Source organism: Vreelandella sp. H-I2 (genome assembly GCF_052959335.1).
Genome location: NZ_JBRAMC010000001.1, coordinates 1 through 57,671 on the forward strand (window position 1 = coordinate 1; position 57,671 = coordinate 57,671).

Consider the following 57,671-nt stretch of genomic DNA (forward strand, 5'->3'; position numbering starts at 1 on the left):
CGCAATAGAGATGGCGTACTTGGTCACGGATAAAGGAGAAGTCGAGGGTGGCATCAATCTTACGCAGCAGGTGATTCTGAGGCACCAACTCGTCAAGCGTGACCATCTCGAGTTCAAACTGTTGGGGAGAGGGATCTTTTAGCATGTGCCCATAAAAGCAAAGCGCTGGCAAAAGCGCCAGCGCTTTGTCAGCAACCTGAGCCCTGCAAATAGCAGGGCTTAAGATCAAATACCACACGCAATAAATTTATCTGTAAACAGGCAGCCGTGCACAGACCTCAGCCACTTTATCCAGCACCTGCGCTTCAATAGCGCTGGTGTCTTCGCCTTTGGCCAGTACGTCGAGAATATCGCAGATCCACCCAGCAAGCCGGGTACACTCTTCTTCACCGAAACCGCGCGTGGTGACCGCCGGTGTACCGATACGCAGGCCGGAGGTGACGAACGGGCTTTGCGGGTCGTTAGGTACGGCGTTCTTGTTCACGGTGATGTGGGCACGGCCTAGCGCCGCATCGGCATCTTTACCGGTAACGCCTTGCTTGATCAGCGAGAGTAGGAAGAGGTGATCTTCAGTACCGCCGGAAACGATGTCGTAACCGCGGTCCATGAACACCTTGGCCATTGATTTGGCGTTTTTCACCACTTGTTGCTGATAGTCTTTGAATTCAGGCGCCATGGCTTCTTTGAAGCACACCGCTTTGGCCGCGATCACGTGCATCAACGGGCCGCCCTGGCCGCCGGGAAAAACAGCCGACTGCAGTTTTTTCTCGATATCCGCGTCATTTTCCGCCGAGAGAATCACGCCACTCCGCGGGCCACGCAGGGTTTTGTGCGTGGTGGAGGTGACCACGTGGGCATGGGGCAAGGGGCTTGGATAAACACCTGCCGCAACTAAGCCTGAGACGTGGGCCATATCCACCAGTAAGTAAGCGCCCACTTCATCGGCAATTTCGCGAAACTTGGCCCAATCGACGATTTGTGAGTAGGCCGAGAAGCCAGCAATGATCATTTTCGGCTTGTGTTCACGGGCAAGCTGGGCCACTTGATCGTAATCGATCAGCTCTTGGTCATTGAGGCCGTACTGGATGGCGTTATAGTGCTTGCCCGAAAAGCTCGGCTTGGCGCCGTGGGTCAGGTGGCCACCGGCATCCAGGCTCATGCCTAGAATGGTGTCGCCTGGCTTGACCAATGCCTGGAAAACGGCGCTATTGGCTTGCGAGCCGGAGTGCGGCTGAACGTTTACGTAGGTAGCGCCGAACAGCTCTTTGGCGTAATCGATCGCCAGGTTTTCAGCGATATCGACGAATTCACAACCGCCGTAGTAACGCTTACCGGGGTAGCCTTCAGCGTATTTATTGGTCAGTTGGCTGCCCTGGGCTTCCAGTACGCGGGGGCTGGCGTAGTTTTCAGAAGCAATCAGTTCGATGTGGGCTTCCTGGCGCGCCACTTCTTTCTGCATAGCATCAAACAGCACATCATCGAATCCGGCAATTGTCATATCGCGGCTGAACATCGGCGGGCACCTCGTAACGAGAAAGGGTCATCATGGGAGAAGCGAGGGCGCTATCATAACGCAGCCTGAGGCGACTTTCATCGCATCCGCATCAGGTCGTGCATGAGTGTGCTTCATGTTGAACCAGCCATTAAATGCTGACCGAGTGGACAGCCATCTTAGAAGATTAGTTACCTTTAACTCGCAACCTATTTGCATTTTCTTTCCTGTTAAAAAATACTGTATATTCATACAATATTTTAAACATCAGGATACCGACAATGCCGGGCCAATCTTCTCACTTCACCCCCGCTTTGCCGTTAAGCGCCCAGCCGCTGCCGCATTTAACCTTTTTGGGCCGTGCGGGTTTTAGCGGATTTCCTTCGCCTGCACAGGATTACGAGCCGTGCACGCTGGATCTCAATACCCGGCTGGTTAAAAACCCCACCGAGACGTTTTATGTCACCGCCACCGGCGACAGCATGGAAGGCTGGGGTGTTTTTGAGGGTGATTTACTCATCGTTGACCGTGGTATTGAGCCGCGCCTAGGCCATATTTTAGTCGCGATGCTGGAAGGCGAAGCGCTGATTAAACGCTACGCGCTTTACCAGGGCACCCCGCATCTATGTTCAACCCACCCGCACTATCCGCCACTTCCTCTTGAAGGCAGCGACTGCCAATTATGGGGCGTGGTGCGCGCCGTGGTGCACGAATACTTACGTTGAGCTAAGGAAGTGTGATGATCGGATTAATCGACGCTAATAATTTTTATGTCAGCTGCGAGCGCGTTTTTCAGCCCCAACTGGAAGGTCGGCCCGTCGGCGTTATGTCGAATAATGATGGTTGCGTCATCGCGCGCTCAGCCGAATTGAAAGCGCTGGATATCCCCATGGGCACGCCAGCTTTCAAGCTTGAAGGACTGCGCCAGCGTGGCGAGATCCATCTGCTCTCCTCAAACTACGAGCTTTACGGCGATATGTCGGCACGGCTAGCCCAGTTGTTGCGTGACGCCTGTCCAGAGGTCGCGCCCTACTCCATTGATGAAATGTTCGTCTACTTAGAAGGGTTGACGGCAGAGCAATGTGAGGCACTGGGGCGTCAGTTGCGTCAGCGTATTCGCCGCCACCTCGGCCTACCGGTCTGCATTGGGTTGGCCACGACCCATACGCTCGCCAAGCTGGCCAACCACCTCGCCAAGCAAGCCCCCCACTACGAAGGTGTTTGCCTGCTGAATGGACAAGACCATACCACCGAGGCAATGCTCAAACGCACCCCGGTGGGCAGTGTGTGGGGCGTCGGTCGTCGGCTTGCCGAGCGCTTAGCCATTGGCGGCGTCAACACCGCCTGGGACTTGCGAGAAAGCGATGAAAAACTGCTGCGCAAACGCTTCTCGGTGGTGTTGGCACGCACAGCGCTTGAGCTGCGTGGCATCCCCTGCCTGGAAATGAACGCGCTGGAACAGCCGCGCCAGCGAATAATGACCTCGCGCTCGTTCGGCCAAATGACGGGCGCTTTTACAGAAGTGCATAATGCGCTGCGTCGTCACGCCCAGCGTAGCGCTGAAAAACTACGCGAACAGCGCAGCCTGGCACGCGCGGTCATGGTATTTCTTAAAACCAACCGCCATCGCCGTGACCAACCGCAATATTTTCCGCAGGCGCTCATCGCCCTGCCCTCACCTAGCGACGACACCCGAGTAATTCTTGACGCGGTACGCCAGGGGCTTGAGCAAATTCACCGCCCCCGCTATCGGTTTATGAAGGCGGGCGTGATGTTGCTCGATTTAGTGGACGCTGAGCAGTATCAGCTTTCGCTGCTGCATCCACCGACCCGTGATCGCCATCCGTTTTTGATGGCCACGGTCGACCAAATCAATCAGCGCATGGGACAAGGCACGATCAGTTTTGGTATGACGGATGCCCAAGCTGCTTGGCAGTTACGCTGCGCCCACCGCTCCGACCGCTTTACGACACGCTGGGATGAGCTGATGAAAGTGGGTACTCACCCCGGCGCGGTGGCCGCCGCAGAGGCGAAGGAAAAGGCAAAGCAGCGCGAGCAACAAACCCTAGCCAGTGCGAAGCGCAGAGCGCAGCCGCGGGCTTAGACTTTCCCCCAGCGCCGCCATCGCAACCAGAATCCCCAGCAGCCACGGCCAATGCGCTGCGAACGAGACTTGATAGACGCCCAGGGCATCGACAAAAATCACCACAATGCCGAGCGGGCTAACGTAGCGCACCATGGTCAGCCATAGCACGTAGGGCAGCGGCGCAAGCCCCAGCTCCTCGCGGAAAGTGTCGCTCTTCAGTATAAAGCCTGCCAGCACCACCATGCCTAAGCCGCCCAGCGGCATCATCCAGCGTGATGTCAGATAATCCAGCCAGTCGAAAAAGGTTTTACCTGCCAGCGTCCAATCAGCACCCAGATTAAACGACAACATCGCCAGGGTACTGATTATCCAAAGCACAATACCCGTACTCCACGAGGCCGCCGGACGCGAGAGGCCCTTGTTATCACACAGCCAGGAAACCGTGGCTTCGACCATGGAAATTGCCGAGGTCAACGCCGCCATAGAAAGCATTAAGAAAAACAGGCTGCCAAACAGCGTACCCAGCGGCATCGCCTGAAAGGCCAGCGGCAAGCTCATAAAGATCAAGCCGGGGCCTTCACCGGGGTCCATACCGTTGGCAAAAATGACCGGAAATATCGCCAGTCCCGCCATCAGCGCTACCACCGTATCCGCCACGGCAACACTCACCGTGGTGCGGCCAATCGAGGCGCCTTTGGGCAGGTAGCTGCCGTAGGTAAGAATCGCCCCGGAGGCGAGAGAGAGCGTAAAGAAGGCGTGGCCAAGCGCTGCCAGCAGACCTTCGCTGGAAAGGCTACCCGCGTTAAACGAAAACAGGAAGCTGACCGCCGCGCCAAAGCCGCCGGAGAACATGCCAAAGCCAATCAGCACCACGAGCATGATCACCAAGCCCGGCATCATCCAACTCACGCTTTTCTCGATGCCCTTCTGTACGCCTTTGCCGACAATCAGCATGGTCAGCAGCGTGACTAGCGTACTCCAGAAACCCAGCGTCATTGGGTTGGCGTTATTGGCACCAAACACAGCGGCCATGTCATCGACGCTGCTGCCGGAGAGACCGCCCGTAACCATTTTCCACAGATAAGAAAACGACCAGCCCGCCACGACGACGTAAAATGACAGCACCATAAAGCCGCAGAGCATGGCCATCCAGCCGACCAGCGACCATGCCGATGCGCGACCAGACTCATTGACCACACGGCGAATGGCATCCACAGGGCTGCCCTGCCCACGCCGACCAAAGGCAATTTCGGTCATCATCACCGGCACACCCACGGCAAAAATGCAGGCCAGGTAAACCAGCACGAAGGCACCACCGCCGAACTCTCCGGTGATATAGGGGAATTTCCAGATATTGCCCAGCCCAACCGCTGAACCCGTTGCCGCTAATATAAACCCCCAGCGGCCTAGCCACTGAGTGCGAGGTTGTCCAGACGTGGTCATTTGCCCAGTTCCTGTCAGAAAAAGGGGCTCATCCTAGAGGATTTCGCGGGCAATGCCCACTAAGCCTCAGCCCCTAGGCGTACACAGAGGCTTTAGCGGCGGCGTCCAAACGCTGGGCGGTTTGGTCTACCTGGCGTAGATAAGCAAGCAGCACAGCACCGAGCGTTACAAAACCGCCAGCCAGCCAAAGGCCTACGGTATAGTGGCCCGAGGTTTCAGCCAGTACGCCGGTTAACGCAGGTGCAAAAATCTGCGCGGCGCCATACGCCAAGGTCATCTGGCCCATCAGCCGCGCCGGGCTTGCCGGATAAAGCTTGCCCGCCATGGTAAGCACCAAACTCACGCAGCCAAGAAAGGTGCCGCCATACAGCACTGCGCTCAGCATCACGACGGGGAGATTGGCGCTGATGGCAGGCAGCACAATACCGACTACCTGGATGCTCATCGCGATAATCAAGGCCCCCAGGTAGCCAACCCGCCGGGCGATAAGATCCCAAAGCATCACGGCCGGTGCGGCCGCCAGCCCCACCACGGCAAACGTCCAGTTGCCCATTCCCGCCAGCAACGGTTCGCGCTCCACGATCGTGACGATAAAGGTGGCGTTAATGACATAGCCGTACCCGGCACAGAAATAGGCAGGCAACATTAAACGCATAAAGGTACGTGAAGGCGGCATGGCGGCAGGCGCCTTAGCCTGGTGGGCACCGGCAACCGGTTTTACCGGGCGCGGCAGCCAGCGCCAGGCGGGCACCAACAACACGGCCCCTAGCAGAGCGAAAAGCCACCACTGCGCCTGCCAACCAAGCGAGAATGAAAGCATGAGTTCTACCGCCACCGCCGCCAGAACAATCCCCACACCCAGCCCGGCAAAATGAATGCCCAGTTCCCCGCGCTGCTGGTGATTCATTAACCAGTGAAGAATCAACCCCGATGCCAAGAGCATGGCGGCACTGCTGGAAAGGCCCGCAAAAAAACGCAGCCCTGCCCACAGCCAGAAGTTATCCGCCAGGGCCATGCCCACGGTGGTGAGTACGGCCAGCACCAGGCCAATGCGGTAAAGCGTGTCCTTGATATAGATGCTGTGAATCAAGGCCGCCAGCACGGCACCCAGCATGTAGCCTGCGTAGTTAAGCGCGGCAAGCCAGCCACCGTCGGCATCGCCCATCCAGGTTTGCTGCTGCATGACCGGCAGCAATGGCGTATAGGCAAAGCGGGCGATCCCGATACACAGAAGCTGGCTGAACACCCCGGCCAGCAATACTTTAAGACGCTGCGAACGCAAGCTGGCCGCGGCCATAGTGCTGCTCCTTGAACACTGCTTTTATTATATTAGCAAACGCTATATTGATTAGCGCGCATACAATTTTATGCATAGTAAGGCGTTTTGGGCAGCGCGTCATGACCACCTAGGTCGAGGGTCTGGCTAAAAGCTCTGGCTAAATAGTCACCTCCAGGCTTAACAGCAGAAACGACAGCGTTTTGCCGTGCCCATCCAAGTTGAGGGCGCCATTAACTCCCCCCTGAAGCACGTCATCAATCACAAAGTTCATGCCCGCCAGGTTAGGTAATGGGTAGCGCCGCACTTGGCTGGCGCCACGGTGGGCAAATAACGCCAGCACCCGCGCTTCCGTTACCTGCTCAAGCAAAGCAGCGTAGTGGTCTGGGTCATAGGCAAATAGCGCCACGTTGAGGCGCTCGCCTTTATCCCCCGCACGGGCATGCGCCAGTTGATGAAGTGAAACCGAAGTGCGCGGAGACGCTGCGGTTGGGGTGTGTTCAGCTTGCCGCATAGCGTTCGCTCCTGTGGGTATCTTGGGCCGACGGCTCAAACATCGTGGCATGGGCATGAATGTCGCTTCGCTTGACTAAATACGACGCGGTAAACACCCGTTGTTGAAACTGGCGACGCACCCCACCACCGCCAGCGGGGCCGGCACAATAAAGGGCGAGTAGCTCTTGTGTTGCACGTTCCACCCAGCGCCGTTCGCTGTGTTCGGCGGCCAGCCTCAGTCGAAAATCGCCGTTGGTGGACGTCGGTACGCTTCGCTGTAACTCACCACTATCACTATCAAACACGCTGGCCAAGCCAATAATATCCAAGCGGGTACGCAGCTCTGCGGGGGCACGAAACACCAGTCTTTCACGCAGTACCTGGGCAGCCAACTGGGCCCTCGCCAGCGCATTGGGTCCGGCATAGGAGATTTCTGCTTCTCCCTGCCATCCCCCGTCGTAACATACCGTTGTTTTAAGCCGCTCCGGGGCAGGCTTGCCACGAATGCCCGTTACCTCCACACAATTGGGCGCCAGTTGACGCACCACCGCATCGGAAAGGTCTACCGTGACATCAGGGGTCAGGTAATTGGCCGGGTCGTGAACTTCGTAGAGCAACTGCTCTTTGACCGTTTGCTCGGTAACGCAGCCACCCGTATCGGCAGGCTTGGTAATGATAAGGCGCCCATCCTGTTCAACTTCAATGATCGGATAGCCCACCGTGGCAAGCCCTGCCACGTCCTTAAACCCCGGGTCGGCAAAATAGCCGCCACTTACCTGGGCGCCGCACTCAGCCAAATGTCCCGCCATCATGCCGCAGGCCAGGCGGTTCCAATCGTCCCAACGCCAATCAAAGTGGTGCATTAGCGGAGCCAGAAACAGCGCAGGGTCGGCAACACGCCCGGTAACGACAACCTCCGCCTGCATCGCCAATGCGTCAGCCAACGCCTTGGCGCCCAAATAGACATTGGCAGAAATCAAGGCGTCATCGCTGGGCAGTTTGAGACGTTCGGCTTCCCAGCGCTGTAAATCCACGTCATGCAGTTGCTGGCGAATATCATCGCCGTGTACCTGAGCAATACGCACATTCTTCCGGCCAAGCTGTACCGCCAGATCAGCGATGACCTGGCAAGCACCCTGCGGGTTTGCTGCCCCGAAGTTCCCTAAGATCTTAATGTTGTGGTCCAGGCAATCACGCAGCACCGGGGCCAGCAGTTCATCTAATAGTGGTTCAAAGCCACTTTCAGGATCTTCACGCATTGCTCGATGGGCAGCCGCAAGCGTTCGTTCACCCAGGGTTTCAAACACCAAGGCGGCGGGCTGCTGCCGTTTGATTAATTCGGCCACCACCGCCACGGCTGCATCAGTTCGGTCACCAGAAAACCCCGCCCCGCTACCAAGTAAAAAGCTCATAGATGTGTCTCCTTGGTCTGATGAGAGCTCTGTTGAGAGGTCTGATGAGAGGCCTGAAGGGAGGAGTGATCGACGGGTTCGTTATCCAGCAATGCGCGGCGACGTATAAAGAGCCCCACAATTAGCGCCAGGGCCGCCAGTGTCGTCAGCCAGCCGGGCGTTAGCGCAAGGCCTATTACCGCGATCAGTGCGACGGCATCAATCACTCGCTTACCCGTCATGGACACACGAGACATCAATGCGGCAAATGCGATGACGAACACCACGCCTTGGCTAGCGGCCAAGCCGATATCCAACGCGCTGCCAAATCCCGCCAACGCTGGGTAAATCAGCAACAAGAAGGGAATCACATAAATAGCGGCCGCCAGGCGCACCGATTCAACCGCCGCGGGCAACCAGTTAGTGTCGGCAATACCCGAGGCCACAAAAACCGCAATACAAACCGGCGGCGTAATGACCGATAGTGTGGCGAAATAGAAAACGAAAAGGTGAGCAATCAGTGGCTCAACGCCTATTGCTGTGAGCGCAGGAGCCAACACCGACGCCACCAACACATAGGCCGCCGTGGTGGGGATGCCCATGCCCAAAATAAGACATACGCCACCCACGATCAGCGCCACCAGAAAAAGCGATTCACCGCCTACCGTGACAATCAAGCTCGCAAGCGTTACGCCAATTCCCGTCATGCCGATCATGGCAACCAATATCTGTGCGCCGGCAAGCAGCACACCAATAATTACCATGCCTTTGCCTGCATCGACCAAGCCAGCCACCAGCTTGCCCACTATCTCGCGTAGCGGCATTTTTGAGATGAAGGCAAAGGGTACAAAGGTCAGTACGGTCATCAGAATGCCGTAGAACGCCGACATCTGGATCGAACGGCCACTTAGTACGCCGTAAAACAATCCACCTAGCGCGGCCAAGATCGGAATAATACGTTCAGGGCGCATCACGTCCGACCAGGTGGGTAGCTCTTTATCAGGGACCACCTGCAGCTGCCGACGCTTAGCCACCAAGTGAATGGTCACAAACACGCCCAAGTAGAACAGTATTGCCGGTAGCAATGCCGCTAATGCAATGCGTAGATAACTTTCGCCTAGAATCTCGGCCATGATAAAGGCCGCTGCGCCTAAAATCGGCGGTGCAATTTGCCCACCGGTCGAGGCCACCGCTTCCACCCCGGCCGCAAACGGACGGGGATAATTTAAGCGTTTCATCATGGGGATGGTAAAGTTACCCGTGGTTGCCACGTTGGCCACCGCGCTGCCGCTCACCATGCCAAACAGCCCAGAGGCAACGGTGGCAACCTTGGCAGCACCGCCCGGCGAACGGCCGCTGATACGCAGCGCCAAATCCATAAAGGTGTTGCCGCCCCCGGTATGCAACAACAAGCAGCCAAACAGGACAAACGCCGCGATGGTGGTGGCGGCAACCCCCACTAACATACCCCAGACGCCTAAATCTCCGAGGTAGAGCGTTTCGGTCATGTAGTAAAGGTCGAACCCACGGTGGCCAAGCGGGCCGGGGATCAATGCCCCTAGCCATGCATACGCCAGCCCCGCCAATACCAGCAGCGGAAAAATGGCCCCGATGGCGCGTCGCGAAAGCTCCAGAATAGCCACCAGCAGTACGCTGGTCAGCAGCATGTCCCGCGGCGTCGCCCAGGGAAGCTCGACCAGAATTTGTTCGTGGTTCAACGCCACGTAGCTACAGGCCCATACCACCCCGGCCCCTAATAGCATATCAATGGCAATCCCCAGAGGGCGCCAGCGCTTGCCTGCCCCTAACGGGTACACGGCAAGCCCCAGCAGGATGACCAGCGCGAGAAAGATACTCCGCTGAATCAAGCTCTCAAACGGACCCGTGGCGGAGGTATAAAGGATTAGCCCGCCCAGCAGCAGCGCCAACCCTTTGGTGACTGTCTCACGCATGATCATCTTCTCCGATTGACCTTACTGAACAGGCTGCAAGGCGTCGGGGATGTCATACCCCTGCTCTTCAAAATAGCGTGCGGCACCAGCGTGCAGCGGAACAGTGCCGACCTCTAAGGTCATCTTGGCGACGTCAGCATCACGCATGGCGGCAAAGGCGTTTATCTGTGGCTCTGGGTTCTCCATCACTGCCTTGACGATTTGATAGGCTGTTTCTTCATCCATATCGGGATGAGCATGCACAGCGACACCAAACGCCCAGGTGGTATAAGCGGGAATACCCTCTGCGGCGCCTTCCGGCACATCGACAATTGCCACATCGGGCATTTCGCTACGTAGCGTGTCAGCCTGCGCTTCATCGAGAGACAGCACGCTGATGGGGGTAAACGTCGCGATATCCATGGAGGAGCCATCCAGACGCTCACCGACCCCTGATTTCACCGAGCCCATCACCCGGCCATCTTTCATGGCATCGACCATGTCGGTGGTAGAGCCACGCACATAGTCCGGTTCGATGCCGAGGGTACGCATGACCGCTTCGGTGGTTTTCTCAGTGGCTGATCCGGTAATACCGGGGTTAAAGCGCACCCCATCCAGGTCGGCGAAAGTATCTACGTTGGCATCCTGGCGCATTACGGCGTTTTGCGGTGCCACGGTATAGACCCATAGCAGGCGGTTATCGACCGGGCGGCCTTCAAAATCCTCTTTACCGGCATAGGCGTGATACCCCGTATTGGTCGTCACTAGCCCCATATCGATTTGATCGCGCCCTAAACGACGAAGGTTATCTACCGTGGCGCCAGTTTCAGCAACCGAAGAACTAATCCCTTCGACTTGGTTGTTGATGAGCTGGTTAACCGCGACAAAGTAGCTGTAGTGGCTGGATGAGCTGGAAGTAGACCCGATCAGCAGACGCTCATCGGCTTGGGTGGTAGCAGCGGCCAGCACCGCGGCGCTTGCCACCATGGCGGTAAGTAGCGTTTTCATCGTATCTCCAAGGCCCGCTTAACGGGCCATTGTTATTTTAGTGTGGTTTAGCCTTGTGCCGCGCGGTGGGTAGCCGCAGCACTTCAAGAATGGCGTCGGCTTTCAGTTTTGTATATTGAATATTTTTTGGTTTTTGTTTTATTTTATAAATATCTTAAGCGTGTTCTATAATACCCGCATGGTGCCCTGGCAACGTGATTCAATCGGGTATGGTTACGCGCCCCTTGCGGGTACTAATAATATCGCTTGCTTGTGGCTGCATAAGAATGGAAGGCCGTTGCGCGCCAGCGGGTTCGCCATTTTCGCCCGGTACGAGCCGAACCACTTGGCTAGGTGGCAGCGATGTACCATGGCGAAGATGGTCATACATTAGTTCCAGTGCCTCTATATGGTACGGTTGAATCGGCACGAAATGCTCAGCATAGCCAGGCATCTTTGCACCAAAGTGCTCCACGTTGGTTAGCTCGTAGAGGTGCACGTTAGGCTGAGAATCCGTCAGGGAATTGAGTGCCAGATAAGGCCGCGAAGTAAAGCCGACAGGAACACGCGCATCAGACCGGCCGTGCACGATTAACGTACTGATACCCCCTAAATCAGCGCTGCCTTGAACATCTGCAATGCCCGCCTGTACACGTAAGGCATTTTCAGAGTCGCCTACCGTCAACTCACGTAGGCAAAGAGCACCATCCAGATTGTAATCCTGACGCCCACTACTGGGAGAGCTAGATAGCGAATCCTTCATGGGGCCGCTCGGGTTTTCATCATTTATAATGTCAATTGATCCTGCGGGAGCGCCGCCCGGCGCCGTGGCAAAAATAACCGCCAGCTCCTCTTCCGGCACTGTTTGGGGCATGCCCTGTTCATTAACAGAGGCAAAGCTATAGCCACAAAGACGCTCTTCCACCCCAAAGCGCCCATGGGAGCTTGCATATTTAACGGCGGTAGCGGTAGGTGCTATTGCATAGTGCGAGGCGTGAAGAATATCCGACTCGGGCTCCCAGCCGTACATATGCAAATTTTCCAGCGCCTCACGCCCTTGTTCCGGTAGCGTTTCGGCCTGTAATAACCCGCGTTCTTTCAAACTCTGGCAGCGCTGTTCCGCTTGGGTGATTGCTTGCCTCATGGGTGCATCAGGTGTCGCAATGGCAGCACAAGGCTGATAGAGAATCGCATAGGTAAAGTAGTCCATCAGAGAACGCCCCGTGCCCTCTCTCGTTCGCTCGCCCCTGGTAACTGAAACTCGCTCATCGGGCTGAAGCTGTACTTGCGGTTGGGCTGCCACAATGCCGTCGATCAACCCTTCCCGGTCGCTTTCGCCAGCATATAAAGCAGCGCCGCCACCGTTTGAGTTTCCGGCGACCATTACCGTGGTGTTCGCCGCGCCTAACTCGCTTGCTTCGTCAGGTCTTAGCTGATTTAACTGAAAAAGGGCGAACTGTATGGAGCGCAGGACATCCCGCCCCCAGGAGGCATCAGGGTTCTGGCGCGAATGCGCATGCTTGAATGCAATTCTATGGGGGTAATCACTCAAGAAACGGTGACGCTCGCCAGATGTCATGTCAGCGGCAAAAAGAGAATCCAGCCCTGCCTCGTTCACTGGCAAGCGAACGCCGTCGAAGCGCGTCACGGTATCGCTTTCAAGATCATGAAAGCCGTTACCCAGCCCTTTATCGGTGTAGGTCACCGCACAGTTCTTTTGCAGCCCCCAGTAACCAATGGTCGCGACATCGCGAAACAGGCTGGCAGAACCTGCCACTGGTACCGCCAGAATACAGGGTGCATGCCAATCAAAATGTTCAGGCACCTGGAGTAACAGAGAAACGTTTTCGTCTCCGCTGCCATCGTCGGCGTAGGCAATGATTTCAGAGCCGGCGATCAACTCTTGATGCACTAGGCTGCCCGTAGAGGCATCGACATTAGGCCCGTAGGTAACGCCAAACCCCGCGGTACCTTTAGTGAAAAGCGAGTTACGCCTCAACTCTTCAGCGGTGGGCGCCAACGGATCTAAAAATTGCGGCGCACTTTCATTGATCAACGCGTTGATACCCAGCCCCGCCGTTACCAGGTCGTTACTTTCACCATCGTAACTTTTTTCACTCACGATTCTTAACCAGGTCAGCTCACTTGCGTTAGCGGCCCCGACGACGCCAGGCGTCAACAGACAGAGACCTAGCAATCCAGCGGCACCTGATAGCATGTTTTTGCTCTTCATATTTTTCACCTCGATTTATTTTTGTTGAAAAAAAGATGATAGGACCGACCCACCTTTTTGTTTATTGAATAGTTTTTAATTTGTGTTTTACTTTCTAAATGAATCCAAGCATCCAGCAGCTTCGTGTATTTGTTGCCGTCGCCCACTCTCGCAGCCTTGCAGAAGCCAGCGAGCGTGTTCACCTTTCCCAGCCGGCCATTTCCATCGCCCTGCGCAAACTGGAAGATAACGTGGGCGGTGCGCTATTCGCCCGCACGGCGCGTCAGCTCGCTCTGACCCCGGAAGGCGATGCCTTTTTGCCTATTGCTATCCGGCTATTGAATGATTGGAATGAGGCGTTTGAAGACCTTAGCGATCAGTTTTCCAAGCAGCGTGGCAAGGTAACGGTCGCCGCTCTACCCACGCTGGCGGCGGGGCTTTTCCCCGAAGTACTCAAACGCTTTCATGAGACTTACCCACGCATTAACTTGAGCCTTCACGATGTACTGGCGGATCAGATCAACCAAATGGTCCGCGAAGGCCGCGCCGATCTTGGCCTATCCGTGCCACCCAGCGATTCAGATGACCTGACCTTTGAGCGCATTCTCGAAGATAGCTATGTGGCCGTTTGTCCCTGTGGTCATCCGCTGCTCACACAGTCATCAGTAGCCTGGCGCCAACTTGCAGCTTATCCATTTATTGGTATTAACCGCCTTTCCAGCTCACGCCAGGATATCGACCGCATCATGCAGAGCGTGGGTGAACGGCTGGATATTTTGTGCGACGCCCGCCAGATCGCCACGGTCGGGCGCATGGTGGCGGCGGGGCTTGGCATCAGCGTGCTGCCTTTTCTCAGTTTTCGCCAGATTGCTACCGACGGTATCGAGCACCGTCCGCTGGTTGACCCCACCATTCGCCGCGAGCTGGGCATTATATTAAGTCGCCGCCACCCACCCTCTGCGGCAACCAGCGCGCTACATAAGCTAATTCAGCATTCTATTTAAGTAGGATTTCACCCGGCTTTCTCTACACGCCGGGTAGGAATCTGGCAGACTAGAGGAGACGAACACCCACCTTACTAAGCGAGCGAAAACGATGAGTGATACTGCAAAACCCTGGACGCAACCGATGCCCGACGCGCAGTTCAAGCTGATGCGCGATATTCTTGCTGCGCCAAGCCCTGTGGGCTTGGAAGCCGCCATGACGTATGGCGTGCTCAAGCCCCATTTTGAAAGTTTTGCGCCAAATGATTGGCACCTGCATCAGTTCAAGGGTAACGCGGGCGTTGTGCTGGATACCCACCCCGGCCGCGACGATATGTTCAAGGTCATGCTGATCGGCCATGCGGATAAAATCCGCATGCAGGTGCGCTCGGTTGGCGAAGACGGCAAGATCTGGATCAACACTGACTCGTTCCTGCCCACCGTGCTGATCGGCCACGAGGTCAAACTGTTCAGCGAAGACCCGGAACAGCCCGGCAGCTATCGCAGCATTGAAGGCGGCACCGTAGAAGCGCTGGGCGCCATTCACTTCTCTGACCCAGCCCAACGCGATGGCAGCAAAGGCATCAAGAAAGAGCAGATCTATCTGGACTTGCAAATTCACGGCGAAAATAAAAAGCAGCAGGTATTGAATCTGGGTGTACGCCCCGGCGATTCAATTATTTTTGACCGCCCTATCCGCCCTGGCTTTAGCCCCAATACTTTTTACGGCGCTTACTTGGATAACGGCCTGGGCTGCTTTGTGGCAGCCGAGGTGGCGCGCCTTATCGCCGAAGCGGGAGGCACGAAAAATGTACGCGTACTGTTTGCTATTGCCAGCTACGAAGAGATTGGCCGTTTTGGCAGCCGCGTAATGGCCGGCGAAATGAAGCCGGATGCATTGATTGGTGTGGATGTGAACCACGACTATGTAGCCGCGCCGGGTATCGGTGACAAGCGCATGCAGCCGTTAGAAATGGGTAAAGGGTTCACCATGTCGGTGGGCTCTATTGCCAGCGAGCAATTAAACCGGATTATCGCCACCGCCGCTAAAGAGCAGGATATTCCGCTGCAGCGCGATATTGTCGGTGTGGATACGGGTACCGACGGGATGGCAGGCGTATTGGCCTCTATCGACAGTGCCGCCACCTCCATAGGTTTCCCTACCCGTAATATGCACACCATCTCCGAAACCGGCCATACCCAGGATGTGCTGGCGGCTATTTATGCCCTCACACATACCCTGCAAGCCATGGATGCTATGCCTGATCTAGCGCGCGAGTTCTTGGATAACCACCCACGTTTGGATCAAGCAAGCCCTCTCACCCATCAGGGTAGTGATAAACCTGATAGCGAAGAGAACAAAAGTGAAAATAAAACAGAAGATTAAAACGAAAGAATAAAACAAACGTATAATTTAAATAAAACGTATAAAAATAAGCCCCAGCCATTCCTTGGCTGGGGCTTTATTACGACTTCCTATTTCTCCACAAACATCCTGTTTGTGTTTCCTTGAAGCATTAAGCCATCCTGGCGCTTTCTTCCCTGAAGCCACTTCCTTATGCTTAATGTGAAGAATGCGCTTTTTAAAGAAGACCTTAACTAACCTAGGTTATTAACTAATAAAATAATTTTTTAGTTATAAAAATTAGTTTTTATAACATCAACTTAGTGTACCTATTGAAGTTTATTTACACCTAGCGCGTATCGCTAACGTTGCTTATACTTTAAAAAGCAACAGCTACAAAGTTCTACACGGATGTTACCACGCTTGTACTACCATTAACCCTAGCGTTAGGAGATCAGCGTGCGAGATATTATCATTAGTCATAAGGTCAAGGGGTTGGATGTGACCTGTCGCCATTGTGGTAACGCAGAGTCACCCAAAACCCCGCACTTCAAGTACTTTCGATTAGAAGGGACAGGCAAGGACAGCACCACCTTACGCTGCCTTAATTGCCGAACGGCCATTGAAATTCCGCTGAGTGAGCTAAGTTCACTCTATTATCACTATGCATGCTAGCTACGTTTGCTAACAAAAAGGAATGACTAATTAAGAAAAAACGCTTAATCTCTAATAAGCAACAATTTTGCATATTTAAAAACGTCATACTCGCTTAACAAATATGTAATGTTTTTGCTAAAAAAAAAGCCCAGCCACTCCTTGGCCGGGCCTTATCCAGTCTTCCCTGATCCTACACCACAAACATCCAGTTCGTGCATCCTTGTGCTACTCAAGCAATCCTTGCTTGCTCTTCCTTTTCACGATTCCCCTTCGCTGTGTGCACACTGTGCGCTTTATAACGGTGTGTTTATCTAACCTGTGATATGTAATGGTCAAAAAAATTATTTAATTCGGTTATTTTTTTAACTTAAATAAGTTTTTGCCAAATTCAAAAGATAAAAACCGCTATCTTGTAGGCTTGATTAATTTTCCTTTATGGGTGTATTCCTAATATCAAAAAATAGGTGGCCCGCCGCCGCGCTTAGCCTCGTGGTGGCTCCCCAAGCATGGTCTGAGAAAGGGAAAGGCAGCATCGGCGCTGCTCAAAGCAACATTTTAAGCGGCATCCATAGCCCCATCAGTATCATTACGATATTTTCCGTTAGCGATACAAACCCTAGCGGCACATTGCTGCTGCCACCGACACAAGCGCATTTCAACTCGCGCTTATCGACATAAACGGCTTTAAAAACCGAGACGGCGCCCACCGTGCCAATAAACAGTGCCAACGGCGCTGCCAGCCAAATCAAGGCACCCGCCAGCATCAAGATCCCTGCCAGGGTTTCAGCGTAGGGGTACACATAGCTATAGGGGACATAGCGCTGCGCTAACAGATCATAGTTAAGGAACATAGTGCTGAAGCTTTCCACGTCCTGCAGTTTTTGCAAACCTAGCAGCACCACCGCCGTCGCCACAGCATACTCCGGCATTCGAGCCGCGACCAAGGTACCATGGGCAACCCAGCTAACGGCTAAACCAATCAGCAAAGCGGTCACAAAAATGGCGATCACCGGCCGATAAGTGACTTCCTTCGCGCTAGACGCGCTCATTCCGAGATGCTCCCGCACCTCTTCATAACCACCAATTCGTTTATCGCCAATATAGGTTTGCGGCGTGGTATCTACCTTCTCTTGGGCCTTGAAGGCATCAATTTCATCTCTGGATGTCAGCGGGTGGTCGTCAACCTCATACCCTTTTCGCTTTAACAAATCGACCGTTTTCATACCGAATGGGCAGAGGTGCTCAGCCGTTTTCATGCGATAAACGTGTGCAGTCTCCATGGTGGTCGCCTCCTTGTAACTCGTTTGAGGAAATATTTTAAGAAATAACCTAATTTGCTTATAAGGGTAGTCAGGATATGGTCAGTGACCAAAATAGAAACGACGAGGAAGGTAGCCCACTCCGCTGACCTTTCCCCAAAGGTGCGAACCCCAAAGGTGCGAAAATGCGCAATGGCGACTAAGCTGTATTCACGTTTACCACTCATAGGAAGAGAAAAATGCCGTCTACTACTACCATCGTCGTTATCGTTGTTGTTGTCGTGGCCGTACTGGGTATTGGCTTCAGCGGCGGGCTGCCTTTTTAGAAAGCGCTTGTAGCCCTTATTCAGCCACTTAAACAGGCCTTTATGTTAGTAAATATGCCGCCCCCGTCGCTAGCTTGCCTCACTTGGCTTACAACGCCCAACCCAGCAATACCGAAGACCACCCTCAGCCAATGCTTCCCACCTATTTCCCTCCAGCAATCCGGGTGGAAAGCGTTGCCCTTTATCGGCACAAAACCCCCATCACCCAGATTGATATAAGTTATAGCGCTGCATTTATAGACAACGTACTGTTACACGAAATTACGAAAATTAATTTCGGGGTTGCTATGTAAACCGCATAGCAGACAAGCAGACAAAAATGTTGCATAGGCGCTTCATTTCTGCCAGATATGGAACTAACTATGACAACAGCACATCATGATCTAATGATTAGCAAATTAGAGAACAGTTTTCCTCTTTCCGCCGAGGAAAAACAGGCACTTAAGGAATTACCCATACAAATAGTAGACGTCAAGCCTCATGAAGACATCGTTAAAATGGGTGATAAACCTAGCCAGTGCTGCTTGCTCCTTGGAGGCTTTTCCTGTGTCTATAAACTGTCCCTTGAGGGCAAACGTCAAATAATGACCATGCATATTCCCGGTGATATCCCGGATCTGCAAAGTCTACATTTGGAGATCGCCGATATTAATATTGCCTCTATCAGCGCCTGCAAAGTCGGCTATATACAGCACAAAGATCTGCATCGTTTATGTGAGCGCTTTCCTCGGCTTACCTCTGCCTTTTGGCGTGAAACATTAGTGGACGCCGCTATCTTCCGTGAGTGGCTGTTGAATATCGGGCAGCGCGAGGGTTATTCACGGATTGCTCATCTTATCTGTGAGCTCATGATGCGCTTAAAGGCAGTGGGGTTGGCTGAAGATAATACGTTTAATATGCCTGTTACCCAATCGGAGCTGGCAGATGCGACGGGTATGACGCCGGTTCATGTCAATAGGGTTCTGCAGGCGCTTCGTGCGGATGGCTTAATAATCAGCGATAAAAAGCAAATAACGATTCCTGATTGGGAGAAATTAAAAGAAGCAGGTGAGTTTGACCCCCTCTATCTTCATCTCAACGAGAAGAAGGTATCGTAATTTATTGTGTTTTCTAGTCTCTTAATGCTTTCTAACCTCCGATAACTCGCCAAATGATGCCCCCTGCCGCTTAAGATATTGCAGATACGCGACAGGGGGCATCATTCTTGGCAAGCGTTAGCGCTGGCGGTTTATCCAAGGTAATACGATACCCTAAGTAATCACGTTTCCATGGCCGATCCACCGCGCTCTTAGCGCGGTTAACAGCCAGTTTAAGTGAGCTGAGATACTCACTCAGGCTTGCCATCACTTGCTCCCCCGCACACCAACTCTTGACGTAAACCTGCACGTCATCGGCATACCGGCAGAAGCGGTGGCCTTGCCGTTCCAGCTCCTTGTCCACGTCGTCGAGTAGAATATTCGCTAGCAATGGGCTAAGCGGCCCACCCTGGGGCGTCCCCTGCCTTCGCGGCATGACCAGGCCATGTTCAAAGGTGCCAGCTTCCAGATAACGACGGATCAGGCACAGCACTCGCTTATCCTCAACACGCCGCGCGACCCGTGCCATTAGTACATCGTGATTCACTCGGTCGAAGAAAGCTTCCAGATCAAGGTCAACCACCCAGTAGTGGCCTGCCTCGACATGGGATTTCATAGCTAAGACGGCCTGCTTAACGCTGCGTTTAGGTCGGTAGCCGAAACTTGACTCAGAGAAATCGGGATCGAAGATTGGCGTCAATAACTGGAGCAGCGCCTGCTGGATTAGCCGGTCCGTCACTGTGGGAATGCCGAGCCGTCGCGTCCCGCCTTTAGGTTTGGGAATTACAGCGGCACGGACCGGCTGGGGAGAGTATGTATCAGTCAGCAGTTGTTCGCGCAGCGTTGGCCAGTGCTGTTTTAGGTGATCCACCAATGTTTGCACCGTCATGCCGTCGATACCCGGTGCGCCTTTGTTGGCAACCACCCGGCGGTAAGCCCGTTGCATGTTGTGCGCGGCTAACGCAGCTTCCATCAGCGGTGCTGGCGGCACTGATTTCTGCTCCGGTTCCTCTCGGTGAATGACGGTATTCGCGTCATGCTCTGTTTTCATGCTCGATCCTTGAGACGTTATCGCCTACTCCTATGTTTTTAAAATCGGGTCTTGGTTTTGAAATTCGAGTCTTGGTTTTTAAATTCGGGTCTTGGTGCCACAGTTAACCGCCCTTTAGGCAGTATTACTCAATAAAATACCAGGGCCTCGGCTGATTGCCGTACCTAGTGCACTCGTTAAAAAGGTGCATGGGTTACATGCACCTTGGGCTTCCTTTACGTAAGGTTCGATAACCCTACTCAGACGCGTTAATCTTCCTCAGACTCTGTCTCTGTGTCCGACTCCGAGTCATTTTGGTTATTCGAGTTCAGCATCTCAGCGGCACTCTCTGAATCGTCGGTCCCTACGGGAGTGGGAGGCGTTTGATTCCCTCCTCCGCTGCGTTGGCTTGTCGAATTTTGCTGATTACCGCTTTCGGTATTGCTTTGGTTCCTATTTGAGTTCTGATTAAAGCTCTGGTTTGAACGTTGATCAGCCCCCTGATTGGAGTCCTGGCTACGAGCAGCATCTTGCATACCCTGTAGATAGCCCTGCCGGTAGCCTCTCACTAGGCCCTGTTCAAGCCCTTCTTGCTTACCTTCGATATAACCCTGTAAGAAGATGTAGGATTCCTGCTCACTGGCTTGTGATTGACCCTGCCGTTGGCTCTGTTGATCTCTCTGTTGATAGTTATAATGATAATCATCGGATCTATATTGTTGACGGTCTTGATCCATTGATGACTGATTGCGCTGTTGATTTCTGCGCTCGTCCTCATTTCCATAGCGATTGCTTTGGTATTGGCGCTGTTGATCTTCCCAGCGCTGGTTGCGCTGACGGTCGCTCTGATCGAAGTTATCGCCGTAGCGGTCGTTTTGGTATTGCTGACCGCCCTGATTATCCCGTGATTGATAGTTCTGTTGGTAACTCTGTTGATTTCGTTGGTTATTATCGTAACGGTTACTATCGTTACGATTATCCCAATCTTGAGCGACGGCCATATTGGTAGCCAGTGCCGTTGTTACAGCAGACGCAATAATCAGCTTTTTAAACATAACTTACTCCTAAAGTTTTAGTAACCACTTAGCTCAAGACAGTCGGCGTTTACGCTACCGACTGTCTTACTAATGACGTTTTTACTGGCGTTTCTCTTACGGGCGGCCCTATTAAAGGGATCGCCCTTAAGGCATTAATCGCTATAGCGGTTACTGTTCTGATCGCGCCACTGGTTGTCTTGATTGTAGCGGTCTTGTTGATTGCGGTTATCCTGGCGGTTCTGATCGCGCCACTGGTTGTCCTGGTTGTAGCGGTCCTGCTGGTAGCGATTATCCTGGCGGTTCTGATCGCGCCACTGGTTGTCCTGATTGCCCTGGTTGTAGCGGTCCTGCTGGTAACGGTCATCCTGGCGGTTCTGATCGCGCCACTGATTGTCCTGGTTGTAGCGGTCCTGGCTGTAGCGGTCATCCTGGCGGTTCTGATCGCGCCACTGATTGTCCTGGTTGTAGCGGTCCTGGCTGTAGCGGTCATCCTGGCGGTTCTGATCGCGCCACTGATTGTCTTGGTTGTAGCGGTCCTGGCTATAGCGGTCATCCTGGCGGTTTTGATCACGCCACTGGTTGTCCTGATTGTATCGGTCCTGCTGGTAACGATCATTCTGACGATTCTGATCGCCCCATTGATTGTCTTGGCTGTAGCGGTCCTGATTCTGCGATTGATTATTTTGGTCCCACTGCTGTGCCATTGCAGACCCAGTCGTGGCCAGTGCGGTTGAAATTGCTGCAGTGATAAGTAGCTTCTTAAACATGACCGTCTCCTTTTAGTCATTAAACGAAACTAAACTTGGTCTTCGCATCATCTTAACCAAGCAATACAACAATTAAGCTAGTTGGTTTTTGGGTAGAGTCAAAGCTGTCTGCAGGCAGGTACTACCTCAAACCGTTTTTATTAAAATAAATTAAAAGACAATCCGTATTACATTAAAAATGTTAGCTGTTACTTATAGTAATATACGAAACAGCTTATTGGACTAAGTCGTCACTAAAAACACGAGCAAGAGTGAAGAATACAGGGCTGTGCCTAGTACGAAAGGCCTAGGTAGCCGACCAGCGCGTTATAAAGCGCAAATGCTCCGATGTGCTGCCAGAACATACGCTTGTCAGGCCAGGAGTGGGTACCTCGATCAGCGGCGTCAGCTTGCGCATGTTCAAACGAAAGCCACTTAGTTAACGCAATCGTGTTAAATAAGCCGTTAGGGTTCCTGCCATGGTTTCTTTTAATTTTTGATAATGCGGCCGGCTTGCCCATTCGGTTGGGTCAATTTTCTCGCTCGCGGCGATATTTTGTGCGAAAAGCCGTCGAGTCTCGTCAGCAAACTCAACGTCCTGTACTTCCTGATTGGCCTCTAAGTTCCAACGTAGGCTCCAATGATCAAAATTGCAGGAACCAATGGTTACCCAGTCATCTACCGTCGCGTATTTGGCATGAATAAACCGGGGGCTATACTCGTAAATTTTCACGCCTGCGTTCATTAGGAATCTGTAATGGCGGCGACCTGCTTGAAAAATGGTGGGATGATCATGGTCTTTACCAGCGACCAGCAACTGTACGTCGACACCTCGCTTGGCTGCAGCTGCTAGTTTGCGTTTAAGACTCGGTGTTGGTAGAAAATAAGGCGTACATAAGCAAATAGTTTGCTTCGCACTTTCGATCTGTTGCAGTAGCGAAAAGCGTATCGCCTGCTGACGATACCCCCTGCCCCAGATCACCCTCGCAGAAGAACCGATGAACCAGGGTTCGAGGCTATACGTGGCGCCTTCGAATGTTGGAGCAGTCTCTGTACCTTTGGTAGCCTGCGACTGCCAAAGCCCGATGAACAATGACAACCAATCCTGAACAACCGGCCCCTCTATACGTGCCACCACATCGTACCATTCCCCTAGAAACTCATCGATAATACAGAAACCACCTGTGAAGGCCACCTTGCTATCTACCAACAGTAGCTTTCGGTGGTCCCGGGAAAAAAAGCTTCCGCGCCGAAAGCTAAGCGGAGGGTTGAACTCGCGTATCACTACCCCAGCTTGCTCTAATCGTTGCCGGTCTTGTTTGTCGAGCCCTTTTGCGCCATACGCATCGAACAAGACGAATACTTGTACACCCCGATGCGAGGCATCACATAAAGCGCTGATGACCCTGCTGGCGAATCTTCCCGAAGCAACTAAATATTGCTCAAAAAGAATCGATTCCTCCGCTTCCCCCAAAGCATCAAGGAGCGCAGGTACATAATGATCGGCCCCAGGCAATAACTGGATTCGGTTACCCTCTCTCCATGTCGGTTCCATGGGCTCTCCTTTCCGTGGAGCTAGCGAATTTAAAAAACTGCCTACTAACGAGAATTCATATATCAGCGCCATAAGCAAACAATTGACAAAGAGATATAAAACATTACGACCAGTACTTACCTTAATTGTATTGTATAAATAAGCGAGTAACGGCTTGCATACTTGGGTGGCTAAAACACCAAGTTTGCTGCGGTCGTAAGTGTTGGTCTTTGCCAACTTATAATGGTCTGATTAGGCTAGGAACGACTGATGAATCACACAACCTGGCATACAGAATTTGATAAACATTAAAAAATAGTTATCGGCTTGTGTAAGCGATTATTCGTCCCTATGTTGGATTCATCAGCACAGGATTGCTGAGTTCACTGGAACGATCAGTGAAGGATTAGGAAGGTCTACACGCGGTACGTTGTTAATGTGTGCCTTTCCTCAATATTTTGCTGAAAGGAGAAGGTAATGAGTGATAACCGGAATACCAATTCGGACAACATGTCCCTCAGTGAAGCGGGTAAGAAAGGTGGTGACACCACTGCCAAAACCCATGACAAAGAATTCTATGAAGAGATTGGCCAGAAAGGCGGTACTGCCAATGCTGAAAGCCATGACCGTGAACACTTTGAAGAGATAGGTCAAAAAGGCGGTCAGAACAGTGGCGGCAACTTTGCCAACGACCCGGAGCGGGCCTCCGAAGCTGGTCAAAAAGGTGGCCACAATAGTGGGGGCAATTTCGCCAACGATCCAGAGAAAGCATCCGAAGCTGGACAGAAAGGCGGAAAAAATAGCCACAGCGGCGGTCGTTAATCGCTAAACGATCTTTCCAAGGTGGGAAAGAATCACACAAGGACGTATGAATGTTGCCAGCGACTGCCCCTGTCGCTGGCAGCTTTTTGGTTGCATTCTTTTTTTCTTTTAATAACTTTTTTACAACCCGCTTTGGTAAGCATTGCTTAGGCTACTTTTAATATACGCAAGAACTTCTTCGTATTGTTCTAAAGGTAGCTAGCTTACGGACGGCCCCTGGATTAGCACTTATCGCTACCCGAGATATAGCTTGGCTGGTCTGTTCTCGATTATTTGTAACACTAACTAGGCTTAAGTTGCATAAGAAGGGAATCAGGTATGTTTAATTGGGAGTCGTGGCGAACCTGGGAGATATGGATATCACAAACTAGCTTCCTGAATTTCGCTCTAGTAATGGGTATTTCTGCCGTCAGCTATGTCGCGCTTCGGGTATTGATGAGTTCCGTTCTTGCTCGGATCGTCAACTGGCTATCCACTAGCAAAGGGCGTTGGAGCGACTACGCCGCGGAGGTCTTCAAGCACACCAGCCGCCTGCTAATCGCGGCGATGGCTCTACAAATCGGCCTGGCGGTTGTTGAGCTGGGTCCCGTTTGGGATGCTCGGGTCAGTCATTTATGGTTTTTAGTCCTCGCCCTTCAATTCGGCCTTTGGGTCGATGCCGCTATCGCTTATTGGAAAGAGGGAGTCATCCAGGATAAAGCGGGCCAGGATAACCAACTGACAGTGACCATGGTCGCACTGATGTTTCGCATCGTGCTCTGGGCCGTTGTGCTGCTGTCGGTACTAGCCAATCTGGGTGTGGATATCACCGCCTTTGTCGCTAGCCTGGGAATCGGGGGGATTGCCATCGCCCTTGCGGTACAGGCACTGCTGGGTGATTTATTCGCATCGGCATCTATCGGGGTGGATAAACCATTTAAGACAGGCCACTTTATTGTTTTTAACGATATTGCTGGGACTATTGAATATATTGGTCTAAAAACCACTCGCATTCGTAGCTTGAGTGGAGAACAAATTCTTTGTTCGAACACTAAGCTACTCCAACAAACGATTCACAATTACAGCCGAATGAGCGAGCGGCGTGTAGTGTTCAGCCTAGCTATCTCCTTCCGAACACCCGTCGAAAAAGCGCGAGAGATCCCACTACTCATCAAACAAGCCGTTGAGGCAGTCGAAACCACTCGCTTCGATCGCGCTCATTTGCTTATGTTTGACGATTACGCCTTGAGATACGAAGTTGTCTATTACGTCTTGAGCGCGGATTACAACCTTTATATGGATATCCAGCAAGTCATTAACTTCTCTCTCCTGGAAGAGCTGAGTAAGCGTGATATCAAATTCGCAATGCCTGTGCGCGCTCTTGAGTTTCAGGAAGAGGTTCCACTGCCCAAAGGGCACGGATTTGATCAAGGGGCTGTGTCTTCTGCTGAGCCAACCTCCCGGCCCAACGAAGGAAGCAGGAAAGCATAGTCACCCCGGTCGGCAACGAGAAGCGCTAGATTTTCTTCTCTTCCACCGAGGTGTCAAAATTCGTCAAGAGGTGGCGGTCAATTACTCGAGACAGGCGTCAACGGCTCGTCATCGATATCAGGATCATGGTGGAAAGTGGCCGCGAGTGTATTAGCCCGCTCTTCTACCGCTGCCGACGCCTTAGCATTGAGAAGAGGAGGATCAATCTCTACGGTGCTCCTCTCGACGGTGGCGCTGACCTCCAGCTCAAACCTGGGATCGTTATAGCGATAGATGAATTCATGGCTTACCTCATCATGCTCGAGAATGCGCAAGCCAGCCTGGATCAATTCAAGATCCTGGCCTTGCACGACAACGTCTTCCTCAGTGTTCGAGATATGTAACGTCACTTGGCCAGTCCATTGTAATGGCATGTTCTCTCTCCTTAGCGTTGCGTGTACTAAAAAGCATAGTCGTAGCTACCCGAGGGGGAAGTCCCGTCGGTTCGCCAGACGTTCGCCGATCCATACGGTGCCGGCTCCCCACACCAGATGAACGGCAATCATTAGCCGGCGACGATTGGCCGAGTGACGGTGGGGTGGCGGGAGGATATGCAGTGCTGGAATCCAGCCGAAATAGCTCGCTACCCATATCGCCACACCGTAGCCGCTGCCGTAGACCAAAGGATGCGCCACTCGTTGGCGTATGGCGGGGTACAGCGCCCCGGCCAAGGCGCCATAGCCAAAGTGGCTGATAAAGCTTAGCTCGACGCGCTGCTCTTCGTCCAATAGCGCATCCGCCTCCACTTTTTGCAGAAGGTTCTGGGTAATCTCGCGCGGCGGCAACGGGTAGCGCTCTTCCCGGGGGAGCCGCCGATATAGCGCCCCCATGGCAAGGGTCATGGGAACGGTGGCGAGCAGGCCGCCGATGGCACCGGCCAAGTAGCGATTCATAGCTTCCTCCTTGAGGCATATGTTGGCTTACATGACTCACCATAGTCGTGAATGTGGCCAAGCGCCCGACTTGCTGAATTCGACGTCGCTGAGGATAGGGGCAACAATCAATCAACTACTATCTTGTAAACACCCTTTCAGGGAACCGTAGTAATGAGGTTGCGGAAGCTTAGATAGATAGCTGAACTGCCCAAGGGAGCCCGGGTCATTGCTACCAGAGCCAAAACCAAAATATGGCCTGAAGGATGGGCAACTCAAAATAAAGACACAAAAAAGCCGCTGAAATCAGCGGCTTAATCTAAATTCTTGGCGGAGGGGGAGGGATTCGAACCCTCGAAGCCTTACGACTTACACACTTTCCAGGCGTGCTCCTTCGACCACTCGGACACCCCTCCGCGTTTTGGCGCTCTTGAAAGGTTGTACCTTTCGCGACAGAACGGCGCATATACTATGGGCTAAGCCTCGAAATAGCAAGCCTTTTCAGGCTGTCTAGCCCTCCGGCCCACAGGACGGCATGGTCAACTTTGCGGCAACACTGCGTAGCTGCTCCTGGCTTCCAGGCAGAGCGTCTCGCCACAGTAAAGCTGCTGGGTGAGCGCAATACGCCCTTTCCCTCGCTCAGCGAGCTTGTTGGCTAACTGGGCGGGGCCTTCCGATTCAGTTGGCCTGCATACCAAGTGATAGTCGCCCGTTACCGGCGCCAGAAAACGCTGGCTGGCTTCGGCAACCACGACATCGCGAGCGATACCCCGCTCACGCAGCCATAGCGTTACCCAGCACCACCCTTGTAGCGTGGTTTGCGCCGTGAGCGCACCGCCAAAGCCAGTGCCTTTATCGTTGAGATTGGGCGCGAGTGCCAACTGCCACGTTAGCGTATCGCCTTGGTGCGTCACATCACTAATGCCTAACGCCTTGACCATAGGAATGGCCTCACTCAGCCAGCGATGAAAGGCGGCTAAGTCTTCTGGCTGCCCTTCGGGCAATGGCAAACGCGGATGTGGCACGCCTGGCTGACGAGACATATTCACGGTTAGTCCCAGCGCTCAACAAAGTCAGCAATAGTATGCTGCGGTACGGGTTTATGGCGGCCGCCTAGGGTGCCTAGATAGATAAATGCGACAACTTCATCGTCTTCATCCAAGCTTAATCCTTTGCGTACGACAGGGTCGAAAGCGTACTTGCCGCTGCGCCACATAGCGCCAAGCCCCAGCGCATGGGCGGCAAGTAGAATGCCGTGGGCGGCGCAGCCAGCGGAAATCACCTGCTCCATTTTGGGCACTTTGGCGATCTCTGGGGTTACTTTGGCGATCACGGCAATAACCATCGGCGCGCGGAGCGGTTTTTTGCGTGCTGAGTTGAGTGTTTCGTCGTCGGCGCTAGGGTCTTCTTGGAACTCTGCCTCAGCAAATAGCTCGCCTAAACGCTCACGCCCCTCCCCGCTGCACTCAATAAAGCGCCAAGGGCGCAGCTCTTTATGGTCAGGTGCACGCAGTGCCGCCTGATAAATGGCGCTGAGCTGTTCGGCGCTGGGCGCTGGCTCCATCAACTTGCCCATTGAGCTGCGTTCGTGAAGAAGCGTGAGTGCGTCCATTAATGACTCCAAATCCAATCGTGTGAGGCTACTGTAGCACCATCATTTATAACACCGACGTTTACTGCCTTGCTAGACGCAGCGGCGTGGGTGGCGTCAGCCCAGGCGTGGCGCGCCAGGGACTAATATCTAGCCCACCGCGGCGCACATAGCGTGCCAGCACCAGTAATTGCGTAGGCTTTGCCTGCGTCATTAAGTCGGTGAAAATATGTTCAACGCAGTGCTCGTGAAAATCCTGGTGCTGACGAAAGCCAATCAGGTAGCGCAGCAACCCTTCCCGATCAAGCTTTGGTCCTTTGTAGCGAATCAGCACGCTTCCCCAATCCGGCTGGCCGGTGACGGGGCAGTTAGACTTCAGCAGATGAGAATAAAGCGTCTCTTCGACGATCTCGTTGCCAACCACCAAGTGGTCACTGCTGGGTGTGTAATCGCTTACTGCGATATCTAAATCGTCCAAGCATTCGCCTGGCAATTGCTGTGCTGAAAGCTCTGAGGCATTTACATCAAACAGCTCGACACTCACCTCAGCCCCTGCCGCAACAGCGAGGTCATTGGCGAGCGTCTCCATCACTTCCTGGCGGCTATAAAACCGGGATTGGTTAAAGCTATTGAGATAGAGCTTCCACGATTTGGACTCAATCAGATTGGGCGAGCTCGCGGGTAGGCGAAAGCGCGCCACGGCGACGATAGGCTTGCCGCGGCTGTTCAGCCAGGAAACTTCAAAGGCGTGCCACTCGTCTTCCCCTACAAACGGCAGGGCATCTTCTTCAATCCCCAAGGGAGTGCGGTTGGCCGCACGAGAAATGGGATAGAGAAGTCCGGCGTCATACTGCTCGGGGTAGGCGGAGTCACGCCCTAGCGGCGCGTTTTCCAAGGTGTCGGGGCGGTGTGTCATTAGCTTTTAGCCTCTCTTTATCAGTGCGCCATTACCATTAACTACGAATACCTTTACCGCGCTCTAACATGGTCAGCGCCGCCACAAACAGCACAATGATAAAGGCGAAAATCGCAGCGAGGGCCCAGCCAACCGGGATATCCGAGACGCCCAGGAAGCCGTAACGAAAGACGTTAACCATGTACAGAATGGGGTTGAGCATGGAAACGCCCTGCCAAAAGTCTGGCAGCATAGAAATAGAATAAAACACCCCGCCCAGGTAGGTCAGCGGCGTGAGAATAAAGGTCGGCACGATGGAGATATCATCAAACTTGTTGGCCAGCAAAGCGTTAATAAAGCCGCCAATAGAGAAAAGCGCTGATGTCAGTACCACGACTAATACCGTGAGCAGCGGATGCTCCACTGTTAAGCGGGTAAAAAACAACGAAACGACGGTCACAATTAGCCCAACGCCCAATCCACGGGCCATGCCGCCTAGAATAAAGCCGGACAAAATCACCCAATTGGGCATTGGCGAGACCATCATTTCTTCGATCGAACGCTGGAATTTATTCGAGAAGAAGCTGGATGCTACGTTGGAGTAGCTATTGGTAATTACCGACATCATGATCAGCCCAGGGACGATAAAGTCCATATAGCTGAAGCCGTCCATATCACCAATACGCGAACCGATCAGATTGCCGAAGATGATGAAGTACATCGCCATGGTGATTGAGGGCGGCAATAGCGTCTGCGGCCAAATACGCGTGAAGCGCTTGATCTCTTTTAGCACCAGGGTCCATAAGGCGATCAGTGTTTGTGTGGCGTTCATGCGCGCGCCTCCTTCTTCTCGACGCGCTGATCTATCGCCCCTTGGCCACTGCCTTCTACCATTGACACAAACATCTCCTCAAGACGGTTGGCTCGGTTACGCATAGACACCACCTGCACACCTTGCTCACTCAGCGCACTAAACACATCATTTAAACGTTGCCCACGGTGTACCACGAGTGATAACTGAGTAGATTCCAGCTGCTGTATCTCAAATCCCTCTATATTGGGTATGTCTGTAATGGCCTCGGAGGTATCAATCAGGAAGGTCTCAGTATCAAGCTCAGCCAGCAGCTCACGCACACTGGTATTCCGCACAATATCGCCATTATTGATAATCGCCACATTGCGGCACAGGCTCTCGGCCTCTTCCAGGTAGTGGGTGGTAAGAATAATAGTGGTGCCTTCATCTTGATTAATCCGCCGCATGTATTCCCACATACTGCGACGTAGTTCGATATCCACGCCAGCGGTTGGCTCATCCAGAATCAGCAATTTAGGCCGATGCATTAGTGCACGCGCGATCATCAGGCGGCGTTTCATCCCGCCGGAGAGCATCCGCGCGCTGCCGTTGCGTTTGTCCCACAGGCCAAGGTCGGTCAGCAGTTGCTTGGCGCGGGGCAACGCCTCACGGCTGGTCATGCCGTAGTAGCCCGCTTGGGCCAGCACGATATCGAGCACTTTTTCGAACTGATTGAAATTAAATTCCTGGGGTACAACACCCAATTGATATTTGGCCTTGGCGAAATCTTTATCGACATCAATACCAAATATGGACACCTTGCCCGCTGTTTTTTGCACCAGTGAACAGACCACGCCTAACGTGGTGGATTTACCGGCGCCATTGGGGCCTAACAAGGCAAAAAAATCGCCCTGTTGGACGTCGAGATCAATACCTTTGAGCGCCTGAAAACCGTTGCCGTACACTTTGGTAAGGCCACGGATCGACAATGCCGGTTCGGCCATGAACATGTCCTGTCAGCAAAATAAAATAGAGAAGGTAAGACATTAGGGCGCAAACGACTTTTTTCAAGGCGGCCGTTGCCCACCAATCGCCAGACATACAAGCGATGACACTCAGCAAAATAGCTGACGCATCATAAAAATAGGGGAAAAATTAAAACGAGGAGCGCTTGGAGCGGGAAAGGAGATCGACGGGGCGGCCTTCCGCCGGGCTGGCGCACCAGATCACGTCCCTCGCCTTGGCAAGGCAATATTCTTAACCACACATCCAAATTGGAGCGGGAAAGGAGATTCGAACTCCCGACCCTCGCCTTGGCAAGGCGATGCTCTACCACTGAGCTATTCCCGCAACGCAAACAAAACAATGTATAACGCTAGATGGCGTCCCATAGGGGGTTCGAACCCCTGTTACCGCCGTGAAAGGGCGGTGTCCTAGGCCACTAGACGAATGGGACTAAATCAAAACTGGAGCGGGAAAAGAGATCGACCGGGCTGGCGTTCCAGCTCACGACCCATCGCTTACCGTCCGATACTACTAAATCTGGAGCGGGAAAGGAGATTCGAACTCCCGACCCTCGCCTTGGCAAGGCGATGCTCTACCACTGAGCTATTCCCGCTAATAGACACTTAATCAATTTATCGGAAGTGGCGTCCCATAGGGGGTTCGAACCCCTGTTACCGCCGTGAAAGGGCGGTGTCCTAGACCACTAGACGAATGGGACACTGTAAATACTTCAACTACTTGGAGCGGGAAAGTAGATTCGACCGGGCTGGCGTTCCAGCTCCCGACCTCGCCTGACTTACCACACACCGAACTGGAGCGGGAAAGGAGATTCGAACTCCCGACCCTCGCCTTGGCAAGGCGATGCTCTACCACTGAGCTATTCCCGCACTCTGTCCCGCATTCCGATAACCCTGACGACCGCTTACCTTTAAAAGAACGTGCTCTTCAAAGGATAAGTGGCGTCCCATAGGGGGTTCGAACCCCTGTTACCGCCGTGAAAGGGCGGTGTCCTAGACCACTAGACGAATGGGACGTTGCATTGCCTCGTCGAGGTGGCGCGTATGTTACTCAGACCGTATTGAGCTGTCAAGCTCTCTGCTAACAGCGGCTTTACTGACCGGCTATCAATCACCTACACCCAAGCACAAGCTCTGTTGCGCCAGCATGCACATTGGGAGTGCCCTCGTCTCTAATGAAGCCTCATAACGGTGCAAGCGCTGAATTTTCTTAGCATTTGCCCACTCTTCATCTGCTATGAAATCCTTAAAAATCTTTTATTTACAATAAAATCGATTTTTATGGCACACCCTTTGCTACCTCATAGTGTTCTCTTACTGATCCCCTTCCCCATCATGAGGTGTGCTATGTCCTTATCTCGCCGCAAGTTTCTCACCACGGCAGCCGTTTCCACTACTGCCGGGCTGGTATTAGGTGCGCCGTCTATCGCCCGTGCCCAGTCCGCCGAGCGTTTTAATTGGCGTATGACTAATGCCTACGGTCCCGGCTCGCCTTTTTATGTAGAAGGCCCTGGCAGTCCTACCGATGTCATCGCCAAAATTAACGCCATGTCCGGTGGTCGACTTAACATTCAGCACTTCGCATCCGGCGAGCTGATTCCTGCCTTTGAAGGCTTCGAAGCCGTTCAGAGCGGCACCATCGAGATGAATGCCGCTAATAGCTACTTCTGGTCAGGTACCACGTTTGCGGCCCAGTACTTCACCACCGTGCCGTTTGGCATGAGCTTTATGGGCCATATGGCGTGGCTCTATCACGGCGGCGGCTTGGAGCTTTGGCACGAAGTATATGAGCCTTACGGCATGGTGGCTTTCCCGCTCAATAATACCGGCGTGCAGATGACCGGCTGGTTCCGCGAACCGATAGAAGATATCAGTCAGCTTAATGGCTTGCGCATGCGCGTCCCCGGTTTGGCGGGTCAGGTCTACTCATCGCTAGGCGTGGATGCCCGTGTGCTTCCCGGTGGCGAAATTTTCCCAGCGCTAGAACGTGGCGTCATTGATGCAGCCGAATTTGTTGGCCCTTTCCAAGATCGCCGCATGGGGCTGCATAACGCCGCCAAGTTCTACCACACCACCGGCTGGCACGAACCTGCCACCACAGGCGAACTACTGATCTCAAAAACACACTGGGATAGCCTGCCCGAAGATTTACAAATGATCGTCAAAACCGCCTGCATGGCCGCGTGTTTGGAGAGTGTCACGTGGTCAGAAGCCGTTAACGGCGAAGCCATGACCGATTTGGTCGAAAACGAAGGCGTGACGGCTAGCATGCTGCCTGAACCGGTGATTGCTGCTCTTCGCGAGGCGACTCAGGATACCCTGGCTTCTGAGGCCAACGCAGATCCTCTCGTACGCAAAGTGCACGACAGCTACATGGCGTTTAAAGCCAATCACGACCGCTGGGCGGGCGCCAGCGAGCGGGCCTGGTTAAACGACATTATCGGAGTCTGATATGCGCGCCGTGGCAACCTTTGTCCACGGAGTTGAGGCGGTGGTTCGGCTATTTGGCTGGATTGCCGCCTGGACCTGCGTGGTATTAGTCGGACTCGTCGCTGGCGACGTAATGATGCGTTATGTGTTTCGGATCGGAGCGGTGTGGCTGCAGGAGCTACAGTGGCACTTGATCTCACCTATCGCGCTGTTTGGCATGTCGTATTTGCTGTTGATGGGAGAGCAGGTACGCGTGGATGTTTTCTATGAACGCTTCCCAGCGGGCCTGCAGCGCGTGGTGGAAATCATAGGTGGACTTTTGTTGCTGGTGATGGGGCTGTATATCGCCTGGCTGACGCTGCCGTGGATCGCCCAGTCCTTCGCCCGCGGCGAAGTATCGCCTAACCCCGGTGGCCTGCCCCTTCGCTGGCTGCTGAAATCGCTCATTCCGTTTGGTTTTGTCCTTCTCGCGCTGCAGGGGTTGGCCCACGCGCTGCGCCAAGCGCTTGCCCTGCCCACACGAGGTGAATAACGCATGTCTCCCAATGAATGGCTAGCGATCGGCATGATCGTGGCTTTTTTCGTGTTCCTGCTAATCGGCATTCCCGTGGGTATCAGCATTGCGGCCACTGCCTTTTTCTTTGGCTACATCGGCTTTGGCCCGATGTTGTTTAACCTGCTGCCATCACGTATTTACGGCGTGGTAACCAATTACACCTTCATGGCGATACCGCTGTTTGTGTTTATGGGCGTGATGCTGGAGAAATCGAAGCTGGCCGAGGAGTTGATCGATGTGATCGGCCACTTGTTCGGTGGCCTCTCGGGCGGCATGGGCGTGGCGATTATTCTGGTGGGCGTATTGTTAGGTGCCGCCACGGGGATTGTCGGCGCCACTATCGTCACGCTTGGCCTCCTCACGCTGCCTACATTGTTGCGTCGCGGCTACCCTAAATCTCTGGCTACCGGCATGATCTGCGCGTCCGGCACCTTGGGTCAGATTATTCCGCCCAGTCTGGTGTTGATCCTGTTGGCCGAAATTTTGGGTGAGTCAGTCGGCACGATGTTCGCCGCGGCCATGGTGCCAGGGCTAACGCTGGCGGCGGTATATATTATTGCCATTCTGGTGATCGCCAAGCTTTATCCCCACCTGATGCCGCCAATACCTGCTGAAGAGCGCGCGGCAATGGGTCGGCGCCAGCTGATAGGCAAAGTAATCACCGTGGTTGGCCCGCCGGTGGGCTTGGTGTTTGCCGTTTTAGGCTCGATTATTGGCGGTATTGCAGCGCCCACCGAGGCTGCCGCGATGGGCGCCCTAGGGGCGCTGGTGTTTGTCGCCTGCTCGGGGCGGTTAACCTTTGCGTTACTCAAAGAGGTCGCCAAGGCCACACTGGTGATTTCAGCGATGGTGTTCTTTATCTTAATCAGCGCGCAGGTGTTTGGCTTGGCATTCCGCGGCTTGGGTGGCGAGCATTTGGTTGCCCGCATGTTCGACTGGGTGCCCGGGGGCGAGCTAGGCGCAATGCTGTTTATGCTACTGCTGATGTTTGTGTTGGGTTTCTTTCTGGAATGGATCGAGATCAGCTATATCGCCCTACCGCTATTTTTGCCGTTCTTTGTGCAAATGGGTGTCGATTTGGTATGGCTGGGTATTTTGGTGGGGTTGGTACTGCAAACCTCGTTTCTCACCCCACCGTTTGGCTGGTCTTTGTTCTTTCTCAAAGGCGTGGCCCCGAAAGAAGTCACCACACTGGATATTTATAAAGGCGCGCTGCCGTTTATCGGCCTACAGTTTATCGCCGTCGCGCTGGTGTTTATCTTCCCCAGCATTGCTACATGGTTGCCAAACGCCATTGGCTGGTAACCAAGATCAATAACAAAGGAATTTAAGATGCTCCACACCCAACGTAGTTACGGCGGCAGCTGCGTCGCTCCTCATCACCTAGCCGCCAGCGCCGGGCGCGATGTGCTTAGACAGGGCGGCAATGCGGTGGAGGCCATGGTAGCGGCTGCCGCGGCCATTGCGGTGGTTTATCCGCATATGAACGCCCTGGGCGGTGATGGCTTCTGGTTAATTCATGAGCCCGGCAAAGCCCCCATAGCCATTGACGCCTGCGGCCCGGCGGCGGGCTTAGCCAACGCGGATTTCTATGTCGGTGACACTCAAATTCCCGAGCGCGGTCCCAAAGCCGCCCTCACCATGGCAGGCACCATTGGCGGTTGGCATGAAGCGTTGAACGTGGCGTCGAGCTGGGGAAAACAGTTGCCCCTCACCACGCTACTGGCCGATGCCATTCGTCACGCAGAAGCAGGTATTTCGGTCAGCCAAAGCCAGCAAGCACTGACCGCCAAACACCTGAAACGGTTAACCCAGAGCCCAGGCTTTAGTGACGCGCTACTGCTTAACGGCCACGTGCCCCGCGAAGGCGAGCGGCTGTGCCAGCCGCGGCTAGCTGCCACGCTGAAGCGCTTGGCGGAAGCGGGACTCGATGACTTCTACCGTGGTGAGCTGGCGGCCAGCATGGCGCGGGACTTGGAAGCGGTGGGCAGCCCGCTGCGCCTGGCAGACTTTTACGCTTACCAGGCTCAACAGGTAACGCCACTGGAAGTGGCCCTCCAGGATGCCACGCTGTATAACCTGCCCGCCCCTACCCAGGGCATGGCGTCACTGATGATTTTGGGCATTTACGAACGCTTAAAAGCCGCCGAGCCCAACAGCTTTGAACACCTGCACGGGCTAATTGAAGCCACCAAGCTCGCCTTTATCCTACGCGACCAAAACGTCACCGACCCCGGTCGCGTACCGACGCCGCTGCAAGATTTGCTTAGCTCAGAAAATATTGGCCGAGAAGCTGCGAACATCGACCCACAGCACGCACTACCCTGGCCTCACGAACCCGCCCCTGGCGATACCATCTGGATGGGCACCGTGGATAGCGAGGGGCGCGCGGTCAGTTTTATTCAGAGCATCTACTGGGAGTTTGGTAGCGGCGTGGTGCTGCCGGAAAGCGGTGTGCTGTGGCAGAACCGCGGCATTAGCTTTTCACTCAACCCTGATGATCTTCGCGGCTTAGCCCCCGGCCGTAAACCCTTTCACACCCTCAACCCGGCGCTTGCCAAGTTTAATGATGGCCGCACCATGGTTTATGGCACCATGGGCGGTGAAGGCCAGCCGCAAACCCAGGCGGCGGTATTTTCCCGCTATGCGCTGCATGGCATGCCGCTTCAGCAGGCAATCACCGCACCGCGCTGGCTGCTCGGGCGCACCTGGGGGGAAACCAGCACCAACTTAAAGCTCGAAGCGCGTTTTGACGACGCGGTAGTGACCGCCCTGGCTACCGCTGGCCACGATGTAGAAGTGCTGCCCGACGCGTTCAGCGATACGATGGGCCATGCGGGTGGCATTGTGCATCACCCTGATGGGTTGATTGAGAGCGCCCACGACCCACGCAGCAACGGTGGCGCGGCGAGCGTGTAAGTACACACTCGGGGATTCGTATTTGCTGAACTTGAGCAGGCGGCTCGCTGTCATTGATGGGAGTGTTAAGCTAGCCTGCTTATTTAGCCTCTGACTAACGGCAACCAGAGGGAGAGGAGCCCCCATGGCGAAAATAGAAAAATCCCCCGACGAATGGCAACAACAGCTAACGCCCGAGCAATACCGCGTAGCCCGTGAAAAAGGCACCGAGCGCCCATTTACCGGCGATTACCAAGTGCAGGATACCCAAGGTATTTACCACTGCGTATGCTGCCATGCACCCCTGTTTGAGAACGAGCATAAGTTTGACGCTGGCTGTGGCTGGCCAAGCTTTGACCGGCCGCTGGGAAGCCGCTGTGTTGAAGAGCATACGGACACCACCCACGGCATGCAGCGTACCGAAGTTGTCTGTTCTCACTGCGATGCACATTTGGGTCACGTCTTCCCCGATGGGCCACCAGAGACCACCGGGTTGCGCTACTGCATCAACTCGGTGTCGCTGGAGTTTCACCCTGACGAGTAGCCAGCGCTAAATCCTATTCAAGGAAAACCAGCAAGGCGGGCGCCATCTGCTAGAATGGCAGCCCGCTTTTTTGTGCCTCTAATTTTTGTAATTTCAGGAGAGACTAATGCTCGGCTGGTTCCCCGGACATATGAACAAGGCCCGCCGCCAGATTAAGGAGGTGCTGCCGGAGATTGACGTGGTGATCGAAGTACTCGATGCCCGCCTGCCCTACTCCAGCGCCAACCCGATGCTGGCCGAGCTAACGCGCCATAAGCCGGTGTTGAAAATCCTCTCCCGCGCTGATCTCGCTGATCCCGAGCGCACGAACGAGTGGGTGGCTTATTTCGATGCCCAAGAGAATATGCGCGCCTTAGCCGTGACGACTACCAATACCCGTGAGCTGAAGAAAATCCCCAAACTGTGCCATGAGCTTGCCGGCGCGGTACGTGCCGACCGCGATGTCCGGGTGATGGTGATGGGCATTCCCAATGTGGGGAAGTCCACGCTGATTAACGGCCTAGCCGGTCGTAAAATCGCCAAAACGGGCAACGAGCCGGCGGTCACCAAGCGTCAGCAAAAGGTGCGTATTGATGGGCGCGTGGCACTCACCGATACCCCAGGCGTGCTGTGGCCCAAAATTGAGGATCAGGCCAGCGCTTATCGCCTCGCCGCTACTGGCGCTATTCGCGATACCGCTATCGAGTACACCGATGTGGCCATTGTCACCAGCGCGGAACTGGCCAAGCGCTACCCTGACGCGCTGACTGCCCGTTATAAGCTCAAAGAACTATCCCCTTACACCGCGCCGGATAGCCCCCACGACATTGATGCAGACGGCCCGAAAAAGCCCGATTTTCTCGCTATTGCCGGTTTTGATGGCAACGCTATTTTAAAAGACATTGCCGCTCGCCGAGGCGGCCTACGCCCCGGTGGCGAGGTGGACCTGCATCGCGGCGCCGAAGTGCTGCTCCACGAGTTGCGCGATGGCAAGCTGGGCAGGCTCACCCTTGAAACGCCAGCGGATATTCCGCCTCCCCCGGTGCAAAACGACGAAGACAATCAAGGGCTTTCCGACGCATAATGAGCCAAGCACTGCTAAGCCATCATTTGACTTAGCAATCACCTCATTACGTTGGATACTTTGGGCTTCTCGCTACTTTTGGACAAACACCTCATGGATACCCCGCAGTCGCACGAACCACAACCGCTAAAGAAATCTCACAAACTGCACAATGTCTGCTATGACATTCGCGGTCCGGTACTCGACCACGCCAAGCGCCTGGAAGAGGAAGGCCAGCGAATTCTCAAGCTGAACATCGGCAATCCTGCGCCGTTTGGTTTTGAGGCGCCGGAAGAGATTCTCCAGGATGTGATGCGTAACCTGCCCACGGCACAGGGCTACTGCGATTCCAAAGGTCTCTACTCAGCGCGTAAAGCGATTATGCAGGAGTGTCAGCGCAAACTGATCCCAAACGTCGGCATCGATGATATTTTTATTGGCAACGGTGTGTCTGAACTGATCGTGATGGCGATGCAGGCGCTGCTCAATGACGGCGACGAAGTATTGATCCCCGCGCCTGACTACCCGCTTTGGACAGCCGCCGCCCACCTTTCCGGTGGCCACGCGGTGCACTACCTCTGCGACGAACAGGCCGATTGGACGCCTGACATGGCGGATATACGCGCCAAGATCACCAGCCACACCCGGGCCATTGTACTGATCAACCCCAATAATCCGACTGGCGCAGTGTACCCGCCCGCTGTGGTTAAAGAGGTGCTTGAGATCGCCAAGCAGCACAACCTGGTGGTGTTTTCTGACGAGATCTACGACAAAATTTTGTATGACGGCGTCGAACACACCGCCACCGGCGCACTGGCGGACGATGACCAGTTGGTGATCACCATGAATGGTCTCTCAAAAAGCTACCGCTGTGCCGGTTTCCGCTCCGGCTGGATGACTATTTCAGGCACCCTGGCCAAGCTAAATGCTCAGGACTATATCCAGGGGCTAAATATGCTGGCTTCCATGCGGTTGTGTGCCAACGTGCCCGCCCAGCACGCGATCCAAACCGCACTAGGGGGTTATCAGTCGATCAATGATTTAATCCTGCCCGGTGGGCGGCTGCTGGCGCAGCGCGATATCACTGTCGAAAAGCTCAATGCAATCCCCGGTGTCTTGTGTGTGAAACCCAAAGGTGCGCTCTATGCGTTTCCGCGCCTAGATCCTAAGGTCTTCAACATCAAAGATGATCAGCAGATGGTACTTGACTTGCTGCTGCAGGAAAAAATATTGCTGGTGCAGGGCACGGCCTTTAACTGGCCGGAACCGGATCATGTTCGTATCGTGACGCTGCCCTGGGCCGACCAGTTAGGCGATGCACTTGACCGCTTTGCCAATTTCCTGTCCCGCTACCGGCAATAAGCCGGTGGGACTTGAAACTGTCATGAACAGCACGTATCTAAGCCATTATTCTAGTAACGCTGCAAAGACCTTTAAGGGAGAACCTGCACTATGATGCGAATTCTGCTGTTTTTGGCGACCAATATAGCGGTCTTGCTGGTTGCCAGTATTACCTTGCGCCTCTTGGGCGTGGAGAGCTATCTACGCGGTCAAGGCATTAACTTCACCAGTTTATTGATCTTCTGCTTTGTGTTCGGCATGGCGGGCTCCATTATCTCGCTGTTCATTTCCAAATGGATGGCCAAACGCAGCACCGGCACAGTGGTTATCGAAACGCCCTCTAACTCAACCGAACAATGGTTGCTGGACACGGTCGCGGAGCTGTCCCGCGACGTCGGCATTAAAACGCCGGAAGTGGGTATATTCCCGGCGCAGCAGTCTAATGCCTTTGCCACTGGTTGGAACAAAAACGATGCGCTCGTTGCCGTCTCGGCAGGCTTATTGAACCGCATGCGCCCTGAAGAAGTACGCGCAGTGTTAGCCCACGAAATTGGCCACGTGGCCAACGGCGACATGGTCACGCTGGCCCTGATCCAAGGCGTGGTGAACACCTTTGTGATGTTTTTTGCCCGGGTGGTGGCGCACTTGGTCGATAACTTCCTGCGCAGCCGTAGCGATGGTGAAGGCGGGCTTGGCTTTATGGGTTACTTCGCAGTGGTCATGGTCGCCGAAATTGTGTTTGGTATTTTGGCCTCGGCTATTGTCGCCTGGTTCTCACGCTACCGCGAGTACCGCGCCGATGAAGCAGGCGCGCGCTTGGCGGGTACTAATGCCATGGTCAGTGCGTTAGCACGCTTGAAAACCGAAACGGAAATGCCGGATCAAATGCCGGACACGCTGCGCGCCCTGGCCATCACGAAAGGCCAAACGCGCTCTTTGGTGGAAAAGCTGTTTGCCAGCCACCCGCCGTTGGATGAGCGCATTCGTGCGCTGAAAGAAGCCGCATATCGTCAGTAAGTCTCTTATGTCATTGCGAGCGTAGCGAAGCAATCTCGGGGACGTTTTAGATTGCCGCGTCGCTGCGCTCCTCGCAATGACAATAGTCAGAGATCCTCACTATGACCGCAGGGAAAACCCTGCACCACGCAACACACCTTCCAACGCGACCGCCTCGCCTGACAGCCTCACGGTGAGGGTGGCGAATTCGCGGCGCAGCGGGTAATTGGCTCGGCAATCATCGAAGCCTTTGCGCACTCCGCTATGTTGCGTTTGATGTTGAAGCGCATCGTGATCACGGCGAACGTCATACACCGCTCTTATGCACAGCCGCAGGGCATCTTCGGGCGGTAGCGCGTGCTGTAAATGCAGCGAAGCCAGTGCAGGCGGCGGGCAAATATTGGCGAACGTGAGTTCATTGGGTTGGCCGCAGTGGCGCGCTAACGCTTGCTGAATCATCCAGGTGCCACGCAGCTTGCCGTCCAGGCTATGGCCGGCAATATGCGGTGTTGCCAGGGAGACCAGATCGCGTAAGCCTGCGTCAATCTCAGGCTCATTCTCCCACACATCCAGCACTGCGCTGATATCGCCCTTGCCCGCCAAGCGGTTGCGCAGTGCTGGCCCATCCACGCAGTCGCCCCGCCCGGCATTCAGCAACACGCAACCCGGCGCGAGGTCATGAATACGCTGAGCGTTGAGCAATTGGTAGGTGGCGTATGGGCCTTCGCGGGTCAGCGGTGTATGTAGGCAAAGCACGTCACAGTGCTGGATTAGGGCGTCTAAGAAGTGAAACCCAGCCTGCCCCTCCTTCTCGGCCCGAGGCGGGTCACAGGCCAGCGTTGCCACGCCCATGGCCGTCAGGCGTGCCAATAACCGGCGACCGACATTGCCTACCCCCACAATCCCCACGGTACGTTCGCTAAGTGACCAACCATCCCGCTCCGCCAACGTCAGCAGGCTACTCAATACATAGTCGACCACCGCTTCGGCATTGCAGCCGGGCGCACTGGCGAAACCGATATCGCGCTTAGCAAGGGCCGTCTGATCGATATGGTCCGTGCCGATGGTGCACGTACCAATAAACCCCACGGGGCTGTTTGAAAGCAGAGCGTCGTTGACCTGGGTAATGGAGCGCACGATGAGTGCATCAGCGTCCTGCAGATGCGCGGCGGTTATCTCCCGGCCCGGCACGCGGGTGAGCGTACCAAAATGGCCAAAGCAGCGCTCGGCAGCAGGGATATTGGCGTCGACAACAAGTTTCATAGGCGTTTTCTTATCCGGGCTTTACAATACGCCGCGACGGCTTGATGTGCAGGCGTGTTTAAAGGCTATCTTTTAAAGGCTAAGTAAGGAGAGTGTTTTGATCGTACGCTGGGAGACCAACCATGACTACGTGTTGGTTCATATTCACCAAGATATGTTTGGTGACTGGATTTTCAGCCGCGCCTGGGGGCAAATCGGCACCCAGTTTGGCGGCCTGAAACATCAGCTAGCCGATACACTGGAGCAAGCCCAGATGTGGCTTGAGGACGAAGCCACTATCCAGTCTTCGCGAGGGTTTCGCAAGGTACTGGAAGTGGCCGACCACACCCCCGAAGGACAGGAAGCCATGCGCCAGCTCTCATTGCTGGACGTGCTTTGAGAGCAACGCTTTTAGCCATGCCTGTTAACCTCGCGCCATTAACCTCGTGCTATTAACTTAAGAAGCGCCGCCCGCCACGCTCATAGGCGCCTTTTGGCGGCGTGGCCTCTGGCGGTGTGGTAAACGCTGTCAGGGCCGCTTCATCCAGCCAGCCACGTTCGCGCAGCCATGCGCTTAACCGCTCAAGCTCAAAGCCACGATCCAGTTCATTGCCTTCACTATCCACCAACACCGGTATACGCACGCCGTAACGCTCGACTAGTGCATCATCCTCGCTAATCTCAATGTGGTGCAGCCACACTTTTTGATTCGCCAGTGCTGCCACCAACCCCTCTAGTTGGCTGCATAGATGGCAGCCCAGCGTCGTATAAAGCGATAGCTGAATCATGCGAATGCTCTTTTCATACGATAGCTCTCTTATGACACTTTATGACGCAGTAAAAACACATGGTGCAGGTTCGTGCGCCGCTGGAAATCGGGATCGAAGCTGCGCCCGGTTATGTCCTCTACCGCGTAGCGCTCACTCAGCGCTTCATCGAGTTTAAAGCGCCGTTGGTTATTAGAAAACACTAGCGTTCCACCGGGTGCCAAACGCGCCATGGCGAGCTCCACAAGCCGCGGATGGTCACGCTGCACGTCGAGGGTATCGCGCATTTTCTTGGAGTTAGAAAACGTCGGTGGATCCATAAAGATCAGATCAAATTCGGCGTTGGCGGTTCCCAACCATCGGAAGCAGTCGTCGCGCACCACGCGATGAAGGCGCGTATCGAGTTTATTGAGCGCAAAGTTGTCCTTGGCCCACTCCAGGTAAGTGTTGGACATATCCACACTCACGCTATCGCTGGCACCGCCCAATGCCGCCTGCACCGTTGCCGTGGCGGTATAGCAGAACAGGTTCAAAAAGCGCTTGCCAACGGCCATTTCGCCCAGCATGCGCCGAACCGGACGGTGATCAAGAAACAGCCCTGTATCGAGATAGTCGCGCAGATTCACCCATAGCCGCGCATTGCCTTCCTGTACTTCAAAGCGTTCACCACTAGCGGCACGTTTTTGGTACTGGGCGTTGCCGGTTTGGCGTTCACGGCGTTTGATGTAAATCTTGCTAGCGTCAACACCGAGTGCTTCGGGCATGACTTCCAGCGCGTCGTATAAGCGCTTTTTCGCTTGGGCCGGGTTGATCGAGCTGGGCGCCGCGTACTCTTGGACATGTACGCGATCACCGTAGCGATCCACCGCCAGGGCGTACTCGGGCATATCGGCATCATAGACACGATAGCTGGTTTCACCGCTCTGCTTTAGCCACTTCTTCAGGCGCTTCTGATTCTTGATCAGGCGATTGGCAAACATCTGCGCATTGTCTGAGCCTTTCGGAGTTGATGCTTGAGGCGTCTCCTGACGATCTTCCATTGTCGACTCAGTGCCACTCTCAACGCCAGCCTGGGGCTCATCGCTAACGGCAGGCTTATGCTCGGCGCCACCAATCTCCATAAGCAGCAGCTTGGCATCCAGTGCGCCATTTTTGAGCGCGTACTGCTTGTGTGCCCGCATCCCTAACCGGTGGCCGAGGTCCGGGTTGCCGGTAAAGACCGCTAGCGTCCAGCCGGGAAACAGCGTTTTGGCTTTTTCACCCAGTTGGGCATACAAACGCACCAGTTCGGGCAATTCACCCAGGCGCTCACCGTAGGGGGGATTGGTGATCAGCAGGCCGCTCTCAGCAGTCAGTGTTTCCGGCCGTGTCAACTGGGCAAGACTCTGCCCATGTAAGGTGATTAGCGCAGGAATACCCGCCCGCATGGCGTTGGCTTTTGCCGCCGTAAGGGCCGCCGGGCTTTGATCAAAGCCAAGTAACTGAGCTTTGCAGCGCTTGCGGCCAATCGACGCGCGCGCTTCGGCTTCGCGCTTCTGCTCACGCCATACGGTGTCATCGTGACCCGCCCAACCATGAAAACCAAACCGCTCACGGTTTAGGTTAGGTGCTTGGTCGGCCGCCATCATCGCGGCTTCTATTAACAGCGTACCTGCGCCACACAGCGGATCAATCAATGGCTCACCGGCTTTTAGACGTTCGGGCCAGCCTGCACGCACCAGCAGTGCCGCTGCCAAGTTTTCTTTCAGCGGCGCGTGGCCGACATCGCGGCGATAGCCACGGCGGTGCAGGCTCTCGCCAGAAAGATCCAGACCAATGGTTAGGTTCATCCGGTGCAGGTGGGCATAGACGCGCAGATGGGGGGCTTTGACATCCACATTAGGACGTTCCTGCCCTGCCAGCTGGAGTGCATCGACAATGCCATCTTTAACAGTTTGAGCGCCAAAGCGAGTATGACGGATATGCTCGCTGCGGCCGTGGAAATCTACCGCCAGTGTGTTACCCGGCGCTAAGTGCTGGGTCCATGCAATGCGCGCAACCACATCACGCACTTGCTCAGCCGTATCGATCATTGACTCGCGTACGAGGGACAAAATAACCCGGTTGGCTAACCGCGACCACAGGCATACACGATAGGCAATAGCCTGGCTGGCGGTAAAATACACCCCCGCCACGGTCGTTTTACCCGGCGTCGCGCCCAGCGTTATGAGTTCGTCGTGGAGCAGGCCTTCAATGCCTTTTGGGCAGGTGGCCAACAGCTTTAGAGGGGTATTTTGGTTCAACTCGGTCATAATTATAGCTGCGCTGAAAGGCGCGACATTCCTGTATATATCAAATGAGTTTACGTTTTATGACAATTTGGTAGTCGACAGATGGCCCCATCATGGTCTAACAATAAGAGAGTAGCTACTGAAAAACGCATGCGTTTCCTGTCAAGGTCCTTAAGGATGCATTCCTAATAAGCAGACCTGTGGCTTGTATGAGTTCGCCGTTCGGCCCGTTCAGCGCGTGAGTGCTAGACGGTTGGGGTTGTGGCGGCGGCTCGCTCTTGAAGTAAGCTCTCGGAATAGTGGCTGTTTCCGATAACACCCTATTTCTTATCAAAGGCTTTCGTGAAAAGAGGTTAGCCAATGAAACGGCAAAAACGTGATCGCTTCCAGCGGGCTTATGTCCACGGCTATAAAGCGGGTATATCAGGTCGTTCTCGCGATGATTGTCCCAGTCAAGATATTAATTTACGCGAATACTGGATGAGCGGTTGGCGTGAAGGTCGCGGCGACCAGTGGGATGGGATGACCGGCATCTCCGGCATTCATAAAAACCCCATGGTCATGACTTAACGTTTTATACTCTCTGATGTTTAAATGAAGACTAGGTTTAAACGACAGGTTTTAAGTGAGCCCACTTTGTTAAGTGGGCTTTTTAACGGCTAACGTTCTTCACTGCTCTTGCACACTCGCCCACCAGTTTAGGGCCTTGATAAATCAAGCCCGAGTAAAGCTGGATTAAATCCGCACCAGCTGCAATCTTCGCCTGGGCCGCGGCGGCGCTATCAATACCGCCTACGCCAATAATGGGCAGCGTAGGCAAATGCTCGCGCAACTGGCGAATGATGCGATTGGACGCTTCAAAAACAGGCTTTCCGGACAGCCCACCCATCTCGTCTGCCTGCGGGTCGCCCTCTACCCCAGCGCGGGAAACCGTGGTGTTGGTGGCGATTACGCCATCAAGAGCGTTGCGCGCAATACTTTTCGCCATTAGCGCCACTTCTTCTGCGTTCATATCCGGGGCGATCTTAATCAGCAGGGGAACGTTGCGCCCCGACTGGGTATTGAGTTCGGTGGCTCGGGCGCGAATGGGACCCAGCAGCGCGTCCAATTGCTCACCAAACTGCAAGGTACGCAGCCCAGGCGTATTTGGTGAGGAAACATTGACGGCAATGTAATCCGCGTAGGGATGCACTGCCTCTAAACATAGCAAGTAGTCATCCAATGCATGCTCTACCGCAGTGCTCAGGTTCTTGCCAATATTGATACCCACAACGCCACCGTAGTGGCGCCGTTTAACCTGTTGGATAAGATGCTCAACCCCTTTGTTATTAAAGCCAAAGCGGTTAATGATTGCCTCATGCTGCGCTAAGCGAAACAGCCGGGGTTTGGGGTTGCCAGGCTGGGGTTTAGGGGTAACGGTGCCGACTTCAACAAAGCCGAACCCTAGAGCGCCCAAGGCATCCACATGGTCTGCATTCTTATCCAACCCGGCGGCCAGCCCTACTCGATTGGCAAAACGCAGCCCCATCAGCTCGACAGAATCATCCACCGGTTGACCAAACAATCGCCTCACACCCCCCACGCGATGAAGTGTATCCAGTGCGCTCAGCGCCATCCCATGGGAGGTTTCTGGATCAACGCGAAAGAACAATGAGCGAGCAAGGGCGTACATGGCGAGTCTCTTGAAACGGGGCAAAAACGAGCACGGGGCTGAAAACGGGCATCAGTATAACGCAATAAAGCGCGCCCTGGTTAAGAACCAGAGCGCGCTTTCACAAGGGAGACATGCTTAAACTAAACAGAGATTTAGCTAAGCAGCCTCTTTAGCTACGCAGAAGATGCATGCCTAGGCTTCGCTATCGCTTTCAGCGAGATCGACCAACTCGCGCACCGCCACCGCGAACAGTGCGAAGCCCCCTTCACTGCCGCCGCGCACTTCCTCGATAAGACGACACCAGCGACGATGCAAGTCAGCGTGCTGTTCCAACCACTGCGCCACCCGCTCCTCTGTATCGCGGCTACCCGCATCAAGTTTCAATACACTGGTGGTCAGAGCAAGCTGCTGGCGCTCGATATCGTCTCGGAAGGTTTCCCGCGCCTGGGCCTGCCAGGCATCGCGTACTTCCAACTGCGTGACCTGCTGAATCATCCACGGCAGTTCCAGACGGCTACCAATCTCGTAGAGTACCTCCGCCACCCGCTGCGGTTTCTCATTCGTCAGGCGCGCCGCCTGAATGATACCGAGACCGGCGTAGAGACTGGACGAGGCCGCCACGGTGGACGCCAACGCATCCGGCACGCCTGCTTCCAGCAGCTCGTCCCGCCGCGTGTTCCAGGTGCTGAGCTCTTCACCGCTTAGCAGCTCGCCAATGCCTTCTTGCAACTGCGCCAGGCGCGGGGCGAAGTATTCAATGGTGTCCTGGGTCGAGAGCCCCAAGTGCTGACGCAAGAACCAGCGCGTGGCGCGGCGGATCAAGCGCATCAGATCGAGCATCATTGAGTACTGAATGCGGTTCGGCACCTGATTATCGAGCGCTTCAATTTGCGCCCATAGTCCAGGCAAATTAAAGCTGTCACGGGCGACAATGTAAGCCCGTGCAATATCGGCGCGTCCCGCCCCGGTGGAGTCCATCAAGCGACGCACGAAGACTATGCCCATGTGATCGACTAGATCGTTAGCGACCTGAGTGGAGACAATTTCACGCTTTAGACGGTGCTCGTACATCTCGCCTTTAAAGCGCTCAACCAGCACTGATGGGAAGAGCCGCTCCAGATGCCGGTCAATATAGTGATCGTCCGGCACGTCAGAGGTGATCAAGTCACCTTTCAGCGTACTTTTGGCATAGGAGATCAATACTGACAGCTCGGGCAGACGCATCCCTTGGTCATTGCTGGCGCGCTCTTTTAGCACCTCATCGGTGGGCAAAAACTCCAGTTCGCGATCAATTTGCCCGGCGGCTTCCAATTCGCTGATAAAGCGACGATACGGCCCCATCGCCTGATCGGAGAGGATGGCCGACAGATCCAACGCCTGGCTTTGGCGGTAGTTATCCAGAATGACTAGATCCGCTACTTCATCGGTCATTTCCGCTAACAGCTGATTGCGCTGTTTTTCCGTCATATCGCCGCGTTTGACCACTTCATCGATAAGTATTTTGATGTTGACCTCGTGGTCGGAGCAATTTACCCCACCGGCGTTATCGATAAAGTCCGTATATACGCGCACGCCTTTGGCTGCGGCTTCCATACGCCCGCGTTGGGTCAAGCCAAGGTTTCCGCCCTCGCCAACCACACGGCAGTTCAGATCATTGCCATTGATTCGCAACGTGTCATTGGCTTTGTCGCCCACATCGGTGTCGGTTTCATCAGAACCTTTTACATAAGTCCCGATACCACCGTTCCAGATCAAATCCACCTTGGATTTGAGCATGGCGCGAATAAGCTCATTGGGTGAAAGGCGCGTTTCTTGAATACCAAATACGTGCTGCATTTCTGGCGTTATGGCGATCGACTTGGCGCTGCGGCTGAAGATACCGCCACCGGCAGAGATCAGTTCCTGGCTGTAGTCTTCCCAGCTGGAGCGTGGCAGGTCGAATAGCCTTTTACGCTCGGCAAAGGAGGCCTCGGCATCTGGATTTGGGTCAACAAAGATATGCAAATGGTTGAAGGCGCCTACCAACTGAATCTTGTCGGAGAGCAGCATGCCGTTACCGAACACATCCCCCGCCATATCACCAATGCCTACCACGCTAAACAGATCACGCTGGGTATCGACATCAAGGTTTTTGAAGTGGCGCTTAACCGACTCCCAGGCACCACGTGCGGTGATACCCATTTTTTTATGGTCGTAACCGTTAGCGCCGCCTGAGGCAAACGCATCGCCTAGCCAGTGGTCGTATTCGAGGGAGATTTCGTTGGCAATATCCGAGAAGGTCGCGGTGCCCTTGTCGGCGGCAACGACCAGATACGCATCGTCTTCATCATGGCGGACAACATTTTCGGGGGGTACCACCTCGCTACCCACCAGGTTGTCGGTCACATCCAACAATGCGCGAATAAAGATCTGATAACAGGCAATGCCCTCTTTCTGAATGACGTCACGGCTGGCGTTTTCCGGCATGCGCTTACAGACGAAACCACCTTTGGCACCTACCGGCACGATAACCGCGTTCTTCACCTGTTGGGCTTTCACCAGCCCCAACACTTCGGTGCGGTAATCTTCAAAGCGGTCCGACCAGCGCAGGCCGCCGCGCGCTACTTTACCGCCCCGCAGATGCACGCCTTCTACCCGCGGCGAGCAAACGAAAATCTCGAACATTGGCCGCGGCTTGGGCATACCAGTGACTTTCGAAGGTTCAAGCTTATAAGCGATGTAGTCTTTAAAACGCCCACCTTCGGCGAGCTGATAGTAGTTAGTACGCAGCGTGGCGAGAATCAGCTCCATAAAGCGGCGCAGCAGCTGGTCGTCGTTAAGGCTGGCAACGCCTTCCAGGCGTTCATTCAAGCTCGCTATGCACTCGTCGGTGGCGTGGCTCTGCTGCTCAGGGTCAAAGCGCAGTCGGAATAGCTCTACCAGTTCGCGAGTAATGGCCGGATAGTTGGCCAGCGTAGCGGCGATGTAATCCTGCGACATGCCGAAACGAATCTGTTTGAGGTAACGGGCATAGCCACGCAGCATGGCGACTTCACGCCAATCCAATCCCGCGCCGATAATCAGGCGATTGAAGGCGTCATTGTCGGCTTCGCCGGTCCAGATACGCTTAAAGGCTTCTGTAAACACATCGCGCATATCACCCAAGTTGACATCCGCACCGCTGTGCTCCAGTTCGAAGTCGTGAATCCAGTAGCGATGCTCAGGGGCGTTGATGTCGTAGGGACGCTCGCCAATCACGCGCAGGCCCAGATTTTCCATCATCGGCAGCACGTCGGAGAGCGGAATTTGCGATTCTCGGTGGAACAGCTTGAGGTTGACACCACCGCCCTGCTCTTCCAATGGACGGTAGAGCGACAACGATAAATCATCGCCGTTATTCAGCGTTAAAAGGTGTTGTACGTCAAACACGGCTGTGCGCGCGGAGAAGTCTTCACGATAGCTCGCTGAGAATGCTTCGCCGAACTGATCCATGAGGCTGTTGGCACGCTCTTCACCGAAGCCTTCAACCATGGCGTTCTGCAGTTCGTCGCGCCAGCTACGTGCCAGCCGGGCCACCTTGCTCTCAAGGAGTTTGAGGTCATAGTCGCTCGGTGCATCGCCGTTAAAGCGTAAAATCAGTTGGATACGGGCGAGCACCGACTCGGACAAGTAGGTATTGAAATCACCAAAGTGGGCGTCTAACTCATCGCACAACACGTTTTGAATCCGCTGACGTAGGTCCGTAGAGAACACGTCGCGAGGGACAAACACGAGACAGGAGTAAAACTTACCGCTGATATCGGCGCGAATAAACAGCCGCACCTGACGGCGCTCACGAATATTAAGAATGCCTAGCGCAGTACTGGCCAGTGACTCGGTTTCAATCTGAAACAGGTCGTCACGGGGGTAGACTTCCAATACCTGCAGCAATTGCTTGCCGTTATGGCCCTGCGGGTTGAATCCGGCAATGTCCATCACGGCTTTGAGCTTGCGGCGCAGCAACGGAATATTACGCGGTGACTCGTTATACACCGTCGAGGTGAACAGACCGAAGAAGCGCCTTTCGCCGATGACATTGCCGTCGTCATCGTAGCGGTCAACCGTAATGTAATCAGGATACGTGGGGCGATGCACACGGGAGTGGTGGGCGCTCTTGGCAAACGACAGCAGTTGCGGCACCAGCACATATTCGTTGTTATCACCGACGCCCTCTTCGGTGCGAATACGCTCGCAGTAGCGAGGATGATCCAAACGGAACACGCCCAGCACACTATCCGCATCGCGTTGCAACTCGCGGCCTTCCAACAGGTATTCGTCGTAACCCAGGAAGGTGAAATTATCTTTGAGCAGCCATTCTAGAAAGGCAATCGCCTCCTCATGGTCGTCGGGGTCAATCTGCGGCGGGCAATTTTTCTCAAGCTCTTGAATCGAGTCAGTAATTTTCGAGCAAATGGCTTCGTAGTCGCCCACGGCGGTGCGCACATCGCGGAGCACTTCGTGCAGCGTACGCTCGATTCTCTCAAGCAGTACCACGTCGGTGTGTCGATCAACCTCGATCACAATCAGTGATTCACGTGCTTCAGGCGCGTTGCCGTCTCTCGGCGAGGCCAACGCCTTTAACTGATGCTGTTCATCGCGAGCCACCGCCAGCACGGCGTTCTGAATCGCATGTACCGTCAAGCCGCGACGGTTGAGCTCAATACGCACCGAGTCGACCAAAAATGGCATATCTTCATGCAGAACGGCTACAAACGTATGCGTTGACTGCCAGCCGTGCTCTTCGAAATCCGGGTTAAACACCCGTACTTTAGGGCTTTGCGGATCGTGGTGTTGCAAAAACTGCCAGATTGACAGCGTTGCGCCATACAGATCGTCCAGGCGACGATCCACGAGGTCTTCCACCGGCACGGTGGCATAAAAGTGTCGAGCAAAGGCATCTATCGTGGCCGCGCGATTGGGCTCTAATCGCGCGTATAGCCGCTCCTGAAGCTGCTTCAACAAATCTTGCCGACTCTCTTCAATCGCAACGTAGTGCATCCATCACCTCGACTGCCTAGGCCTTTAAACGGCCAAAAAAACGAAGAACAATAGGCCTTTAGGCCAACATAAAGTCTAGCTTACGCTACCTATCGCCGCGTCCCTAATCACCTGACGAGTTATTCATGACGCATACCACTTCAGCATTGGTCGTTTACGCGTTAGGTCTCCCGTCGCTGTAGCAACACCCCACATTCACAGTGGTCGGTAAACGGAAACTGGTCAAATAGCGCAAAGCGTTCTATCTGATGGGTGTTGGTCAGTATGGTCAAATTTTCAGCTAACGTGGCGGGGTTGCATGAAATATAGACGATCTGAGCATACTCGCTGAGCTGTTCACAGCTCTGCTCATCCAAACCGGCCCGAGGCGGGTCCACCAGCACGGTGGAAAAGACATAGTCATCCAACCCCATTTCCGCCACACGGCGACCGGCTTTTTCACCCTTTAACGCTTGCGAAAACTCTTCTGCCGACATGCGACCAATTTGCGCGTTCGTTACCCCATTAGCCTCCAGGTTAACGTTGGCACTGGCTACCGACGTACGGGAAATTTCGGTGGCCAATACGCGGCGGAAGTTATCCGCTAGGGCAATGGTAAAATTGCCGTTGCCGCAGTAAAGCTCGACTAAATCCTTACGAGAGTTCTGCTGTTCCTGTCCCGCCGTCACTTCGCGCGCCCAGCTCAGCATTTTTTGGCAAATATGCGCATTGGGCTGAGTGAAGCTGTTCTCGACCTGCTGATAGTGCAGTGTGCGCCCATCCAACTCTAGCCGCTCCCATACGTGGTCACGGGTCAGCACGAGGCGCTGCTTGCGGGAACGGCCAATGATCATGATGCCCAACTCGACTTCCAGTGCACGGGCTTCGCGCTCCCACTCTTCGCCTAAGGGGCGATGGTAAATCAGTGTGACCAGGGCTTCGCCCGACAGCGTGGTTAAAAACTCTACCTGAAACAGCTTGCGACGCAGCTCGTCAGACTCAAGGCAGGCCTCGCGCAGCTGTGGCATGAGCTGATTAATTCGTTCACTAGCGACTGCATACTGATCTAACCGAATCACACGCTTGTTCTTGGGGTTCTCCGGATCTACCTCAAACATGGCGTAAAAGAGGTCATCCTCCTCGTGCCAAATACGGAACTCGCAGCGCTGACGGTAGTAGCCTGGCGGCGATTCAAATACTTCCAATACCGGTGGCTTGAATGGCGCGAATATCGTTTCCAGATAGTCACGCTTGGCGGCCAACTGCTCAGCATAGCGTTCAGGTTCTACGACAGGGATAGCCAAGGCTGCTCCTCTTAAATTCAATCCAGGATGATTAAGGGTAGGGTTATTCAGCGATGCGCTGCGATGCGTCTATGTCCATTAACTGGGTCAAGTAACTGGGTCAAGCAACTGGGGTGCCTTAAAACCATAACGCGCCAGGCCAGCGGTCAAATTAACGGCGGGCGCTGATGTGAAGCAGCGGCCATCTTGCTGATCGCTCGTTAATTCATCAACCACGTGCGCTACTCGCCGGGCAATGGCATCGCCGGAGTCAATCCATTGCAGAGGTTCAGGCGCAAGCTGCTCAAGCCACGGTTTAAGCAGTGGGAAATGGGTGCAACCCAACACCACGGTATCCAAAGCGAGATTCGCTGCTGACGAGGAGGCGGCTTGCCACAGCGGTGCTAATGCCGCCTGCATACGGTCAATATTGGGTGGAATACCCGCCAAGTACGCTTCTGCCTCGATCACCAGGGCATCAGCGGCGACGCGGGTGATCATACAGTCGCTGGCAAAGTTATCAATCAGGCGCTGAGTATAGGGCCGACCCACCGTGGCTTTAGTCGCTAGTAGCCCAATATGGCGTGTTTGGCTAATGGCTGCAGCAGGCTTGATAGCCGGCACGGTGCCTACGACGGGTATGTCTAGCAGCTCGCGTAAGTTCTCCAATGCCAGTGTGCTTGCGGTATTGCAGGCGACGACCAGCACACTAGGTTGGCACGCCCTGACAGCGGCTTGGCAGACCGCGACGATGCGCTCGGCCAGCACTGCATCATCGCGCAGCCCGTAGGGCAGCCAAGCATTATCGCAGACGTAGCACATGGCAGCATCAGGATAGTGCTGACGCAGAGACTGCGCCACGGACAGGCCGCCGACACCAGAATCAAAAATTAACACGGGGCCTTTCATGGCTCTCTCTGCATCCATGACTCTCTCTGCATCATTGTCCTGCTTCATTTAACACGATTAAAACGGCCAACGATTGAACCGTTACCACAAAAACGGGGCCGCTAGTTTAGCATGCCCCGTTCGTGAATTTATTCATCGTTATGACAACGCGACCGTTAACCGCTGACCGCTATACAGCGGGAACATCGGCACCGCGCAGATCCGCATAGAGTTCAGGATAAGCCTGCTGTAGGCGTTCTAATTCCTGTTCAGCGCCTTCGGGGAGCGCCTGGCGCAGTTCTTCCATATCTTCCTGGCTAAAGTGCTCATCAATGAGCGGGAATAGCCCTTCTCGCTCATGGCGCAGATAAGCACGGTGGGCCTCTAAGTAGGCTTTCAGGTCATCGGCAAAACGATCCATGGGCAGTACGTTATCCATTAGGATCATGTCAATATCGTTGGATAGGCGCTGCAAGCGTGGTTTTAGCTCTCGGTATTCATCGGCCATCTTTTCGGTAACCGCACTGTGCTCGGGGGCTTGGGTTTGCAACCGTTCCACGCAGACCCGCTCTAGCGGCGTCGCAAAGCCGTCCATATAAGACAAAATATAATCGACCACCTCGCGCATGAGCTGGAAATTGGGTCGCTCACCCTGGTCGAGGGTTTTATGCTTTAGCTGCAGCACATGGAGTAATCTCGCCATGTTGGCATGATCTAGACGCAGTTGGTTTAACATCGAACCGTCTCCTTTGTTGTGTCATGCCTGCCGCCAAGCCTTACCGTTTGACAGCATGCGATCGTAAGCGTGTGGTAACAAGAACGTATTATCGCTAGAACATATCCTATCCTGAGCTTGTCGTAACTAACGAGTTTTTTCAGAAATCACTGTCAACGATGGCTATTAAAATTGACTGTCAACTTACCACGGCTATCAACAACCTTGCCCCTATGAGGGTATCCTAACAAATGTATCTTTCTGAAGGGTTACGCCAAAGGTAGTTCGCTAAGGCACGATTTACCATCGACACTTGGTGGCGCTTTGTTGCTTAACGTCTCGATTTATAATGGAAGCTCACATGGATTTATTTGATAGCGCTCAGGCGATACCTGCTGACGACGCCCCGTTAGCCTTTCGCATGCGTCCACGCCAGTTGGACGATTACGTGGGTCAGCAAGCGCTGGTAGGGCCGGACAAACCTCTACGCCGTATGGCGGAATCCGGGGTAGTGCGCTCGATGATTCTTTGGGGGCCACCAGGCGTTGGCAAAACCACGCTGGCAGAGCTATTGGCCCGGGCTTCCCAAGCGCATCTTGAACACCTCAGCGCAGTGATGGCTGGGGTAAAAGAGATACGCGCCGTGGTGGAACGTGCCCAGCAAATGTCATCAACCGTTATCCTCTTTTTAGATGAGATTCACCGTCTCAACAAGAGCCAACAGGATGCCCTTCTCCCCCATGTGGAGTCAGGGCTGCTAACGCTGATTGGTGCCACTACCGAAAACCCTTCGTTTGAAGTCAACTCGGCGCTGCTCTCACGTGCACGGGTTTACGTGCTGAAATCGCTCACCCAGGAGGAGTTAATCACGGTGATGCGTCAGGCACTTAGCGACGTTGAACGCGGTCTCGGCAAGCGGGTTATCCACGTTGATGACGACGTATTAAACGCGCTGGCCCACGCCAGTGCAGGCGATGCCCGCCGGGCGCTGGGGCTGTTGGAAACCGCCTGCGATTTCGCTACTCAGGAAGCGGGCCGGGAAGTGCTGCATAAAGAAGTATTAGCGGATGTGATTGGCCATCAGGCCAGCGCCTTTGATAAACAAGGTGACGCTTACTATGACCTGCTTTCGGCGATTCATAAATCAATCCGCTCTTCACGCCCTAACGCTGCGCTGCTGTATATGGCGCGCTTTATGCAGGGCGGGGGCGACCCGCTGGACGTAGTGCGTCGGCTGACCGCCATTGCTTCAGAAGATGTCGGCAACGCTGACCCCCGCGCCCTACCGTTGGTGATTGCGGCCTGGGATGCCTACCTGCGGCTTGGCGATTACGAAGGCCAGCGGGCGATTGCCCATGCAGCGATTCATTTGGCGGTAGCGCCCAAAAGCAACCGCATTGACCGCGCCTGGAATGAAGCCAAGCAGTACGTACGCCAGCAGCCCCAAGTGGAGGTGCCGACTTACCTGCGCAACGCACCGACCAAACTGATGGAACAATTGGGACATGGGGAAGGCTACCGATATGCGCATAATGAGCCCGACGGCTACCCAGCGGGCAGTGCCCATGATTGCTGGCCCGAAGAGTTACCTAAAGCCACGTTCTTTAAACCGAGTTCTTTCGGCCAGGAGAAACGTTTTGGGGAAATAATGGCGTGGCGGGAAAGTCGTGACCAAGAAACAGATCAGGCGCCCTAAGGCGCCTGAACGTTTATTCACATTTCTTCGCGGATAACATCTGCCCCTTCAGGGATCTCAAAATCGAACATACTCCGGTCGATATTGCCGTTGCTGGTAATATTGCTGAAGGTAATCGCGGTGCGCTGCCCGGTGCTGTCCATCATCCACAGCTCAGTTAGGCTGTCTTCCTCAAACACCATGCTTAACTCTTCAAACAGCGTATCGACAGAGATAGGCACCAGGGTAAAGACGTCTTCACCACCATCCTGTTCATAGAAAACCTCATAGCTATCGGTTAACTCGTCAACGCTTCCTGACAACAGCAGTGCGGGCGTATGCGTTACACGTTCATCCATCGCTTGAACGGTGACTTGTTCAAGGTCGGGATCGTACAAATAGACATCATCGCCGTCGGAAACCACGGTTTGCGAGTATGGGGCTTCCACTTCCCAGCGCAGCAAGCCGGGGCGGGACAACCACATTTCACCACGCGCACTTTGTAGGCGTTCGCCGCTGCTATCCAAAATCTGCTGTTCAAAAGCGGCTTGATAGCTTTCAAGCGGATCTAAGCGCTCAGTTAACCGTTCAGCGGCATCATCCGCCCATACCGGCGCGCCAAAGGTTAAACCCAAGGCGCTTGCGGCAAATGCCAGCGGTGAAGGTCGTCGTGCTTGCGTATCGCGCATATACTCTCCCTAGGCAGCCATTGCCAAATCAAATATCCATTGCTCAATAGTCAATCAGTGCGGTCAGCTTAACCGTTAATGCCTAACTCAGACGTGTCATCGTCAGACGAGAAAAACGCCGCAGGGTTTCAACTGCGGCGCTACTTTCACGCTTATTGCATAATTGTGCTTGGTTAATGGCCTACCGGTGGCGGCGCAAGCACTTCCCGTGCGCCGTTAGTGCCCATAGAGGTCACCACGCCAGCCCCTTCCATGGCTTCAACCAAGCGTGCCGCCCGGTTATAGCCGATCTTAAAGCGACGCTGCACCGCGGAAATCGAGGCTTTGCGTGTTTCAGTGACGAACTGGACAGCTTCATCGTAGAGCGCATCCTGTTCGGCATCGTCACCATCGCCCCCTTCGGCTTCAAGACCAGTTAAAGCATCAGCAGAGACCCCACCAGAAAGAATTTCCTCGATATACTCCGGCGCGCCACGGCGCTTCCAGTCATCGACCACCCGGTGCACTTCGTCGTCATCCACAAACGCACCGTGGATGCGATTAGGCGGTCCAGATCCGGCCGGCAGATAGAGCATATCGCCATGACCCAGCAGGCTTTCAGCACCGCCCTGATCGAGAATGGTGCGAGAATCAATGCGTGAAGAAACCTGAAACGCCATCCGTGAAGGGATATTGGCTTTGATAAGGCCTGTCACGACATCCACCGAGGGCCGCTGAGTCGCCAGAATCAAATGGATACCAGCGGCGCGCGCCTTTTGCGCTAGGCGCGCAATCAGCTCCTCGACCTTTTTGCCGACAATCATAAACATATCGGCAAACTCGTCGATTACGACGACGATATAGGGCAGCTTCTCCAACACCGGATGGGGCTGATGC

Annotated in this window: 49 protein-coding genes, 7 tRNA genes and 1 pseudogene (1 of these 57 running past the window's edge); 19 read left to right on the forward strand and 38 right to left on the reverse strand. The window is 54.3% G+C overall.

The genetic code is table 11. The annotated features are described in order from the left end of the window. Both ACUVOF_RS00005 and glyA read right to left on the reverse strand, forming a co-directional pair. Positions 1-145: pseudogene (locus tag ACUVOF_RS00005) on the reverse strand (IS5/IS1182 family transposase); the annotation flags it as partial. 102 nt (positions 146-247) lie between these two features. Further along, positions 248-1,513, reverse strand: a complete 1,266-nt coding sequence (gene glyA / locus ACUVOF_RS00010) for a serine hydroxymethyltransferase (RefSeq protein WP_447042418.1) — start codon at positions 1,511-1,513, stop codon at positions 248-250. Positions 1,514-1,773: 260 nt separating this feature from the next. On the opposite strand from glyA, the gene ACUVOF_RS00015 reads away from it, so the two are divergent. Both ACUVOF_RS00015 and ACUVOF_RS00020 read left to right on the forward strand, forming a co-directional pair. Continuing rightward, complete coding sequence (locus tag ACUVOF_RS00015; RefSeq protein ID WP_447042419.1) at positions 1,774-2,217, forward strand: LexA family protein; 444 nt, start codon at positions 1,774-1,776, stop codon at positions 2,215-2,217. A 14-nt stretch (positions 2,218-2,231) separates the two neighbouring features. After that, complete coding sequence (locus tag ACUVOF_RS00020; protein WP_447042420.1) at positions 2,232-3,596, forward strand: Y-family DNA polymerase; 1,365 nt, start codon at positions 2,232-2,234, stop codon at positions 3,594-3,596. On the opposite strand, the gene ACUVOF_RS00025 is transcribed toward ACUVOF_RS00020, so the two are convergent. The 7 genes from ACUVOF_RS00025 to ACUVOF_RS00055 all read right to left on the reverse strand — a co-directional run bounded on the left by ACUVOF_RS00025 (position 3,558) and on the right by ACUVOF_RS00055 (position 13,334). Continuing rightward, a complete protein-coding gene (locus ACUVOF_RS00025; protein ID WP_447042421.1) occupies positions 3,558-5,021 on the reverse strand; it encodes a sodium-dependent transporter in 1,464 nt (487 codons plus the stop codon). The two genes, ACUVOF_RS00020 and ACUVOF_RS00025, sit on opposite strands and share 39 nt — an antisense overlap. A gap of 73 nt (positions 5,022-5,094) precedes the next feature. Next, on the reverse strand, positions 5,095-6,318 hold the full coding sequence (locus ACUVOF_RS00030; protein WP_447042422.1) for a YbfB/YjiJ family MFS transporter: 1,224 nt from the start codon (positions 6,316-6,318) through the stop codon (positions 5,095-5,097). 139 nt (positions 6,319-6,457) lie between these two features. After that, a complete protein-coding gene (locus tag ACUVOF_RS00035; RefSeq protein WP_447042423.1) occupies positions 6,458-6,811 on the reverse strand; it encodes an AtuA-related protein in 354 nt (117 codons plus the stop codon). Beyond that, on the reverse strand, positions 6,798-8,204 hold the full coding sequence (locus tag ACUVOF_RS00040; protein ID WP_447042424.1) for an acyclic terpene utilization AtuA family protein: 1,407 nt from the start codon (positions 8,202-8,204) through the stop codon (positions 6,798-6,800). Before ACUVOF_RS00040 ends, ACUVOF_RS00035 begins: the two co-directional genes overlap by 14 nt. Then, positions 8,201-10,135, reverse strand: a complete 1,935-nt coding sequence (locus ACUVOF_RS00045) for a TRAP transporter permease (RefSeq protein ID WP_447042425.1) — start codon at positions 10,133-10,135, stop codon at positions 8,201-8,203. The genes ACUVOF_RS00040 and ACUVOF_RS00045 overlap by 4 nt, the downstream gene beginning before the upstream one ends. A 21-nt stretch (positions 10,136-10,156) precedes the next feature. Beyond that, a complete protein-coding gene (locus ACUVOF_RS00050; protein ID WP_447042426.1) occupies positions 10,157-11,122 on the reverse strand; it encodes a TAXI family TRAP transporter solute-binding subunit in 966 nt (321 codons plus the stop codon). A 199-nt stretch (positions 11,123-11,321) separates the two neighbouring features. Then, positions 11,322-13,334 (reverse strand): 3-hydroxybutyrate oligomer hydrolase family protein, encoded by a 2,013-nt coding sequence (locus ACUVOF_RS00055; RefSeq protein WP_447042427.1) that lies wholly within the window; start codon positions 13,332-13,334, stop codon positions 11,322-11,324. 98 nt (positions 13,335-13,432) lie between these two features. Between ACUVOF_RS00055 and ACUVOF_RS00060 the strand changes: the two genes are divergently transcribed. The 3 genes from ACUVOF_RS00060 (at position 13,433) to ACUVOF_RS00070 (ending at position 16,316) form a co-directional block, all read left to right on the forward strand. Continuing rightward, on the forward strand, positions 13,433-14,317 hold the full coding sequence (locus ACUVOF_RS00060) for a LysR family transcriptional regulator (protein ID WP_447042428.1): 885 nt from the start codon (positions 13,433-13,435) through the stop codon (positions 14,315-14,317). Positions 14,318-14,408: 91 nt separating this feature from the next. Continuing rightward, entirely contained in the window at positions 14,409-15,683 is a 1,275-nt protein-coding gene (locus ACUVOF_RS00065) for a M20/M25/M40 family metallo-hydrolase (RefSeq protein ID WP_447042429.1), read from the forward strand. A gap of 417 nt (positions 15,684-16,100) precedes the next feature. After that, positions 16,101-16,316 (forward strand): hypothetical protein, encoded by a 216-nt coding sequence (locus ACUVOF_RS00070; RefSeq protein WP_447042430.1) that lies wholly within the window; start codon positions 16,101-16,103, stop codon positions 16,314-16,316. Between the two features lie 524 nt (positions 16,317-16,840). Here ACUVOF_RS00070 and ACUVOF_RS00075 read toward each other — a convergent pair. Further along, complete coding sequence (locus tag ACUVOF_RS00075; RefSeq protein WP_447042431.1) at positions 16,841-17,578, reverse strand: glutaredoxin; 738 nt, start codon at positions 17,576-17,578, stop codon at positions 16,841-16,843. A 667-nt stretch (positions 17,579-18,245) separates the two neighbouring features. Between ACUVOF_RS00075 and ACUVOF_RS00080 the strand changes: the two genes are divergently transcribed. After that, a complete protein-coding gene (locus ACUVOF_RS00080) occupies positions 18,246-18,980 on the forward strand; it encodes a Crp/Fnr family transcriptional regulator (RefSeq protein WP_447042432.1) in 735 nt (244 codons plus the stop codon). Between the two features lie 70 nt (positions 18,981-19,050). Here ACUVOF_RS00080 and ltrA read toward each other — a convergent pair whose 3' ends face one another. The 4 genes from ltrA to ACUVOF_RS00100 all read right to left on the reverse strand — a co-directional run bounded on the left by ltrA (position 19,051) and on the right by ACUVOF_RS00100 (position 23,327). After that, on the reverse strand, positions 19,051-20,010 hold the full coding sequence (ltrA, locus tag ACUVOF_RS00085) for a group II intron reverse transcriptase/maturase (protein WP_447042433.1): 960 nt from the start codon (positions 20,008-20,010) through the stop codon (positions 19,051-19,053). A 248-nt stretch (positions 20,011-20,258) separates the two neighbouring features. Next, positions 20,259-21,044 (reverse strand): hypothetical protein, encoded by a 786-nt coding sequence (locus tag ACUVOF_RS00090; RefSeq protein WP_447042434.1) that lies wholly within the window; start codon positions 21,042-21,044, stop codon positions 20,259-20,261. Positions 21,045-21,178: 134 nt separating this feature from the next. Continuing rightward, entirely contained in the window at positions 21,179-21,793 is a 615-nt protein-coding gene (locus ACUVOF_RS00095) for a hypothetical protein (protein ID WP_447042435.1), read from the reverse strand. Between the two features lie 418 nt (positions 21,794-22,211). After that, entirely contained in the window at positions 22,212-23,327 is a 1,116-nt protein-coding gene (locus ACUVOF_RS00100; RefSeq protein ID WP_447042436.1) for a phospholipase D-like domain-containing protein, read from the reverse strand. Positions 23,328-23,783: 456 nt separating this feature from the next. Here ACUVOF_RS00100 and ACUVOF_RS00105 point away from each other — a divergent pair, with 456 nt between their 5' ends. Together ACUVOF_RS00105 and ACUVOF_RS00110 are read left to right on the forward strand one after the other, a co-directional pair. Next, positions 23,784-24,128 carry a general stress protein gene (locus ACUVOF_RS00105; RefSeq protein ID WP_447042437.1) on the forward strand — a complete coding sequence of 115 codons (345 nt, stop codon included), beginning with the start codon at positions 23,784-23,786 and terminating at the stop codon, positions 24,126-24,128. Positions 24,129-24,446: 318 nt separating this feature from the next. Then, positions 24,447-25,598: a mechanosensitive ion channel family protein gene (locus tag ACUVOF_RS00110; RefSeq protein ID WP_447042438.1), complete on the forward strand. Its 1,152-nt coding sequence runs from the start codon at positions 24,447-24,449 to the stop codon at positions 25,596-25,598. 77 nt (positions 25,599-25,675) lie between these two features. Here the strand turns inward: ACUVOF_RS00110 and ACUVOF_RS00115 are convergent, their stop codons facing one another. The 14 genes from ACUVOF_RS00115 to ACUVOF_RS00180 all read right to left on the reverse strand — a co-directional run bounded on the left by ACUVOF_RS00115 (position 25,676) and on the right by ACUVOF_RS00180 (position 31,826). Continuing rightward, entirely contained in the window at positions 25,676-26,011 is a 336-nt protein-coding gene (locus ACUVOF_RS00115; RefSeq protein WP_447042439.1) for a hypothetical protein, read from the reverse strand. Positions 26,012-26,056: 45 nt separating this feature from the next. Continuing rightward, positions 26,057-26,530, reverse strand: a complete 474-nt coding sequence (locus ACUVOF_RS00120) for a DUF1440 domain-containing protein (RefSeq protein ID WP_447042440.1) — start codon at positions 26,528-26,530, stop codon at positions 26,057-26,059. Positions 26,531-26,837: 307 nt separating this feature from the next. Continuing rightward, positions 26,838-26,925, reverse strand: a tRNA-Ser gene (locus ACUVOF_RS00125). 123 nt (positions 26,926-27,048) lie between these two features. Beyond that, the gene (locus ACUVOF_RS00130) at positions 27,049-27,552 is read right to left on the reverse strand and encodes a YiiD C-terminal domain-containing protein (RefSeq protein ID WP_447043210.1); all 504 of its coding nucleotides are present in this window, start codon (positions 27,550-27,552) and stop codon (positions 27,049-27,051) included. A gap of 8 nt (positions 27,553-27,560) precedes the next feature. Continuing rightward, positions 27,561-28,121 (reverse strand): nitroreductase family protein, encoded by a 561-nt coding sequence (locus ACUVOF_RS00135; RefSeq protein WP_447042441.1) that lies wholly within the window; start codon positions 28,119-28,121, stop codon positions 27,561-27,563. A gap of 61 nt (positions 28,122-28,182) precedes the next feature. After that, a complete protein-coding gene (gene queF, locus ACUVOF_RS00140; protein ID WP_447042442.1) occupies positions 28,183-29,016 on the reverse strand; it encodes an NADPH-dependent 7-cyano-7-deazaguanine reductase QueF in 834 nt (277 codons plus the stop codon). Positions 29,017-29,053: 37 nt separating this feature from the next. Beyond that, positions 29,054-29,827 (reverse strand): ABC transporter permease, encoded by a 774-nt coding sequence (locus ACUVOF_RS00145; protein ID WP_447042443.1) that lies wholly within the window; start codon positions 29,825-29,827, stop codon positions 29,054-29,056. Next, on the reverse strand, positions 29,824-30,792 hold the full coding sequence (locus ACUVOF_RS00150; protein ID WP_447042444.1) for an ABC transporter ATP-binding protein: 969 nt from the start codon (positions 30,790-30,792) through the stop codon (positions 29,824-29,826). Before ACUVOF_RS00150 ends, ACUVOF_RS00145 begins: the two co-directional genes overlap by 4 nt. A gap of 271 nt (positions 30,793-31,063) precedes the next feature. Further along, a tRNA-Gly gene (locus tag ACUVOF_RS00155) sits at positions 31,064-31,138 on the reverse strand. 30 nt (positions 31,139-31,168) lie between these two features. Next, a tRNA-Glu gene (locus ACUVOF_RS00160) sits at positions 31,169-31,244 on the reverse strand. 87 nt (positions 31,245-31,331) lie between these two features. After that, positions 31,332-31,406: transfer RNA gene (locus tag ACUVOF_RS00165), tRNA-Gly, on the reverse strand. A 29-nt stretch (positions 31,407-31,435) separates the two neighbouring features. Beyond that, positions 31,436-31,511 (reverse strand) — tRNA-Glu (locus ACUVOF_RS00170). A gap of 94 nt (positions 31,512-31,605) precedes the next feature. Continuing rightward, a tRNA-Gly gene (locus ACUVOF_RS00175) sits at positions 31,606-31,680 on the reverse strand. 70 nt (positions 31,681-31,750) lie between these two features. After that, a tRNA-Glu gene (locus ACUVOF_RS00180) sits at positions 31,751-31,826 on the reverse strand. A gap of 331 nt (positions 31,827-32,157) precedes the next feature. On the opposite strand from ACUVOF_RS00180, the gene ACUVOF_RS00185 reads away from it, so the two are divergent. The 8 genes from ACUVOF_RS00185 (at position 32,158) to htpX (ending at position 40,638) form a co-directional block, all read left to right on the forward strand. Continuing rightward, complete coding sequence (locus tag ACUVOF_RS00185; protein ID WP_447042445.1) at positions 32,158-33,261, forward strand: TRAP transporter substrate-binding protein; 1,104 nt, start codon at positions 32,158-32,160, stop codon at positions 33,259-33,261. A gap of 1 nt (position 33,262) precedes the next feature. Next, entirely contained in the window at positions 33,263-33,772 is a 510-nt protein-coding gene (locus ACUVOF_RS00190; protein WP_447042446.1) for a TRAP transporter small permease subunit, read from the forward strand. Positions 33,773-33,775: 3 nt separating this feature from the next. Then, positions 33,776-35,101, forward strand: a complete 1,326-nt coding sequence (locus tag ACUVOF_RS00195; protein WP_447042447.1) for a TRAP transporter large permease — start codon at positions 33,776-33,778, stop codon at positions 35,099-35,101. 27 nt (positions 35,102-35,128) lie between these two features. Next, the gene (locus tag ACUVOF_RS00200) at positions 35,129-36,715 is read left to right on the forward strand and encodes a gamma-glutamyltransferase family protein (RefSeq protein ID WP_447042448.1); all 1,587 of its coding nucleotides are present in this window, start codon (positions 35,129-35,131) and stop codon (positions 36,713-36,715) included. Between the two features lie 124 nt (positions 36,716-36,839). Further along, positions 36,840-37,238, forward strand: coding sequence for a peptide-methionine (R)-S-oxide reductase MsrB (gene msrB / locus ACUVOF_RS00205; protein WP_113270424.1), 399 nt, complete (start codon positions 36,840-36,842; stop codon positions 37,236-37,238). 106 nt (positions 37,239-37,344) lie between these two features. Next, positions 37,345-38,301: a ribosome biogenesis GTPase YlqF gene (gene ylqF / locus ACUVOF_RS00210; protein WP_447042449.1), complete on the forward strand. Its 957-nt coding sequence runs from the start codon at positions 37,345-37,347 to the stop codon at positions 38,299-38,301. Between the two features lie 93 nt (positions 38,302-38,394). Next, positions 38,395-39,642 carry a pyridoxal phosphate-dependent aminotransferase gene (locus ACUVOF_RS00215; protein WP_447042450.1) on the forward strand — a complete coding sequence of 416 codons (1,248 nt, stop codon included), beginning with the start codon at positions 38,395-38,397 and terminating at the stop codon, positions 39,640-39,642. Positions 39,643-39,732: 90 nt separating this feature from the next. Further along, positions 39,733-40,638: a protease HtpX gene (gene htpX / locus ACUVOF_RS00220; RefSeq protein ID WP_447042451.1), complete on the forward strand. Its 906-nt coding sequence runs from the start codon at positions 39,733-39,735 to the stop codon at positions 40,636-40,638. A 99-nt stretch (positions 40,639-40,737) separates the two neighbouring features. Here htpX and pdxB read toward each other — a convergent pair whose 3' ends face one another. Next, positions 40,738-41,880 carry a 4-phosphoerythronate dehydrogenase PdxB gene (pdxB, locus tag ACUVOF_RS00225; RefSeq protein ID WP_447042452.1) on the reverse strand — a complete coding sequence of 381 codons (1,143 nt, stop codon included), beginning with the start codon at positions 41,878-41,880 and terminating at the stop codon, positions 40,738-40,740. A 97-nt stretch (positions 41,881-41,977) separates the two neighbouring features. On the opposite strand from pdxB, the gene ACUVOF_RS00230 reads away from it, so the two are divergent. Beyond that, the gene (locus ACUVOF_RS00230) at positions 41,978-42,259 is read left to right on the forward strand and encodes a WGR domain-containing protein (RefSeq protein WP_113270419.1); all 282 of its coding nucleotides are present in this window, start codon (positions 41,978-41,980) and stop codon (positions 42,257-42,259) included. A 52-nt stretch (positions 42,260-42,311) separates the two neighbouring features. On the opposite strand, the gene ACUVOF_RS00235 is transcribed toward ACUVOF_RS00230, so the two are convergent. After that, positions 42,312-42,647, reverse strand: a complete 336-nt coding sequence (locus ACUVOF_RS00235) for a glutaredoxin family protein (protein ID WP_113270418.1) — start codon at positions 42,645-42,647, stop codon at positions 42,312-42,314. A gap of 29 nt (positions 42,648-42,676) precedes the next feature. Next, complete coding sequence (gene rlmKL, locus ACUVOF_RS00240) at positions 42,677-44,917, reverse strand: bifunctional 23S rRNA (guanine(2069)-N(7))-methyltransferase RlmK/23S rRNA (guanine(2445)-N(2))-methyltransferase RlmL (RefSeq protein WP_447042453.1); 2,241 nt, start codon at positions 44,915-44,917, stop codon at positions 42,677-42,679. A 339-nt stretch (positions 44,918-45,256) separates the two neighbouring features. Between rlmKL and rmf the strand changes: the two genes are divergently transcribed. After that, complete coding sequence (gene rmf / locus ACUVOF_RS00245) at positions 45,257-45,466, forward strand: ribosome modulation factor (RefSeq protein WP_113270416.1); 210 nt, start codon at positions 45,257-45,259, stop codon at positions 45,464-45,466. 82 nt (positions 45,467-45,548) lie between these two features. On the opposite strand, the gene ACUVOF_RS00250 is transcribed toward rmf, so the two are convergent. The 5 genes from ACUVOF_RS00250 to ACUVOF_RS00270 all read right to left on the reverse strand — a co-directional run bounded on the left by ACUVOF_RS00250 (position 45,549) and on the right by ACUVOF_RS00270 (position 54,452). Beyond that, positions 45,549-46,568, reverse strand: coding sequence for a quinone-dependent dihydroorotate dehydrogenase (locus ACUVOF_RS00250; RefSeq protein WP_447042454.1), 1,020 nt, complete (start codon positions 46,566-46,568; stop codon positions 45,549-45,551). A 174-nt stretch (positions 46,569-46,742) separates the two neighbouring features. Further along, positions 46,743-51,566: an NAD-glutamate dehydrogenase gene (locus ACUVOF_RS00255; RefSeq protein WP_447042455.1), complete on the reverse strand. Its 4,824-nt coding sequence runs from the start codon at positions 51,564-51,566 to the stop codon at positions 46,743-46,745. 161 nt (positions 51,567-51,727) lie between these two features. Then, the gene (trmA, locus tag ACUVOF_RS00260) at positions 51,728-52,849 is read right to left on the reverse strand and encodes a tRNA (uridine(54)-C5)-methyltransferase TrmA (protein ID WP_447042456.1); all 1,122 of its coding nucleotides are present in this window, start codon (positions 52,847-52,849) and stop codon (positions 51,728-51,730) included. Positions 52,850-52,936: 87 nt separating this feature from the next. Next, positions 52,937-53,737 (reverse strand): glutamate racemase, encoded by an 801-nt coding sequence (murI, locus tag ACUVOF_RS00265; RefSeq protein ID WP_447043211.1) that lies wholly within the window; start codon positions 53,735-53,737, stop codon positions 52,937-52,939. Between the two features lie 169 nt (positions 53,738-53,906). Beyond that, the gene (locus ACUVOF_RS00270) at positions 53,907-54,452 is read right to left on the reverse strand and encodes a hemerythrin domain-containing protein (RefSeq protein WP_447042457.1); all 546 of its coding nucleotides are present in this window, start codon (positions 54,450-54,452) and stop codon (positions 53,907-53,909) included. A 340-nt stretch (positions 54,453-54,792) separates the two neighbouring features. Between ACUVOF_RS00270 and ACUVOF_RS00275 the strand changes: the two genes are divergently transcribed. Beyond that, a complete protein-coding gene (locus ACUVOF_RS00275; RefSeq protein WP_447042458.1) occupies positions 54,793-56,127 on the forward strand; it encodes a replication-associated recombination protein A in 1,335 nt (444 codons plus the stop codon). Positions 56,128-56,144: 17 nt separating this feature from the next. Here ACUVOF_RS00275 and lolA read toward each other — a convergent pair whose 3' ends face one another. Further along, positions 56,145-56,795, reverse strand: coding sequence for an outer membrane lipoprotein chaperone LolA (gene lolA / locus ACUVOF_RS00280; RefSeq protein ID WP_447042459.1), 651 nt, complete (start codon positions 56,793-56,795; stop codon positions 56,145-56,147). 173 nt (positions 56,796-56,968) lie between these two features. After that, positions 56,969-57,671, reverse strand: partial view of a DNA translocase FtsK 4TM domain-containing protein gene (locus tag ACUVOF_RS00285; protein WP_447042460.1) — the end only. Its footprint extends 2,522 nt past the window's final position; only the last 703 of its 3,225 coding nucleotides appear in the window; its start codon lies off the right edge, out of view — the gene reads right to left on this strand; it ends in the stop codon at positions 56,969-56,971.

Bases quoted from the DNA above. Each gene is read 5' to 3' on its own strand.
- ACUVOF_RS00025 (WP_447042421.1), bottom strand. From the start codon at position 5,021: ATGACCACGTCTGGACAACCTCGCACTCAGTGGCTAGGCCGCTGGGGG.
- ACUVOF_RS00050 (WP_447042426.1), bottom strand. From the start codon at position 11,122: ATGAAAACGCTACTTACCGCCATGGTGGCAAGCGCCGCGGTGCTGGCC.
- lolA (WP_447042459.1), bottom strand. From the start codon at position 56,795: ATGCGCGATACGCAAGCACGACGACCTTCACCGCTGGCATTTGCCGCA.
- ACUVOF_RS00200 (WP_447042448.1), top strand. From the start codon at position 35,129: ATGCTCCACACCCAACGTAGTTACGGCGGCAGCTGCGTCGCTCCTCAT.
- ACUVOF_RS00020 (WP_447042420.1), top strand. From the start codon at position 2,232: ATGATCGGATTAATCGACGCTAATAATTTTTATGTCAGCTGCGAGCGC.
- ACUVOF_RS00215 (WP_447042450.1), top strand. From the start codon at position 38,395: ATGGATACCCCGCAGTCGCACGAACCACAACCGCTAAAGAAATCTCAC.
- glyA (WP_447042418.1), bottom strand. From the start codon at position 1,513: ATGTTCAGCCGCGATATGACAATTGCCGGATTCGATGATGTGCTGTTT.
- pdxB (WP_447042452.1), bottom strand. From the start codon at position 41,880: ATGAAACTTGTTGTCGACGCCAATATCCCTGCTGCCGAGCGCTGCTTT.
- ACUVOF_RS00115 (WP_447042439.1), bottom strand. From the start codon at position 26,011: ATGCCATTACAATGGACTGGCCAAGTGACGTTACATATCTCGAACACT.
- ACUVOF_RS00045 (WP_447042425.1), bottom strand. From the start codon at position 10,135: ATGCGTGAGACAGTCACCAAAGGGTTGGCGCTGCTGCTGGGCGGGCTA.
- ACUVOF_RS00015 (WP_447042419.1), top strand. From the start codon at position 1,774: ATGCCGGGCCAATCTTCTCACTTCACCCCCGCTTTGCCGTTAAGCGCC.
- ACUVOF_RS00040 (WP_447042424.1), bottom strand. From the start codon at position 8,204: ATGAGCTTTTTACTTGGTAGCGGGGCGGGGTTTTCTGGTGACCGAACT.
- ACUVOF_RS00195 (WP_447042447.1), top strand. From the start codon at position 33,776: ATGTCTCCCAATGAATGGCTAGCGATCGGCATGATCGTGGCTTTTTTC.
- ACUVOF_RS00150 (WP_447042444.1), bottom strand. From the start codon at position 30,792: ATGGCCGAACCGGCATTGTCGATCCGTGGCCTTACCAAAGTGTACGGC.
- ACUVOF_RS00135 (WP_447042441.1), bottom strand. From the start codon at position 28,121: ATGGACGCACTCACGCTTCTTCACGAACGCAGCTCAATGGGCAAGTTG.
- ACUVOF_RS00250 (WP_447042454.1), bottom strand. From the start codon at position 46,568: ATGTACGCCCTTGCTCGCTCATTGTTCTTTCGCGTTGATCCAGAAACC.
- ACUVOF_RS00145 (WP_447042443.1), bottom strand. From the start codon at position 29,827: ATGAACGCCACACAAACACTGATCGCCTTATGGACCCTGGTGCTAAAA.
- ACUVOF_RS00190 (WP_447042446.1), top strand. From the start codon at position 33,263: ATGCGCGCCGTGGCAACCTTTGTCCACGGAGTTGAGGCGGTGGTTCGG.
- ACUVOF_RS00035 (WP_447042423.1), bottom strand. From the start codon at position 6,811: ATGCGGCAAGCTGAACACACCCCAACCGCAGCGTCTCCGCGCACTTCG.
- ACUVOF_RS00255 (WP_447042455.1), bottom strand. From the start codon at position 51,566: ATGCACTACGTTGCGATTGAAGAGAGTCGGCAAGATTTGTTGAAGCAG.
- ltrA (WP_447042433.1), bottom strand. From the start codon at position 20,010: ATGAAAACAGAGCATGACGCGAATACCGTCATTCACCGAGAGGAACCG.
- ACUVOF_RS00100 (WP_447042436.1), bottom strand. From the start codon at position 23,327: ATGGAACCGACATGGAGAGAGGGTAACCGAATCCAGTTATTGCCTGGG.
- ACUVOF_RS00090 (WP_447042434.1), bottom strand. From the start codon at position 21,044: ATGTTTAAAAAGCTGATTATTGCGTCTGCTGTAACAACGGCACTGGCT.
- ACUVOF_RS00235 (WP_113270418.1), bottom strand. From the start codon at position 42,647: ATGATTCAGCTATCGCTTTATACGACGCTGGGCTGCCATCTATGCAGC.
- msrB (WP_113270424.1), top strand. From the start codon at position 36,840: ATGGCGAAAATAGAAAAATCCCCCGACGAATGGCAACAACAGCTAACG.
- ACUVOF_RS00275 (WP_447042458.1), top strand. From the start codon at position 54,793: ATGGATTTATTTGATAGCGCTCAGGCGATACCTGCTGACGACGCCCCG.
- ACUVOF_RS00065 (WP_447042429.1), top strand. From the start codon at position 14,409: ATGAGTGATACTGCAAAACCCTGGACGCAACCGATGCCCGACGCGCAG.
- htpX (WP_447042451.1), top strand. From the start codon at position 39,733: ATGATGCGAATTCTGCTGTTTTTGGCGACCAATATAGCGGTCTTGCTG.
- ylqF (WP_447042449.1), top strand. From the start codon at position 37,345: ATGCTCGGCTGGTTCCCCGGACATATGAACAAGGCCCGCCGCCAGATT.
- ACUVOF_RS00120 (WP_447042440.1), bottom strand. From the start codon at position 26,530: ATGAATCGCTACTTGGCCGGTGCCATCGGCGGCCTGCTCGCCACCGTT.
- ACUVOF_RS00055 (WP_447042427.1), bottom strand. From the start codon at position 13,334: ATGAAGAGCAAAAACATGCTATCAGGTGCCGCTGGATTGCTAGGTCTC.
- ACUVOF_RS00105 (WP_447042437.1), top strand. From the start codon at position 23,784: ATGAGTGATAACCGGAATACCAATTCGGACAACATGTCCCTCAGTGAA.
- ACUVOF_RS00110 (WP_447042438.1), top strand. From the start codon at position 24,447: ATGTTTAATTGGGAGTCGTGGCGAACCTGGGAGATATGGATATCACAA.
- ACUVOF_RS00185 (WP_447042445.1), top strand. From the start codon at position 32,158: ATGTCCTTATCTCGCCGCAAGTTTCTCACCACGGCAGCCGTTTCCACT.
- ACUVOF_RS00095 (WP_447042435.1), bottom strand. From the start codon at position 21,793: ATGTTTAAGAAGCTACTTATCACTGCAGCAATTTCAACCGCACTGGCC.
- rlmKL (WP_447042453.1), bottom strand. From the start codon at position 44,917: ATGACCGAGTTGAACCAAAATACCCCTCTAAAGCTGTTGGCCACCTGC.
- rmf (WP_113270416.1), top strand. From the start codon at position 45,257: ATGAAACGGCAAAAACGTGATCGCTTCCAGCGGGCTTATGTCCACGGC.
- queF (WP_447042442.1), bottom strand. From the start codon at position 29,016: ATGACACACCGCCCCGACACCTTGGAAAACGCGCCGCTAGGGCGTGAC.
- ACUVOF_RS00075 (WP_447042431.1), bottom strand. From the start codon at position 17,578: ATGGAGACTGCACACGTTTATCGCATGAAAACGGCTGAGCACCTCTGC.
- ACUVOF_RS00080 (WP_447042432.1), top strand. From the start codon at position 18,246: ATGACAACAGCACATCATGATCTAATGATTAGCAAATTAGAGAACAGT.
- murI (WP_447043211.1), bottom strand. From the start codon at position 53,737: ATGAAAGGCCCCGTGTTAATTTTTGATTCTGGTGTCGGCGGCCTGTCC.
- ACUVOF_RS00130 (WP_447043210.1), bottom strand. From the start codon at position 27,552: ATGTCTCGTCAGCCAGGCGTGCCACATCCGCGTTTGCCATTGCCCGAA.
- ACUVOF_RS00060 (WP_447042428.1), top strand. From the start codon at position 13,433: ATGAATCCAAGCATCCAGCAGCTTCGTGTATTTGTTGCCGTCGCCCAC.
- ACUVOF_RS00270 (WP_447042457.1), bottom strand. From the start codon at position 54,452: ATGTTAAACCAACTGCGTCTAGATCATGCCAACATGGCGAGATTACTC.
- ACUVOF_RS00030 (WP_447042422.1), bottom strand. From the start codon at position 6,318: ATGGCCGCGGCCAGCTTGCGTTCGCAGCGTCTTAAAGTATTGCTGGCC.